This window comes from Pseudoalteromonas sp. SS15, assembly GCF_049257195.1.
Lineage (GTDB): Bacteria > Pseudomonadota > Gammaproteobacteria > Enterobacterales > Alteromonadaceae > Pseudoalteromonas.
In genome coordinates this window covers 1-50,786 of sequence record NZ_JBMMUD010000016.1, presented here as the reverse complement: position 1 = coordinate 50,786, position 50,786 = coordinate 1, and the positions used below count along the sequence as shown (strand labels likewise).

33 protein-coding genes and 3 tRNA genes are annotated in these 50,786 nt (G+C 41.1%); 12 read left to right on the top strand and 24 right to left on the bottom strand.

The window, feature by feature from the left end; translation table 11 throughout:
- Positions 1-533 precede the first annotated feature (533 nt).
- Positions 534-1,397 carry an acyl-CoA thioesterase II gene (gene tesB, locus AAEU28_RS20600; protein WP_421965767.1) on the bottom strand — a complete coding sequence of 288 codons (864 nt, stop codon included), beginning with the start codon at positions 1,395-1,397 and terminating at the stop codon, positions 534-536.
- 124 nt (positions 1,398-1,521) lie between these two features.
- Between tesB and AAEU28_RS20595 the strand changes: the two genes are divergently transcribed.
- Positions 1,522-1,986, top strand: coding sequence for an EVE domain-containing protein (locus AAEU28_RS20595; protein ID WP_421965766.1), 465 nt, complete (start codon positions 1,522-1,524; stop codon positions 1,984-1,986).
- A gap of 57 nt (positions 1,987-2,043) precedes the next feature.
- On the opposite strand, the gene AAEU28_RS20590 is transcribed toward AAEU28_RS20595, so the two are convergent.
- On the bottom strand, positions 2,044-3,108 hold the full coding sequence (locus AAEU28_RS20590; RefSeq protein ID WP_421965765.1) for a potassium channel family protein: 1,065 nt from the start codon (positions 3,106-3,108) through the stop codon (positions 2,044-2,046).
- Positions 3,109-3,282: 174 nt separating this feature from the next.
- Between AAEU28_RS20590 and AAEU28_RS20585 the strand changes: the two genes are divergently transcribed.
- The 5 genes from AAEU28_RS20585 (at position 3,283) to AAEU28_RS20565 (ending at position 10,565) form a co-directional block, all read left to right on the top strand.
- Complete coding sequence (locus tag AAEU28_RS20585; RefSeq protein WP_421965764.1) at positions 3,283-4,227, top strand: chemotaxis protein CheV; 945 nt, start codon at positions 3,283-3,285, stop codon at positions 4,225-4,227.
- 149 nt (positions 4,228-4,376) lie between these two features.
- On the top strand, positions 4,377-6,542 hold the full coding sequence (gene uvrD / locus AAEU28_RS20580) for a DNA helicase II (protein WP_390449578.1): 2,166 nt from the start codon (positions 4,377-4,379) through the stop codon (positions 6,540-6,542).
- Complete coding sequence (locus AAEU28_RS20575) at positions 6,520-8,586, top strand: GNAT family N-acetyltransferase (protein WP_421965763.1); 2,067 nt, start codon at positions 6,520-6,522, stop codon at positions 8,584-8,586. Before uvrD ends, AAEU28_RS20575 begins: the two co-directional genes overlap by 23 nt.
- Before the next feature lie 46 nt (positions 8,587-8,632).
- Complete coding sequence (locus AAEU28_RS20570) at positions 8,633-9,673, top strand: ABC transporter substrate-binding protein (protein ID WP_421965762.1); 1,041 nt, start codon at positions 8,633-8,635, stop codon at positions 9,671-9,673.
- Between the two features lie 43 nt (positions 9,674-9,716).
- Positions 9,717-10,565: a CZB domain-containing protein gene (locus tag AAEU28_RS20565; protein WP_421965761.1), complete on the top strand. Its 849-nt coding sequence runs from the start codon at positions 9,717-9,719 to the stop codon at positions 10,563-10,565.
- A gap of 95 nt (positions 10,566-10,660) precedes the next feature.
- Here the strand turns inward: AAEU28_RS20565 and typA are convergent, their stop codons facing one another.
- Positions 10,661-12,484: a translational GTPase TypA gene (typA, locus tag AAEU28_RS20560; RefSeq protein WP_404391911.1), complete on the bottom strand. Its 1,824-nt coding sequence runs from the start codon at positions 12,482-12,484 to the stop codon at positions 10,661-10,663.
- A gap of 567 nt (positions 12,485-13,051) precedes the next feature.
- Here typA and glnA point away from each other — a divergent pair.
- From glnA to AAEU28_RS20535, 5 genes are all read left to right on the top strand, one after another.
- Entirely contained in the window at positions 13,052-14,458 is a 1,407-nt protein-coding gene (glnA, locus tag AAEU28_RS20555) for a glutamate--ammonia ligase (RefSeq protein ID WP_404391913.1), read from the top strand.
- Positions 14,459-14,912: 454 nt separating this feature from the next.
- Positions 14,913-15,422: a DUF4124 domain-containing protein gene (locus tag AAEU28_RS20550; protein WP_421965760.1), complete on the top strand. Its 510-nt coding sequence runs from the start codon at positions 14,913-14,915 to the stop codon at positions 15,420-15,422.
- Between the two features lie 68 nt (positions 15,423-15,490).
- A complete protein-coding gene (glnL, locus tag AAEU28_RS20545; protein WP_421965759.1) occupies positions 15,491-16,573 on the top strand; it encodes a nitrogen regulation protein NR(II) in 1,083 nt (360 codons plus the stop codon).
- Positions 16,570-17,970 carry a nitrogen regulation protein NR(I) gene (gene ntrC / locus AAEU28_RS20540; RefSeq protein ID WP_390449544.1) on the top strand — a complete coding sequence of 467 codons (1,401 nt, stop codon included), beginning with the start codon at positions 16,570-16,572 and terminating at the stop codon, positions 17,968-17,970. The genes glnL and ntrC overlap by 4 nt, the downstream gene beginning before the upstream one ends.
- Positions 17,971-17,990: 20 nt before the next feature.
- On the top strand, positions 17,991-18,449 hold the full coding sequence (locus AAEU28_RS20535) for a cyclic nucleotide-binding domain-containing protein (RefSeq protein ID WP_421965758.1): 459 nt from the start codon (positions 17,991-17,993) through the stop codon (positions 18,447-18,449).
- Between the two features lie 9 nt (positions 18,450-18,458).
- Here the strand turns inward: AAEU28_RS20535 and AAEU28_RS20530 are convergent, their stop codons facing one another.
- The 8 genes from AAEU28_RS20530 to nudE all read right to left on the bottom strand — a co-directional run bounded on the left by AAEU28_RS20530 (position 18,459) and on the right by nudE (position 23,110).
- Complete coding sequence (locus tag AAEU28_RS20530) at positions 18,459-18,758, bottom strand: hypothetical protein (RefSeq protein WP_421965757.1); 300 nt, start codon at positions 18,756-18,758, stop codon at positions 18,459-18,461.
- A gap of 152 nt (positions 18,759-18,910) precedes the next feature.
- A complete protein-coding gene (locus tag AAEU28_RS20525) occupies positions 18,911-20,146 on the bottom strand; it encodes a cysteine desulfurase-like protein (protein WP_421965756.1) in 1,236 nt (411 codons plus the stop codon).
- A gap of 9 nt (positions 20,147-20,155) precedes the next feature.
- Entirely contained in the window at positions 20,156-20,788 is a 633-nt protein-coding gene (locus AAEU28_RS20520; protein WP_404391925.1) for a 2OG-Fe dioxygenase family protein, read from the bottom strand.
- A gap of 415 nt (positions 20,789-21,203) precedes the next feature.
- A tRNA-Met gene (locus AAEU28_RS20515) sits at positions 21,204-21,280 on the bottom strand.
- A 57-nt stretch (positions 21,281-21,337) separates the two neighbouring features.
- Positions 21,338-21,414 (bottom strand) — tRNA-Met (locus AAEU28_RS20510).
- 58 nt (positions 21,415-21,472) lie between these two features.
- Positions 21,473-21,549, bottom strand: a tRNA-Met gene (locus AAEU28_RS20505).
- Positions 21,550-21,742: 193 nt separating this feature from the next.
- A complete protein-coding gene (gene cysQ, locus AAEU28_RS20500) occupies positions 21,743-22,543 on the bottom strand; it encodes a 3'(2'),5'-bisphosphate nucleotidase CysQ (protein WP_349285367.1) in 801 nt (266 codons plus the stop codon).
- 3 nt (positions 22,544-22,546) lie between these two features.
- Entirely contained in the window at positions 22,547-23,110 is a 564-nt protein-coding gene (nudE, locus tag AAEU28_RS20495; RefSeq protein ID WP_421965755.1) for an ADP compounds hydrolase NudE, read from the bottom strand.
- A 61-nt stretch (positions 23,111-23,171) separates the two neighbouring features.
- On the opposite strand from nudE, the gene yrfG reads away from it, so the two are divergent.
- The gene (gene yrfG, locus AAEU28_RS20490) at positions 23,172-23,828 is read left to right on the top strand and encodes a GMP/IMP nucleotidase (RefSeq protein ID WP_421965754.1); all 657 of its coding nucleotides are present in this window, start codon (positions 23,172-23,174) and stop codon (positions 23,826-23,828) included.
- Between the two features lie 8 nt (positions 23,829-23,836).
- Here yrfG and AAEU28_RS20485 read toward each other — a convergent pair whose 3' ends face one another.
- The 13 genes from AAEU28_RS20485 to AAEU28_RS20425 form a co-directional block, all read right to left on the bottom strand.
- Positions 23,837-24,457: a dUTP diphosphatase gene (locus AAEU28_RS20485; RefSeq protein ID WP_390449520.1), complete on the bottom strand. Its 621-nt coding sequence runs from the start codon at positions 24,455-24,457 to the stop codon at positions 23,837-23,839.
- A 52-nt stretch (positions 24,458-24,509) separates the two neighbouring features.
- The gene (locus AAEU28_RS20480) at positions 24,510-26,852 is read right to left on the bottom strand and encodes a fatty acid cis/trans isomerase (RefSeq protein WP_421965753.1); all 2,343 of its coding nucleotides are present in this window, start codon (positions 26,850-26,852) and stop codon (positions 24,510-24,512) included.
- Complete coding sequence (locus AAEU28_RS20475; RefSeq protein ID WP_421965752.1) at positions 26,852-27,217, bottom strand: hypothetical protein; 366 nt, start codon at positions 27,215-27,217, stop codon at positions 26,852-26,854. Before AAEU28_RS20475 ends, AAEU28_RS20480 begins: the two co-directional genes overlap by 1 nt.
- Positions 27,218-27,328: 111 nt before the next feature.
- On the bottom strand, positions 27,329-27,994 hold the full coding sequence (locus AAEU28_RS20470; RefSeq protein WP_421965751.1) for an SDR family oxidoreductase: 666 nt from the start codon (positions 27,992-27,994) through the stop codon (positions 27,329-27,331).
- Positions 27,995-28,050: 56 nt separating this feature from the next.
- Complete coding sequence (locus AAEU28_RS20465) at positions 28,051-28,854, bottom strand: VOC family protein (RefSeq protein WP_421965750.1); 804 nt, start codon at positions 28,852-28,854, stop codon at positions 28,051-28,053.
- Between the two features lie 113 nt (positions 28,855-28,967).
- Positions 28,968-33,443 (bottom strand): PKD domain-containing protein, encoded by a 4,476-nt coding sequence (locus AAEU28_RS20460; protein WP_421965749.1) that lies wholly within the window; start codon positions 33,441-33,443, stop codon positions 28,968-28,970.
- A gap of 256 nt (positions 33,444-33,699) precedes the next feature.
- Entirely contained in the window at positions 33,700-43,023 is a 9,324-nt protein-coding gene (locus AAEU28_RS20455) for a PKD domain-containing protein (RefSeq protein WP_421965748.1), read from the bottom strand.
- 116 nt (positions 43,024-43,139) lie between these two features.
- Complete coding sequence (locus AAEU28_RS20450; protein ID WP_421965747.1) at positions 43,140-44,129, bottom strand: hypothetical protein; 990 nt, start codon at positions 44,127-44,129, stop codon at positions 43,140-43,142.
- 2 nt (positions 44,130-44,131) lie between these two features.
- Entirely contained in the window at positions 44,132-45,070 is a 939-nt protein-coding gene (locus tag AAEU28_RS20445; protein ID WP_421965746.1) for an autotransporter outer membrane beta-barrel domain-containing protein, read from the bottom strand.
- Between the two features lie 380 nt (positions 45,071-45,450).
- Positions 45,451-46,512, bottom strand: a complete 1,062-nt coding sequence (locus AAEU28_RS20440; RefSeq protein WP_421965745.1) for an OmpA family protein — start codon at positions 46,510-46,512, stop codon at positions 45,451-45,453.
- A 125-nt stretch (positions 46,513-46,637) separates the two neighbouring features.
- Entirely contained in the window at positions 46,638-48,428 is a 1,791-nt protein-coding gene (locus tag AAEU28_RS20435) for an ABC transporter ATP-binding protein (RefSeq protein WP_421965744.1), read from the bottom strand.
- Positions 48,428-49,849, bottom strand: a complete 1,422-nt coding sequence (locus tag AAEU28_RS20430; protein ID WP_421965743.1) for a protein adenylyltransferase SelO — start codon at positions 49,847-49,849, stop codon at positions 48,428-48,430. The genes AAEU28_RS20435 and AAEU28_RS20430 overlap by 1 nt, the downstream gene beginning before the upstream one ends.
- Positions 49,849-50,547, bottom strand: coding sequence for a DNA-3-methyladenine glycosylase I (locus AAEU28_RS20425; RefSeq protein ID WP_421965742.1), 699 nt, complete (start codon positions 50,545-50,547; stop codon positions 49,849-49,851). The genes AAEU28_RS20430 and AAEU28_RS20425 overlap by 1 nt, the downstream gene beginning before the upstream one ends.
- Positions 50,548-50,786: the final 239 nt, after the last annotated feature.

The following is a 50,786-nucleotide window of genomic DNA, read 5'->3' as shown; positions in this document are numbered from 1 at the left end:
ATTAAAAGTTTTTTGTTTGAAGTAAACTTCAAACCATGCTCAATGAATTCTGATTTTGATTCTTTCGAATCGAATTGACTATGAAGTCACTCAGTTACATTTGAGACTCTAAATTTTTTGCTCTTGAATCAAGAGCTGTTAGAACTCAACCTGTACGAGTGCCCACACAGATGATTGCTTCATATTTTTAAAGAACAGTATAACTAACCTTGGTTAGTTACCGCAGCCTTGCTGCGAAGTGGAGCGCCATAATAACGACTTCACTTTTTATGTCAACACTTAATTTCAATCTTTTTCTTAAGAGAAAGTTTAAAGCTAAGTTTTATTTGACTCGACAACGTTTTGATTTGCTTTTCAGCGTCTCGCCCCGTGTCAGTGGGGTCGCATTATAGGGAGATCATTTTTTTGATCAACCCCTTTTTGCAATTAATTTTAAGAAATGTGTTCAACCGCTCAAAAAGAAATCAAAACCCTGTTTTTAGTCGCTTTTTGCTAACATTTAATACAGGTTATTTGCATTTGAAGCCTAAGATCTAGTTAGATCTTAGTCTCATCACACCTTCTTGTATGGTGGAAGCAACTAATTCACCTTGTCTATTAAAGAATTGCCCCCTTACTAAACCACGGCCACCACTCGCACTTGGACTATCGACACTATATAGCAACCATTCATCCATTCTAAATGGACGATGGAACCACATAGCGTGATCTATCGTTGCAACTTGCATATTAGGTTGCAAGAAAGAATGCCCGTGCGGCTGCAGTGCCGTTGGCAAAAACTCAAAGTCTGATGCATATGCTAATAAGTAGTTATGTATGCGTCTGTCATCAGGCATTGTGCCATTTGCTCTAAACCAAACATGTCTTTTTGCTTCAGTGCTTTTTGGCTTAAATGGATTTTGAAAGTTTACCGGACGCATTTCGATAGGCATTTCGCAGGTAAATTTATTTCTTAGTTGCTCAGGAATTAGATCCGCGTGCTCTTGGTAAAACTCAAGTGAAGACTTAAGGGTTTCTGGTGCTGGCACATCAGGCATCTCTGTTTGATGAGATAATCCCTCTTCATCCCCCTGAAAGGAAGCTGTCATATAAAAGATGGGTTTACCATATTGGATTGCGCAAACACGACGTGTACTGAAACTTCTCCCATCTCTGATAGTTTCAACATCATAAACAATTGGCTTGCTGGCATCGCCCGGACGTAAAAAGTATGAGTGTAAAGAATTAACATAGCGATCTGCTGGCAAGGTATATTTGGCCGCAGACAAAGCCTGCCCCATTACCTGACCACCGAAGACTTGTGGAAAGCCGAGATCTTGGCTTTGCCCTCGATAGATCCCTTGTTCAATTTCTTCTAATGAAAGAAGCGATAGTAAATTCTGTAAAACCTGACTCATAACTCATTACCCTCAAACAACATAACGATTTAATCATACTACACGTAACTGTTTATTGTGTATTTACCTTGCTCAGCTTTGTCATTTCATCAACAATATTAAAAAACACTATCTGAAGATTTTTATGGCTTATTGGTTATTTAAAACAGAACCTGATGCATTTTCTATTGATGATTTGAAGAATGCACAAGAGCAAAGTACTTTTTGGGAAGGCGTAAGAAACTATCAGGCGCGAAACTTTTTAAGAGATGATGTCAAACTAGGTGATCAGATCTTTATTTATCACTCCAGCTGTAAAGTGCCTGCAATTGTCGGGATCGCTGAAGTGACAAAAGAAGCACACCCAGATCCCCATCAATTCGATCCGAGTAGTGACTACTTTGATGAAAAGTCTAAGCCAGACTCCCCAAAATGGTTTGGTGTCACTGTTCAATTTAGAGAAAAATTAAGGCCTATCTCTCTAAAGCAGATAAAGGCAGATCCTAGAATTATTGATTTACCCCTTAAAAAAGCAGGCCGATTGTCTATCATGCCTGTTACAAAGGAAGAGTTTTTATTATTGAAACATTATCATAATAGCGAGCAATGATAGTTGCTCGCTATTATCTACCGCAAAACAATTACAATTTATACGACTTCAACAAGCCTATTTGATTTCTGACCACTTTACTTCTGACGGTAAAATACGTTCCGGTGAAATATAGTGAAGAATATCACCGCCTTTGATTTCATAATGCAGAGGTGGATTTAAGTCCATATTAAATGCATTCAGATCGTGAGCAACTCCCAAAATAATTGCATCGTGCTTTTCTTTGAAATAATGAAAGAAAGCAGAGAAAGGTAGTGCTGCAATATTCTCAGGTAACCGTACACTAAACTGAGTGTCACCATGTAAAGTTGAAAGTAACTCCTCTTGCACTCGACTCGAACCAGGATCTTGCATGGCACGCACTAAGATCTCAGCGGACTTGGTACTAGAACACTCAACATTCTTACAATGAGTGCGAAGCAGGCTGACTTTACTCTCATCAATGAAATGCGCACTAATATGTGCTGCTTCTTTTATTAACGGACTTATCATTAGTGCAGTGGTGAAGGTCTGATCGTCATCTTTACCATCTATGATAATTTTATCAGCTTGAGAAATCGCAATACGCTCCAATTCTTTTTCATCTGTAAAACTCGTTAAATGGGCAAATTCAACTTCAGAATAGTTGGCGAGTGGGTGCTCTTCGAGATCATTAACGGCAAGAATGATTTGTCGGTCTTTTCTTTTATTGTCGGCCAGTATGTAATCAACAATCTTTTTTGTTCTCTGCTCATGCCAGCCAAAGATAACGATGTGATCAGTTAAGTGTGCTAAGTTTTTGTTTCCCGTCATTGCTCTTTTTACCCAAAATGTAACTAACTGCCCGACTTTACCAAGCAAGACACCAAATAATGCTAAACCAAATGGAATTTGGAATAATGCAACCACCCATCGACCCATAGGCGTTACGGCACTCATGTCGCCATATCCTACCGTTGAAGCGGTAACAACATAATAATAAAAATAGGTGTTGAGCTCTAATAGCTCAGTTTCGTTTGCAGCAAGAAGCAGTAACCAAGTCGCAGCTATGTGCAACACTGTTACTGCCATTAATAGCTGCCAACTAGCTTTGTCTATATGTGCCCTTAAGAGCATGGCTAGTTTTTTAAAATACAGAGGCATAGCTAAAACAATTGAATTTAATGATTTTTGTTCACAATACGCGATATCTATTTGCTTGCAAATACCACTTTAAATAAATCTAGGATAGACTTATAGATAACCTCATTTTAGGTTTATTAGATTTCTACCTCGTGTTAGGTATACTGAATTTATCTTCTTCTAAAGGATAACGACATGGCTGGTGTTTTAGCTTCTGTAGATCAAAGAACTCAACTGGTGGGTGAAAACCGACTTGAGTTGTTGTTATTTCATTTACATAGCCGCCATCTATTTGCTTTAAATGTCTTCAAAGTAAAAGAAGTTGTAAAGCTACCACACCTAAACATCATGCCAAACGCGCATCCGAAAGTGTGTGGTGTAACTAGCATTCGTGGAGAGTCTATTCCAGTGATCGACCTTCGTAGAGCAATCAATTTGCCAGAATGTCAGCGTGATGAAGACTGCAATCTCGTTATCACTGAATACAACCGTACTGTTCAAGCTTTTCTAGTCGGTAAAGTTGACCAAATCGTCAATACCACTTGGTCGGATATTATGCCTCCGCCAAGTTCTGTGGGTAAAAACCATTATCTTACTGCCTTCACAAAACTAAAGCGTGACGGTCAAGAGCACCTCGTTGAAATTATCGACGTTGAGAAAGTACTCGCTGAAATAATCAGTTATGACATACAAATTTCTGAAGATATTTTAGATGAATCAATCTTGCCTGAATTTCAAGGGAAGAAGATTCTACATGCGGATGACTCGCCAACTGCACGTCGCCAAGTATCAGACACACTAGCGCAGTTAGGAATTGAAATTATTCCTGCTACCGATGGCAAAGCCGCTTTAGACATTTTGAAAAAGTGGGCTGATGAAGGCAAAGACATTAATCAAGAAATACTTGCGGTGATCACCGATGCCGAAATGCCTGTGATGGACGGATACCGATTGACCTATGAAATTAGGAATGATCCTCGCCTTAAAGATCTTTATGTAATTTTGAATACGTCTTTGAGTGGCAGTTTTAACCAAGCTATGGTTGAAAAAGTGGGCTGTAATGCGTTTCTATCTAAATTCCAACCTGACTTATTAGTTGAAGAAGTCCAAAATCGCTTAAAAGAATATATCGGTCAGTGAACTGGTTATTTATACAGTTTAACTTGTTCTAATATTCTATACATTTCAAAGCATTAAGTTTTTACACTCAGTAAAAATGTGTGTCTTGCTGGGAAATAGACGCCAGCCTAGGTATACTTTGCTGCATTCTGATTTGGCAAGGTAACCTAATGGACGTTTCTGATTTAATTGACGGCTTAAACGATAAACAACGCGAAGCTGTAGCAGCTCCTTTGCAGAACATGCTGGTGCTGGCTGGCGCAGGCTCAGGTAAAACGCGAGTACTTGTCCATCGTATTGCATGGTTAATGCAGGTAGAGCACGCCTCTCCTTATAGTATTTTTGCTGTGACCTTTACCAATAAAGCCGCCAAAGAAATGCGTACCCGTGTTGAAGAAACGCTCAAATCACCTGTAGGCGGTATGTGGATCGGGACTTTCCATGGTTTATCTCACCGAATTCTTCGCGCTCATCACCGCGAAGCAAACTTACCTGAAGCATTTCAGATCTTAGACACTGACGACCAAGTTCGTATGATCCGCCGTCTGTTGAAAGCCATGAATATTGATGAAAAGAAATGGCCGCCAAAACAAATCGCCTGGTATATCAGCGCCCGTAAAGATGAAGGTCAACGTCCAAAAGATATTCAAGCTTATGATGTGAACGAACAACTCATGTTGCGCGTTTATACGGCTTATCAAGAAGCCTGTGACAGAGCGGGTTTAGTCGACTTTGCTGAAATCTTATTACGCTGCTTTGAGTTGCTACAACAGCAGCCGACCTTGCTGCGCCATTATCAACAACGTTTCCGTCATATGCTAGTAGACGAATTCCAAGATACCAACAACATTCAATATCGTTGGTTAAAACTTCTGGCAGGCGGTGACAGCAATATCATGATCGTAGGCGATGATGACCAAAGTATTTACGGCTGGCGTGGCGCTAAAATCGAAAACATCAAACGCTTTTTAGATGACTTTGATGCAGAGACGATTCGCCTTGAACAAAACTATCGTTCTACGGCAACCATTCTAAAAGCATCTAACGCGCTGATTGAAAACAACGCCGAGCGAATGGGAAAAAGCCTTTGGACCGATGGCAACCAAGGCGAGCCTATTTCGATTTATGCTGCCTTTAATGAGTTAGATGAAGCCCGTTTTGTAGTAGGTAAAATCAAAACTTGGCTGAATGGGGGTAATGCTTTACAAGATTGCGCCATTCTTTATCGTAACAACGCCCAGTCACGTATTCTTGAAGAGGCCATGTTACAAGAAGGCTTAAAGTATCGCATTTATGGCGGTATGCGCTTCTTCGAACGCCAAGAGATCAAAGATGCTTTATGTTACCTACGCCTGATCTGCAACCGTCAGGATGATGCCGCATTTGAACGTGTAATCAACACCCCAGCGCGTGGTATTGGTGACAAAACTTTGAGCCATATCCGTGACTGTGCACGCAATGAATCAATGCCATTATGGTACGCCGCAAAAGCAATTCTAGAGCAAAAGCATTTAGCAGGTAGAGCAGCAACTGCCGTCACTAAGTTTGTTGAACTTATCGAGCATCTCAGCGATAAAATCGATGAGCTAGAATTGAGCGAGCAAGCCAAACAGACCATTGAAGTCTCAGGCCTAATGGCAATGTATCAAGCCGAAAAAGGTGAAAAAGGCCGAGCTAGAGTAGAAAACTTAGAAGAATTAATCAGTGCTTGTGGTCAATATGAACCGCCTATTGATGAAGACTTTAGTTCACCACTACAAGGTTTTTTAGCCTACACGTCACTCGAAGCGGGTGAAGGCCAAGCCGATGAGCACGAAGATGCCGTGCAAATGATGACCTTGCACTCGGCAAAAGGTCTAGAATTCCCACTCGTATTTATGGTTGGGGTAGAAGAAGGCATGTTCCCTTCTCAACAAAGTCATGAAGAGTCGGGTCGATTAGAAGAAGAGCGCCGCTTATGTTATGTCGGTATGACTCGAGCAATGGATAAACTCTATATTAGCCATGCCGAAAGCCGTCGTTTGTATGGACAAGAAAAGCATCATAGTCCTTCGCGCTTCTTACGTGAAATTCCCGAAGACTGTGTAGAAGAAATTCGCATAAAAACACAAGTTTCACGCCCAGCAAGTACAGGCCGCTTCAGTAACACCATTACTTTGGCAACCTTTGAAGATAGCGGCTACAACCTTGGTCAACGTGTTTTACATGCCAAGTTTGGTGCTGGCACAGTATTAAACTACGAAGGGAATGGCGCGCAATCGCGTATTCAAGTCAACTTTGACGATGTGGGTACGAAATGGCTTGTCACCGCTTATGCAAGACTCGAAAAAATATAATTTAGAGGCGCTATTTGAGCGCCTTACTTTTAATCAGCATCGTCAGTTAGTGTTGTTTTGTGGCTCACAAATGTGGGCTGCCACCGAGTTGAATAAACTCACAAACAAAACAACTTCTTTTTTAACGCTGTCAAAAGAACCCGCTTTTAATCAAGCGCAATGGCCTGATCATCTTCATCAAATTCTCGGTCAAGAGTTCGAGGTCGCAATATACGATGGCTATTCAGGGATTATCCCCAATAAACTGGCAGCACTGAGTGGCACAGTAAAGGCAGGTGGAATACTTGCGCTCGTCTTACCTGAACTTGCGCAATTAAATTCTTGGTGTGACCAAGGGATCACAACTTGGCAAAATCATCAGCAATCGCTCACAACAAGTCCATTTTTAACGCGTTGGCAACGCTTATTTGCTCAGTTACCTATCTCTATTATTTCTGAAACGAACAATGCAAGACTGTCTTTGCCAGGTTTCAAACCTGCTTCAGAGCTTAACCATAGATTAGGTGAGCAATATAAGGTTCTTGAAACGCTCACTACATTACTCACCAAATCGCAGCAGCATATTTTGTTTACTGCCGATAGAGGCCGCGGTAAATCATCTGCTTTAGGGTTATTAGCGAGCAAAATGCCCGAGCAATCATTCGTGGTGTGTGCTCGACAATATCAAGCAGTAAAAAGTAGTTTTGTGCATTTGGCCAAAGCCCTCGGAATTGAATATTCAGGCAATGAGAAAACACTCGCTAACTTGCGCTTTTGTCCACCAGATAAGTTACTCCAAGAAAATATCAGCGATGACATCATTCTTATTGACGAAGCGGCAGCTTTACCCGTACCTACCCTCATCAAAATAGCGGATAAGTTTAAGCGCTGTGTATTTGCATCGACATTAGTGGGCTACGAAGGCAATGGCCGAGGCTATACGTTAAGGTTCAAACGTTTTTTAGCAAAACACTACACCACCTATCAGCAATTGACCCTCAATGCGCCTATAAGATATGAGCATTGTGATCCGTTAGAAAGCAGCATAAACAAACTATTCGCGCTCGACGCGGAGTTTAATGCGCCTAAGCAACTTGAGCAGCTCGAGTTCACTCATATTACATCTGAAGATTTACTTGACGATGAGCATCTACTCAGACAAGCATTTTCATTATTGGTGCTCGCTCATTACCAAACCAGCGTTAATGACCTAAGACAGTTGCTAGACCAGCCTGATAACAGACTCTTTGCAATCAAACAGAAAAATAATTTACTTGGTATTTGTCTGGTCAGCATTGAAGGCGCCTTAAATGCTGATAGTATCGCAATGATTGCGCAACAGAACAGGCGACCAAAAGGGCATTTGCTGCCTCAACAGCTTTACCACTTGCTACAGCAAGATACATTTTTGAGTCATATAGCCGCCAGAATTGTCAGAATCGCTATCGCACCTGATTTTCAAAGCCAAAAGCTGGGTCAGCAGTTATTGAATTACACTGAGCAGCAACTTCAAGGTGAGGTCGACTACTTCGGTAGTAGCTTTGGATGCACCGCACAGTTATTAAAGTTCTGGCAAGAGAACGAGTATCAAATTGTAAAATTAGGCTTTAAACAAGATAAAGCTAGCGGTGAGTATTCTGCGATTGTTTTAAAAAGTAATAAAAACCTGTCTGAAGAACAGCATCAGTTGCGGGTGCGTTTTTCTCAACAGTTTACTTATCAATTGCTCACGCTGTATCAAATGCTAGATGACAAACTTGTCAGTCAGTTAATGAAACCAACATCTGACAACTCACTCATCTCGGCTGAGTATAAACGGCAGTTAAAAATATTACTCGACCAACCTGCGCATATCGAACAAGGCTTAGCCTTGATTTGGCAAATAGTGTCACAGAATCCACAAATACTATACAACCTTTCGGCTATTTCCCATCGACTACTAATTAAGCTAGTATTACAAGGTAATAAAAAAGACGTAGTTCAGAAAGAGTTATGCATTGACTCAAAAAGACAACTAAACCTATGTTTATTTAATCTAGTTGCAGAAATTTATGCCCAAATTTAAGCCCTCAATTTTGCTAACTTCTTGCCTACTATGGGCAAGTCAGCTTATGGCTTCTGGATCGCAACTCGATATTAAGCTAGGTATGTCGGTGGCATTAACTGGACCTGCCAGTGAAATAGGCAAACAACTTGCTTCGGGATCTAGAATTTACTTTGAGCAACTCAACAAACAAGGTGGGATCCATGGCGCGCTTATCGAACTCGATGTGAGAGATGATGGCTATGAGCCAAACCATACCGTCAACAACACACGCTTTTTTATTTACGATAAAAAAGTACATGCATTATTTGGTTATATGGGTACCCCAACGACAACGGCCATAAAACCCATGCTAGAGCATACGCAAATACCTTTACTTATGCCCTATACGGGTGCTGCATTTTTAAGGGAAAAACCCGCATTCAAAGTGTTTAACCTAAGAGCCAGCTACCTTGATGAGGCAAAAGAACAAATCAGTTACTTAGTTGATGAATTAGGCCATTCAAAAATTGCATTGCTCATACAAGCTGACGAATTTGGTATTACATTACAAAAAAGTCTCACTGCGGCACTAAGAATGAGGGGGTTAAAACCTCAAGTAGTCGGCCGATTTCGTAGAAATACCAATGAAGTTGAGAAAGCGCTCAAACTAATTAGCAACAGTGAAGCCACTGCCGTTGCTATGGTAGGCACTTATGAGCCGTTATCACGCTTCATCCTGTTATCACAAAAGCAAAACAAGAAACTTGCATTCACCACTGTATCATTCGTCTCCAGCGAAGACCTGTTAAGTAAGCTTATTCAACCAAGCAAATTAATGATCACAGAAGTGGTGCCAAACCCAGTCTCTTGTGAGGGTAAAATTTGTGAGCAATTCAGAGCAACATTAAACACACATTCTTTACCTATTACGCACGCCATCTTTGAAGGGTATCTCAACGCATTAGTGTTTAGTCGTGCCGCAAAAATGTGCCCTTTACCATTTAATTCTAGCTGTGTCCTCAATGCCTTAAGCAATGTGATCAACCAAGATGATGAATTACGTCATTTATTTAAGATCAAATCAAAGCAAAAGAAATTACCAATTTTCCGTTCATATCATTCGTAATTGATCTATCATTAGTCATACTTATAAGCATGATGAGGCAGACATGGATTTAATTAACTTTCGTGTTGGGCAAAAAACAATTTCTTTAAAGATCTTAGACATATTGCTGACCGAGCGCTATGAAGGAAACCTAACCTCATTGCCAAACGGCAACCCAAGCTTCTTGGGGGTCAAAGATTACATGGGCACCCCAACGCCTATTTTTGATCTTGGCTTAATCTTAAATAATCAATCTTCCTCAGAAGTGAATCAAGCACTCGTAAAACTACTACATGATCGTGAACAAGATCATAAAGCTTGGTTGGTGGCACTTGAACACAGTATTCACGAAGGTGTCGCTTTCACCAAAGCACGAGATCCCCGACAATGTGAATTTGGGAAGTGGTTTTACAGCTTTAAAACCGACAATGAAGACTTAAAAGCTTTACTTGCACGCTTTGAAGAGCCACATACTAAATTACACAACCTTTCAAGCACCTTGTTAGATATGTGTGCCAAAGGCGAAAAAGAACAAGCAGTAAGAATGCTCGAGAAAGAGCGCACTACCACTTACCAAAAACTGATCCGATTATTTGAGTCAGCAAGAGATCAAATCACGCTCGATCATAAACCTATTATTGTTTTTACAACCTTAGATGGCCAAAAACCGCATATCGGCTTATTGGTAGATCAAGTACAAGACAATATTCACTGTGATGAAAGTGAGATCAAACCACTTCATGAGATCACCAATATCGGTTTTGATATCGATCCGCAGACTAAGCAAATGATGAAAGGTTTAATTAAACGTGATGATACACATAGTGTATTAATCGATCCTAGTGCGATTTTTAGGCCAGAACATTTACACAGTTATGAACCTGAAGAAACCGAAAGCTATGGTTTGTTTTAATTAAAAGCCAAAAAGCAATACCTCTAAATACTTTGCTTTGTCCAACTACAAAAAAAACCGCTCAGTTGAGCGGTTTTTTTACATCTCGTAAAAGATTACTTCTTAGCTTCACGACTCGCGCGCTTACGCTCACTTTCAGTAAGTAGCTTCTTACGGATACGGATGCTTTCAGGTGTTACTTCTACTAACTCATCATCATCGATGAACTCAAGTGCTTGCTCAAGTGTCATAACGATAGGTGGCACAAGGTTTTGCGCTTCGTCAGTACCAGATGCACGTACGTTAGTAAGCTGCTTACCTTTAAGCGCGTTTACAGTTAAGTCATTATCACGCGCGTGAATACCGATGATCATACCTTCGTAAACTTCAACACCGTGACCGATGAATAGCTTACCACGGTCTTGTAGGTTGAATAGTGCGTTAGTCAGTGCTTTACCTGCAGCATTTGCGATAAGTACACCGTTCTTACGTTGACCAATGTTACCGCCTTTGTGTGGGCCGTAGTGATCGAACGTGTGGTACATAAGACCAGAACCAGATGTTAGTGTCATGAAATCAGTTTGGAAACCGATTAGACCACGTGAAGGCATCATGAAGTCCATACGAATACGGCCTTTACCATCTGGTGCCATGTCAGTCATTTCAGCTTTACGAAGACCTAGTTGCTCCATGATAGAACCTTGGTGTTCTTCTTCAACATCAACAGTTACTGTTTCATATGGTTCTTCTAATTGACCATCTACTTCACGAAGGATTACTTCTGGACGAGATACTGCAAGCTCGTAACCTTCACGACGCATGTTTTCAATTAAGATACCTAAGTGAAGTTCACCACGACCTGAAACACGGAAGCTATCTGGGTTATCAGTCTCTTCAACACGTAATGCTACGTTGTGAACAAGTTCAGCTTGAAGACGCTCAAGGATATTACGTGAAGTTACGAATTTACCTTCTTGGCCAGAGAACGGAGACGTATTTACAGAGAACGTCATTGTTACTGTCGGCTCATCAACAGAAAGCGCTGGAAGTGCTTCAACTGCGTTTACATCACATACAGTATCAGAGATCTTAAGTTCACCTAGACCTGTAATTGCAATGATGTCGCCAGCTTGCGCTTCTTGCGCTTCGTGACGGTCAAGACCTAAGTAAGTAAGTACTTGGCCAACTTTACCGTTACGAGTTTTGCCATCAGCGCCAACAATTGTTACTTGTTGGTTTACTTTAACAGTACCACGCTTAATACGACCAACACCGATTACACCGATGTATGAGTTGTAGTCTAGCTGTGAAATCTGCATTTGGAATGCGCCTGCAGGATCTGCATCTGGCTTTTCTACTTGCTCAACGATCGCTTCAAACATTGGTTGCATGTTGTCTGAAGGCTCGTCTAGGTCAAGCGTTGCCCAACCGTTAATTGCTGAAGCGTAGATAACTTGGAAATCAAGCTGTTCGTCAGTTGCACCTAGGTTATCGAATAGATCGAATACTTGGTCCATTACCCAATCAGGGCGTGCGCCTGGCTTGTCGATTTTGTTGATAACAACGATTGGCTTAAGACCTAGTGCGAATGCTTTTTGCGTTACGAAACGCGTTTGCGGCATTGGACCTTCTTGCGCATCAACTAGTAGTAATACTGAGTCAACCATTGAAAGAACACGTTCTACTTCACCACCGAAGTCAGCGTGTCCCGGAGTGTCTACGATGTTGATGTGGTAATCGTTCCACTCAATCGCGGTGTTTTTAGCTAGGATGGTAATACCACGCTCTTTTTCGATGTCGTTGGAATCCATCACGCGTTCTTCATTACCGCCACGTGTTTCTAACGTGCCCGATTGCTCTAGTAGCTTATCTACTAGGGTCGTTTTACCGTGGTCAACGTGCGCGATAATCGCGATATTACGTAATTTTTCAATGCTCATGTTTATAACTCAGATAATTACTCGAAAGAGTGGGTTAATCCTATACACTTAATTGTGCAAAACAGACTAAATTTTAGCCTGCTAGAATTTTAAAGTGGCGTATTATCCCCTAATAAGCTCATAGATGAAAGTTTATGCAGCATTATTTTTTCAACTGACGTCACTATTCGACGAATAAAGGGCCAATTCAGTATAGAAGCTGAAATAAACCACGCCATAAAAGCGCCCGCTTTAATACAATAACTTCAACAAAATACCTTTGATAAATGTGATTTAAATGACAATACGGCCATCCTGCTGCTAATTCAGCATGGAATAAAATTAACGAATGTATTTTTGCAACTAAAAACTGGGCAAAAAAGCATCATGCACTATACTGGAGCTGCACCACGAGCGTGCACCTGCGGATCATGTTGGTGCACCATCAAGGTGCAATACAAATCAAAAAACACAAAAAACCTTTAAATTCATTTAGATAAAAAACTGGCACAATACCCGCTTATAGCTGCGCAGTAATAACGAAAGTTATAGCAAAATAACTAACCCAACGAGTTTTGGAGGACACACATGTCTCATACAGTTTTACAATTTATCAAGGAAAACGACGTTAAGTTTGTTGACCTACGTTTCACTGACACTAAAGGTAAAGAACAACACGTTTCTATTCCTCATCACCAAGCTGACGAAGATTTCTTTGAAGATGGTAAAATGTTTGATGGTTCTTCAATCGCTGGTTGGAAAGGCATCAACGAATCAGACATGGTGTTAATGCCAGATGCTGATTCTGCAAAGTTAGACCCATTTGCAGAAGAAACAACGCTAATCGTACGTTGTGATGTTGTTGAGCCATCAACACTTCAAGGCTACGAGCGTGACCCACGTTCTGTTGCTAAGCGCGCAGAAGAGTACATGCGTTCAACTGGTATCGCAGACACTGTTTTATTCGGTCCTGAGCCAGAGTTCTTCCTATTTGACGATGTTAAGTACAAGACTGACATGTCTGGTTCTATGTACAAAATTGATGCTCAAGAAGCTTCTTGGAACTCTGACAAAGATTACGAAGGCGGTAACACAGGTCACCGTCCAGGCGTAAAAGGCGGTTACTTCCCAGTAGCACCAGTTGATTCTTCACAAGATTGGCGTTCTGCAACGTGTTTAGTTCTAGAAGAGCTAGGTCAAGTTGTTGAAGCACACCACCACGAAGTAGCTACAGCAGGTCAAAACGAAATCGCAACTCGCTTCAATACAATGGTATTGAAAGCAGACGAAATTCAAGAAATGAAATACGTTATCCACAACATGGCACACCTATATGGTAAAACGGCAACTTTCATGCCTAAGCCAATCGTAGGCGATAACGGTTCAGGCATGCACTGTCACCAATCACTAGGTAAAGATGGCCAAAACATCTTCGCTGGTGATAAGTACGGCGGTCTTTCTGAAGAAGCACTATACTACATCGGTGGTATCATCAAGCACGCTAAAGCAATCAACGCATTCGCTAACGCGTCTACTAACTCTTACAAGCGTTTAGTACCAGGCTTCGAAGCACCAGTAATGCTTGCATACTCTGCACGTAACCGTTCTGCTTCAATCCGTATTCCAGTTGTTCCTTCTGAGAAAGCACGTCGTATCGAAGTACGTTTCCCAGATCCAACAGCAAACCCTTACCTAGCGTTCTCAGCAATGCTTATGGCTGGTCTTGACGGTATCAAGAACAAGATCCACCCTGGCGATGCAATGGACAAAGATTTATATGACCTACCTGCAGAAGAAGCGGCTGAAATCCCAACAGTTGCAGCTTCACTAGAAGAAGCGCTTTCGGCACTTGATGCTGACCGTGAATTCTTAACACAAGGTGGCGTATTCACTGATGACTTAATTGATGCATACATCAAGCTTAAGTCACAAGAAGTGGAAAAACTGAACATGACGACTCACCCAGTTGAGTTCGAAATGTACTACAGCGTTTAATTGCTAACTTAAGTAGTTAAACTCTAAAAGACATGACGACTCATACTACAAGTGACGAGTTCGAAATGTACTACAGCGTTTAATTGCTAACTTAAGTAGTTAAATTCTAAAAGACATGACGACTCATACTACAATTGACGAGTTCGAAATGTATTACAGCGTTTAATTGCTAACTTAAGTAGTTAAACTCTAAAAGACATGACGACTCATACTACAAGTGACGAGTTCGAAATGTACTACAGCGTTTAATTACCGAGTAATTTTTCTCCGTAGTATTTAGTGCATGACAACTCACACTACATGTGACGAGTTAAAATGCACTTAAGCGTGTATCTGACACGCACCTAAATCATATGTGTTCTCAAGCCCGCGAAAGCGGGCTTTTTTATGGTAAAGCAGTTCATAAACAACTAAAGTACTTATTGCATTGTGTGATAAGAGTTAGGGCAAAAAAATGAAATGGACGGTAATAGGGTTATCTATTTTAATGGCACTCATTGCGCTGCCAAGTGACGCTAAAATTTATCGTTGGAAAGATAAAAATGGCAATTGGGTCTACTCAGATACTCCCAGAAAAGGCGCACAAGAAGTAAAGTTAAATAAGCCATTGGTCATGCCAAGTACCAATACCAATGTCCTGCAATCACCAAACACCCAAAAGCAAATCTCTTATCAAGCAAATATCACTTCCCCAAACCATGAACAAACCATTAGAGAAAACACCGGTACCGTTTATGTCAGTGGACAGGTGCTGCCTAGCTTTCATAAAGGCTTTACCGTCCAGCTCTTCCATAACGGCAGTACTGTAGGTGCAAAGCAGTCATCCACTTCATTTGTACTTAAATCACTCTCACGAGGTGAACATAAGATAAAAATGGCTGTTTTTAACCCTCAAGGCACACAAATTGCGACAAGCAAAGAGCACACATTTTACCTTCATAAAGCCAGTGTCAGTAATCGTTGATGCAAGCCAAATGTAGGCGTATGATAAAACGCACCAAATTGGTGCATAACAATGAAAGCTGATCCATCATGGCACACTCCTTAACGTCTTTTGCTGAAAACGTTTGGCAAAATCTATCAACTTGCATCTTAGTCATTGATGATGCTTACACTATTCAATTTGCCAACAATTCTTGTAGTGAACTGTTTGGCTTGGGCCTAAAGCGCCTACTCAATCAACCCCTACTCAGTATTTTTAACCATCATAGTATCGACCTAGAAAAGCTCTCTCAATACGTGCTAGATGAAGGCGTTGATTGCCAGCAACACAGAGTAGACGTGGTGTTCATCGATAATCGCTCCGCCACACTGAACATTTATAGTCGCAAAATTGTGCATCAGCACCAAGCTTACATCTTGCTTGAATGTCGCAAAATTGATGACGAAGTAAAATTTGATCAAGCCTCTAAGCAAATGCACCAATATCATGCCGCACGCACACTGATCCGCGGTCTTGCCCATGAAATAAAAAATCCATTAGGTGGAATTCGTGGAGCGGCGCAATTATTGCAGTATGAGACTTGCCAGCAAGAGCGCGAGCAATGTGCACAGCTGATCATAGAGCAAGCAGATAGACTGACTGAATTGGTAGATAAATTATTAGGCCCTAACCAGCTCCCTAATAAAACATCGTGCAATATCCACCAACTGTTAGAGTCTGTGATCAAACTATGTAGCTTTGAACAGGGTCAACACATCAATTTAAAGAAAGATTACGATCCGAGTATTCCTGATGTGGTTATTGACCAAGCTAAGATCCAACAAGTGATCTTAAACATCGTGCGTAACGCACAGCAAGCACTCAAACAAGGTGGAGAGATAACCTTAAAAACCCGATTCAGACATCGTGTTCGTCAAGGGGATCATGTCGTTAAAAAAGCACTGCTTATTCAAATCAGCGACAATGGACCTGGCATAGACGAACAATTAAAAGACACCTTATTTTACCCTATGGTAACCAATAAAGAAGGTGGCTCAGGTCTCGGGCTCTCCATTGCACAAACACTGATAGAACAACATGGTGGCAGTATTGAATGTGACAGCTGGCCGGGTCATACCGAGTTCAACATATATTTGCCATTTACATCACAACCATCGGGGAATCACGAATGAAATCAGTCTGGTTAGTTGACGACGATGCATCTATTCGATTCGTTTTAGATAAGGCTTTGTCTCGTGCAGGTTTTGCCACAGAAAGCTTTACAAATGGCCAAGATGTACTGACTGCGCTTGAATACAACCAACCGGCAGTGCTTGTATCTGATGTGCGTATGCCGGGTATTGACGGCATGGCACTACTCGAACAGATAAATAGCCAGCATCCGAATCTGCCTGTGATCATTATGACAGCACACTCAGACCTAGATTCAGCGGTCAATGCATTTCAAAAAGGCGCATTTGAATATCTGGCAAAGCCCTTTGATCTGAACGAAGCAACCCAACTAGTTGAACGTGCTTACGAGACTCAGCAACAAAACCGTAAGACCAAAGCGCAACCGAGCACGCCACAAAACAGCCCTGATATCATAGGCGAAGCCCCTGCAATGCAGGAAGTATTTCGCGCTATCGGTAAATTATCGGCTTCAAGTATGAGTGTCTTGATCAATGGTGAATCTGGCACGGGTAAAGAACTTGTTGCAGGCGCATTACATAATCACAGTCCGCGTAAAGCCAATACTTTTATCGCACTCAACATGGCGGCTATTCCAAAAGACTTAGTAGAATCTGAGTTGTTCGGTCATGAAAAAGGCGCCTTCACTGGCGCTGATAGCATACGTCGCGGCCGCTTTGAGCAGGCAGACGGTGGTACGTTATTTTTAGATGAAATCGGTGATATGCCACTCGACGTGCAAACTCGTTTATTGCGCGTGTTAGCCGATGGAGAGTTCTACCGTGTTGGTGGACATCAAAGCATTAAGGTTGATGTAAGAATTATCGCGGCCACACACCAAGATCTCGAAACCTTAGTGCAAAAAGGTAAATTCCGTGAAGACCTATTCCATCGCCTAAATGTAGTACGTTTGAAGATACCCGCTCTGCGAGAACGCCCTGAAGATATTGAACGTTTAGCCGTTCACTTTTTAGCAAAGAGCGCGAAAGAATTACAGGTCGAGAGTAAAACACTTTCTGCTGAAGCGATTAAAACCATGCAGTTGTATCACTGGCCGGGGAATGTGCGCCAATTAGAAAACACCTGTCGCTGGTTAACTGTCATGGCACCTGGCGAACTAGTTGGTGATATCGACTTACCCGACGAGTTACAGCACACGCAAGTACAACCCGAAGCGCAAGGCGATTGGCTCGATGCCTTTCAAGTTTGGCTTAACCAAGAGCTTAAAAACGGCAAAGAGAATATTTGGCCGGCAGTTCAAGCGCAACTTGAAACCCGTCTGATCAAAACAGCTTTAAATGCCTGCCACGGTCATAAACAAGATGCTGCACTTCGCATAGGTTGGGGCCGCAATACATTGACCCGAAAACTAAAAGAGCGCAATATTCAGGATAGTTAAAACTATCCTGAATATTATCTATGAAGTTACTAGAACATGTACCGCTGATTAAACAGCTAGAAATAATCAATCGCCTGCCTTTTTTTAGTGACTTCACTTTAGCTGAAAGACAAGTATTGCTTGAATCCTTCAGCCATTTATATCTCGTTCAAAAAGACAAGCATGCCTTCAAGCGTTTCGATAAAGATAACCGTTTGTTTATTATTCTAAGTGGTGAGCTCGCTATATTTAAAAAAGAAGAATTAAGTCAGCTCGGCAAGGTCGGTCCGGGTGAATTCATAGGTGAAGGCGCATTTATTTGTAAACGTGAACACAGTACCAATGCCAAAGCACTCAGCGACAGTATTTTACTGACCATTACACCAGAAGCATTAACTCGCCTACCAAGTGTGATCAGAGAAAAAATTAAAGACAAAATTATTGAAGGAATGGGGCAGCGAATCGCAAAGCTAAATAATTATATTGAAGAAAATATTTAGGTAATTAAATTAGGTACTGAAAAAAGCTGTCCAAGCAAAACAAAGCGATATAGCTGACAGCCATTTCATGGCTTGTGAATTTAAATATGTATTACTCGTAATAAAATAGTGTGCCAGCATAACCATCGGCACACTCATATATGCAATTGCATATAAAAAATAATTTATAAAAGCCATAACCCAAAATGATAGCGTAAACATATCAGGCATATCACCAGAGCCTACAACAGGTGAAGAAAACTGATAATAGCGCATCATAAATACCATCATTATGAAACAAGCTATTGGTATGAATACAATTTGACGCATAGCTTATCAGCCCCGCTTAACCTTTAAAAATTGAAGCTCATCATAAACATATACAGTACATACAACTTAAAAAAGGTACAAGCAGAACATTAAAAAGCCCAGTAAAAATAAACTAGGCTTCTATCGATTTTCTCGAAAATTAAAAAGCTTTCTTAGTTCAGTAACGCTTCAAACGCACTGAATAATTTTTCTAGTTCTTCAATGGTGTTGTAGTGCATACAACCAATACGAACAACACCCCCTTTATCCATTACACCAAGCTGCTCACATAAGCCTTGCGCATAGAAGTTACCATCCCACACACACATCTGTTGCTTACCTAAGAACTCAGACACTTCACGCGGTGCTAAGCCTTCAAATGTTAGAGCAAAAGTTGGTGTACGTTCAGCAAGACGAGATTCATCTTCGATACCGTATAAACGGATCTGAGGAAAATCAGCAAGACGCTTTAAGAAATACGCACTTAATGCCATTTCATGTTCTTTAGTATGAGCAAACGCCTTTGCTAAACGCTCACGACGCGGCGTGCTTTCTGGTAGAGCACTTAAGCTCGCAATATAGTCAATCGCGGCAATCACACCTGCCAAACCTTCAAAGCTTTGTGTGCCGGTTTCCCAGCGGCCTGGGATCACATCTTTTGCAGGCTCCACTTTATATGGTGTAAAACCTTCTAAATGTTCACGCTTACCATATACAACCCCGACGTGTGGGCCAAAGAACTTGTAAGCCGAGCAAGCTAAGAAATCACAATTAAGCGCTTGTACATCGATAAGCTCATGAGGCGCATAGTGAACCGCATCGACATACACCAACGCACCAACTTGGTGCGCAAGTTCAACGATCTGTTTAATATCGTTAATAGAACCCGTGGTGTTTGACGCGTATGTCACTGCAACTAGCTTAGTTTTTTTATTTAACAATGACTTGTAGTGCGCTAGATCTAGTGTGCAATCCGCTTCATTGATTTTTACAGCGTGAACAAGTGCACCTTTATCTTCAGCAGCCTGACGCCAAGAAGACACATTTGAGAAATGATCCGCATTGGTCACAATCACTTCATCACCTGCTTGCCAATCACGTGATACTGCACGGCTAAAGCTAAATGTTAGACTCGTCATGTTCGCGCCAAAAACGATTTGCTCTTTGCTAGGCGCATTTAATAAATCAGCAACTGCTTGACGTGCATTATCCATTAAGCTGACAGTTTTATCGCTTGAGAAGAATGCCCCACCTAGATTTGAGTTGTAGTAGCCCAAATAAGCCGACATCGCACTCAGCACTGACTGAGGCACTTGCGAGCCACCCGGACCATCTAAGAAGATAGGAGATTGACCATTCACCTGCTGCATAAGTGCAGGGAACTGACGACGCAATTTTTGTAGTTCCATCCTGGCCTCTTACGCAGTAAATACGAAACAATCTAAATAACCGATTTCATCGGCATTTAGTTTATTCATCGGTGTGGCGTTGTGCCAAACTTCACGGTCATTCACAAGTGCAAACAAACCGTCTTTGATTTCCATCTTGAAGCAAGGCTCAGCTTCTTTGTGCTCGTATACCAGCAGCTCACCGCCTGCGATATTTTCATGAGATACACCACATACACACACGTGATCAAAACCATCTTGGTGAACACCTTCTGGTGCCGGTGGCGTGTCACTTTCAATCGCTAACATTCTGAACTGATGAACTTCAATGTCACGGCTCTCTTCAATGCCCGTCATCGCTCTAAATTCAGTCAGTAAATGCTTGAATGCATCGCTGTTGATTAAATCGGTTTCTAAATTTTCATAAACGCGCTCAATGTTACCTTGAAAGTTATTGATTGAGTCGTCTTGAACAAACGCTTTAGTTGGCTGAAGGCTTACTTCATTATCAACAAACTTCAATACCGAATAACGACGTTTACGGAAAGCACCGTCTGCATATGGGTTATCAGGTAGGTTATCAAAGAATGGTTTTACACCATCAATATGAGGCTGTTGAATAAAACGTAATTGAAGCAAGTTCTGGTTGTTTACTGCTGTCATGTTGCTCTCGTTTATGATTATAGAATTGGCGCAGATCTTAATCTATTTCGAGCAGTTAATTGATTTAAATTACACACGCAAACATCAACAATTGCATTGACAATGCATTTTATAAATTTATAAGGCTAAATTTTCTAATTTTGAAAAGGCTAAAAAATTTGCAATCAAACTGGTCGGTCCAGAGTAAAAATAGTTCAGTTTAAGCGATAAGCGATAAGCGATAAGCGATAAGCGATAAGCGATAAGCGATAAGCGATAAGCGATAAGCGATAAGCGATAAGCGATAAGCGAAGCTAAGTATTAATCACGTTGGAACGTCAAATTGAATTTGATGAATAATAAGAGCGGGCACGACATAATTCGAGCTAAAAGTCTAATTAGGGTATTAAATAAAAAAATTTGAAGATAAGAAAGTTGGTTGCGGGAGCCGGATTTGAACCGACGACCTTCGGGTTATGAGCCCGACGAGCTACCAGGCTGCTCCATCCCGCGTCAGATGGTTTGCGTAAGCAAACGAGCCCTAGAGTTTTGAATTCACTCTAGAAGAATTGGTTGCGGGAGCCGGATTTGAACCGACGACCTTCGGGTTATGAGCCCGACGAGCTACCAGGCTGCTCCATCCCGCGTCCGAATGGTTTGCATAAGCAAACGAGCCTTAGAGGTTTTAATTCTCTCTAAAAGAATTGGTTGCGGGAGCCGGATTTGAACCGACGACCTTCGGGTTATGAGCCCGACGAGCTACCAGGCTGCTCCATCCCGCGCCTGTAACATTAAAATAAATTGAATCATCTTAATGAGTTTTGAAAGGTCTCCCTTTCAAGAGGTCGCTATAATAATGGATTAAATTTTTATTGCAAGGCATAAAACACGAAATCGCGTTCAAATGGATAAAAATAAAACAAAAGTCTAGCAAAGTACCGAAAAAGCTAGCATTACCTGCTAGCTTTTTAACATTTACTCAACAATACGCTGGTGAGGCGTGATCAGCTTTTGGAATTGCCAATCAGGATGACCCATAACGATAAAATCAGGATTTTCTGTGGTTTCTCTTTGATTATAAGTTAAGGGGTTAAACTCAGAATCAGTGATACAGCCACCGGCTTCTTCTACAATTACCTGTGAAGCGCCCGTGTCCCACTCGCCTGTTGGGCCAATTCGTAAAAAACAATCGGCTTTGCCTTCTGCGATGATACACGCTTTGAGTGAACATGAACCAAGCGCAACGGTATCAAATTGGCTATTCAAGTACTGACTTACTGCTTCGAGTTTTTGTCTGCGACTCACTGCTAAAGTTAAGTTATCAGGTGAGGCAACGCTAATTTGCTGCTGTTCTTCACCCACACGTTTGAATGCACCTAAACCTGCATAAGCAAAGTATGTGGTATTTTTAGCCGGCCAGAAAATGACCCCTAACACCGGCTTGTTGTTTTCTATTAATGCAATATTTACCGCAAAGTCACCACTTTGCAGAATAAATTCGCCTGTACCATCCATAGGATCTAGCAACCAATAACGCTGCCACTCGCGACGTTTTTCAAGGGCTGGAATAGGCGTTTCTTCAGACATAATCGGAATATCGGGTGCCATAGCCTGCAAACCTGCCATCAACACTTCGTTAGAGGCCAAATCAGCTTTGGTGACTGGTGTATGATCTGACTTTTCTTGCTGGCCAATGTCATCTTGTTTATAGATATCCATAATGGCTTGGCCTGCTTTTTGGGCAAGCTCAATACAAGGCTCTAATAATGACTGCATATGCTACTCCTTTGCTGCTAGGAAGGTTTGTAACAACATAAGCGCTGCCACACTACGCGCTTCAGTGAAGTCTTCTTGTTCAAGTAAGGATTGCCATTCATCTAATGGCCATTTTACAACCACCAGCGGTTCAGGCTCATCACCTTCTAAACTTTCTGGGTAAAGGTTTTGCGCAACCAAAATGTGCATACGAGCATTAAAATAACTCGGTGCTAGTGACAGCGTTTTTAGCTCATCAAACTGCTCTGCGCCCATGCCAACTTCTTCTTTTAGCTCGCGGTTGCCAGCTTGCTTTGCCGTTTCTCCGGGGTCAATTAAACCTTTAGGAAAGCCGAGTTGATAATTATGCGTGCCCGCACAATATTCTCTGACTAATAAAAGCTCGTTGTCTGCGGTGATTGGTAACACCATCACAGCACCTCGGCCACCGCCTCGAATTCGTTCATATTGACGCTGTTCACCATTTGAAAAGGTCAAATCTAAGGCTTCAACAGTAAAAAGTTTACTTTTGGCCACTACTTCGCAGTGGATAATTTCGGGTGGGTTTGGATGCTTTTTCTGTGACATAGGCGTTTATTTGCTAATATGGCAGTTAACTTAATCATAAAGCCTTTAACGACAAATGCCTATGTTAAATTGGTCAAAAATCGATACCGTTTTATTAGATATGGACGGCACCCTGCTCGATCTGCATTTTGATAACCATTTTTGGTTAAATGTGATCCCCGAACAGCTCGCAAGAAAACACAATATCAGTGTCGCAGAAGCTTTTGCTGATATAGAAAAACGCTACCAAGCTGTAGAAGGAAGAATTCAATGGTACTGCTTAGATTATTGGCAAAAAGAACTCGATCTCCCCATTATGGAACTGAAACGAGAGATACAGCACCTAATCACTGTACGTGACGATGTACCTGAGTTTTTAAAGGCGTTAAAGGACGCAGGAAAAGAGTTGATTCTCCTCACCAATGCACACCCTGATAGCTTGAGCTTAAAAGTTGAGCGCACGCAGTTTGATCAATACCTTGATAAGCTGATTTCTACCCATGAGTATGGTGTGAGTAAAGAGAGCCAAAGCTTATGGCAGCAAGTTCAAGCTGATTTGGGTTTTGATAAAAGCAGAACCTTATTTGTCGATGACAGTTTAAGCGTATTAGCCTCAGCTAAACAGTTTGGCATAGAGCACTTATTGGCTGTTGCTAACCCAGATAGCAAACAGCCAGTGAAAGACATCACTGGCTATTTATCAATTACTGACTATCGCACTTTATTGCCGATAGCTTAGAACAAATATTATGCAGGGTAACGCGCTTCTAACCCTGCATAAACTTGCTTAGCAAAATCCGCATGCTCAGTGTCTAAGCTTTTCACAACTTCAACTAGATGTTCGTTGTCTTCTTGGCCATTCCATACCTTGATGTAAGAGCCATCTTTATAACCGTGATCTTGACGGAAGAAATTCAGGGTATTCTTGCCCACATAACCACGATACAAATCATCAATGCTCATACCAATTTGCTGCATACAGCCAGCAAATGCTTGCGCGTTGAAAGACTTATCAGCCACCGCACTTGCCGCTAGCTGCTCAAGTGTTTGTTTAAAGTCTTCAGCAAGCTGCGGCTCGCTTAGTTCTTTTTCAAGCTCTGTTGCTAGCTGTTCGTAGCTTTTAACGCCATCAATACGTAGCGATAAGCCAAAGTGGAAAATATCCACCAGCTCTAAAATCACTTGCTCAGTATCTGGTGTTTGCTTTTTCCACCACTTCCAACCGTAGTGGTCTAGCATTTCAGCACACTCAACCCAAATAGCGCGATACCATTCAAACCCTTGGTTAAACCATTGCTCATGAACCTTTGTGTTCATGGCGTTTTGCATTTCTAGCATAACGACTAGCTTTGTTGTGTTCGCAGACATGGTGCGCTTCCTAATTTCGTTTTTTAATTAATGACTATAATACCCAACAGAGTTATCTGTTCTCAAGTCGATTGTAATCGAACACACCATATTCGATGCCCTTGTACTGCTTAGCCACCTCATGCAACAGGTCACTGTATTGCCAAAATTGCGGATGACTTCGACGTATTGCAAATTGCTGTTTTAGAGCTCGATAGTCGGCTTCACTTTGCATGCTATGCATATTTTCAACAAAGCTTTGTACATGATCCGAATTCGGCAAATACCAAATAGCCTCGGGGTAATCGCCAATGAAACCCGGTACTAAGGTCGCAGTATCTTCATCGTAAGCACGCTGGCCCTCTTCATTCAATAAACTTGAAATATTGTAGTGCGCGTTATGGTGAATAAGCGTATACGCTTTATGCTGCTCGCCGTGTTTAACCAAGATAAATGACACTTGAGGCAGTAAGTTAATGGCTTTGCTCGGTAACACATTTAATTTTACCAATGGCTTAGGCACTAAGTTAAAGGCATAGCGCTCACTTAAAATAGGCTGCAAATGCTGTTTAAACTTAGTGTATAGCTCTAACTTAGGCTCAGAGGTGGTAAATTGCATCCCCGTTGGGGCAGCTAAAATGGTCTTACGATTAATAAATTCACTTAAGCTTAAATGCGACTTACGGTACCAGTGTTTTTTGACTTTTTGCCTTTCAGCTTGTGGCAGTAAATTAATGAAGTTTTGCTCACCCTCAAGACGTAAAAAGTCCATATATAAACGGGTAATAAGCTGATGTCCTACATTGCCATACACGTCAAAGCCGGCCACCAGCAAGTAATGAATACGCTCAAACAAGGCATAGTCTAATAACCACATGGTTTTTGGTGGTTGACCCACAAAGCCTTTTACCACTGTGGCACTGTCGAAGTGGCGAAATACTGTGAGTGCTGCATTACGGTTATGCCCTTCACCCTGCCAAATTAAGTCTGTGGTTAAATTGCTGCCATCGGCAAACACTTGGTTCGCTAATTTCGTTTTAGCATTTAAATACTCATGCTGGCGTTTGGCATATTTAGCCCAACTTGAAAGAGGTAAGGCATTGCTTTGCTCTGCAGCAGGCAGCGCGAGTTCATCGTCATTTTGAATTAAGAACTCGGCCATTTTTGGTGAGCTATTTTTTTCTGGATCGACAAAGGCGACCCAAAAGTGATCGTTAATCACATTCAATGCAATTTGACCGCGGCAAACCGGCCCTTTGATAAAGCCACTGATGATCAAATGCGCTTCGTCTAGCATAAACTGATATTTAGACTTAACGGGTAGCTGCGCAAAGCTCTTAAACGGATTCGAAGCGACCTCAGGTGCATAGCCTGGCAGGCTCGAAACCTGATAATCCGCTTCGATAAACTGTGCTTTTAAACGCGCTAACTTTTGCTCGTTAATTGCTAACGGCATATGGGTTTTCGACAATACTGTGCCGCGCTGATGTTGAAAACGGTAATATACACGCTCAACGCTTGGATCATCAAAAGGTCTGCGCGTCGCAATAATTTCAATCGCCTGCCCCGGTGGCGTTTTTGAGCGCACTAATTTAAAAAAGCTCGGTGAGCCTGATTTATTGGCTTCGTTAAAGTAAATATTTGCCAAATACCAATGCTCGTATATATAACGCGCTGACAAACGCGCCTTAAGGTTATCTTGATTTAGAAACGCTTCCCAGATTTCAATTTGTGCAAGCTCAGTTAAGGTCGGCGGCGCAATCTGGGCCATTTTAGCACCGCTCTTTAACCAATCGTGTAATACAGCAAATTCACTTTGCTCTAGCGCTGGCAAACCATACGGCATACCAGCATGGGGTTGATTTTGTGCATAACTGTCGAACTCTTCAATGCTCGGGCAAGTGGCCGTTCTGTCTAGGCTAAAATCAAATTCATCACCTAGCACTTGCTGTGCTGGCAATTCAGTATTTTGTTTTAATAATAATGAACGATACATCACTGAGGCTGCTAAGTTTGCATCTGCACTTTGCTGATGTTCGTTAAGCACCGCGGTAAAGCCTTTATCGCGCCATTGTTGTGTAGATGTGGCATCTATCAATAAACGTGACGGTGTTTGCGCCAATAAACGAGTACCATCATACACAGGCTCCTTACTCAAGCCGCGGTCTATGCCTTCAGGAGAAGAGAGCTTTAGCTGGCAGGGTGCATCGTAACAACCGTGACACACCACACAGCGCTGCTCAATAATCGGCTTTACGTCATTGAGATATTGCGTCGCATGAGGGGTATTTGCAACGACTTCACGTTGTTGTGTTTGTGCTGGCCCAAACAAAGTCTCGTAGTGATTGGCTGCCAGTGCAACACAACCACTTAGAAAAAGTAGGCAAGTAAGAACAAATCCTTTTTTAAAAGGCATTACACCTCCTCTTCTTGGTCGCCTAGATCAAATGTCGGCATCATTTCTACTGGAGGAGAAATAAAAACTTGTTCTCCACTACTGACGACAGCACTTAACACCGGACCTCGGTTTAGTAGTAACTGAGCTTGATGTGCTTCACTGATCACAGGTTTAAAATCAGAGTTATCGGCAAATAGCTGGTAGGTTTCTAAATTAATACTGATGCTTTGATCTTCTGCCGGGTTTTGGCACAGGTTAGCCAGTAAGGTTTCGTCTAAGATTACACTCAAAGTTAAATCAGAGGCTTCTAGGTCGCGCTGCTCAATATGCTCATCAAGTAAAAAAAGCGGCAGTGTGAGTGGTGTGTTTTGTTCTAATTCCATGATAATTGTTCAGGATAAGTGATCATTGCCACAAGTTTAGCAAACCTAACCTGAACACGCGACGAACAGAAAGCATTGCCTACTATCTGTTCGTAATTCATATGCTCTATTTTACCAAGGTAAAATATCACCGTTTGAGTGCCAGAAGCTACCTGTATTATCTAAGTTCAGCTCTTCGATGCGTTGTATTAATCGCTCTGCAGCAACTTGAGGTGGGATATCTCCGGCAAAATTAACCATCTGAGTTTGTACAAAGCCTGGGTGTAATAGGGCAACGGCTACACCTTTAGGTTTTAGTTCGTGCGCTAAACTCACACCGGCGGCATTAAGTGCCGCCTTTGACATACGATAACCAATATAAGCACCTGAGCCATTATCAGCGATTGAACCCATACGGCTGGTGATCATCGCCACTTTACTGCCACTGTTTAAGTTAGCTTGCAAAGCGTGTGTGACTCGCACAGGCGCTACCGCATTGATCTGAAGTTGCGCATTGATGGCGTCAAAGTCCATATTGGTGAGACTTTCATTTTCAAAAATACCCGCATTGTTAATAAGCACATCAATAGACTTACCGCTAAGCGCTGATGCTAATCGAGCAACATCATCACCTTGGCTTACATCAATACCTTCGATGATGTTAACCGACAAATCTTGTAACTCAGTAGATGGTTTACGCACAACAGCCGTTACTTCATAACCTTGGGCCAAATACTGCTTTGCGAACTCAAGGCCGATACCGCGATTTGCCCCAGTAATCACCACATGTTTTGTCATTGTATTCTCCTAGCATTTTCTAATGCTTACTGAACTTGGGGCAAATACCTTTAATATCAAGCATCCAAATCAATATCGCCATTACAAGACTGCATAATTGAGAAGACTGCGCCTTGCGGATCTGTAATAACAGCAAAACGCCCTATATTTGGAATATCAGTAGGTGGAACGCAAACTTGCCCGCCTAAAGACGTCGATTTTTCAGACATTGCATCACAATCAGCCACCGCAAAATAGATCATCCAATGGGGTGGAATGCCCTCCCATTCTTCGGTCATTTCGAGCATGCCCGCCACTGGCCCCTGCTCATTACAAAACAAGGTATAATCCATATGCTCCATTTTTTCGACTTGGATCTGCCAACCTAACAGCTCACTATAAAACTGACCGATTTTTTCACTGCCTCGACAAGCCAACTCATGCCAATAGGGGGTATTCTTCTCTAATATTCTTTGCGTGCCAATATGCTCATTAGCTTGCCAAAATGCTACAAATGCACCACCGGGGTCGCTAATCATCACCATACGCCCTGCACTCATCACATCACAAGGACCATGAATGACCGTTGCGCCTAGCTGCTTTGCTTTATCAGCGATGGCATCAACATCTTTTACTGCAATATAACCTAGCCAATGACTGGGAATATTCGCCTCTTTTTGCTCAGGCATCATTTGATACATGGCCGCGACATCATCGGCTTGTTTCTTTAGCATAGTGTAATAACAATCTTCACCGATGGGTTGATCATCAAACTGCCAGTCAAAGAGTTGTGTATAGAACTGTTTTCCGCCCGCCCAATCTGATGAACATAATTCTGCCCAGCAAAAAGCTGAAATAGGCGATGAAGTGAGTTTGGCCATAGTTAATTCCTTCTTGTTGTTTGCATTTACTTATTAGTTGAACAGTACTTAATTAGCAAGCAACAGCAATAAAAAAGGCCCTCAACGGGCCTTTCAGAACTTAAATATAGTAATTAGTTCGGAGGACTAAAGAATAGAGGGATATGATCTAGTGTTGTACAGGTATTCCCTTTTAGATACTTACACAAGGTTAAGCCATCTTTATTGTTACTGCCCGGGACGAGTTCAATAATGGTATCTTGTCCGTCCATCAACTGCATTTGTCCATTTTCAAACGTGAATTGCACCGCTTCAGCATCGCCGATTTGTAATGTGTAAATATCTTCACCCATATCATCTGTTGCTGTAGTCGCATACCAAGCCACTTGCCCTCCCTCTACTGCCTGATAAAGATAGAAGAAGCTGACATGGTACTCTTCAAGCTTTTCAATATCCGTTGATTCATTACGCTCACCAACGAATATGACACCTGAACCTGGATGCTTAGTTCCATCAGCATCAAAACTGCTGAATTCTCTTGCCCAGAAGTAACGCCCTTCATGCTCTGCCACCATTTGGTAACGCATTTCAGCTTCGAGCACGCAAGTTGGTGACACCTCACAGAAGCGGGTTCTTTCTTTTGTCTCAGGATTTATGTATCTAGCACGGACAACTTGACCATCCTCATAACGGCCTTGGTAAGAACTTTTGCCTGTACCAAATACGAATGTCAAATAAGAATCATCCTCTTCTTCAGGGTAGATTTCAGTACCATTTTGGCCACTGACTTGCTCTGCACCATCAAAATAAACCCAGCGTCCTTGATAGTCTTCTTTATTGAGTTCTGGTGACATATCTTTAATAAGTATGCCTGAAACAATCTGACTTGAATAAACATCTGCCAAATCATCAAAGTTATCAATAAACTGGTAGCCCACCGATAAGTCTTTAGTCATGTGCAAGTTATCAAACTCAGTATCCTCAAAGTTTAATTGCAATGCTCGCCCCATCACCGACCATGTAAAGTCACCATTTTCATCTGGTTCATCGAATGTCGATTTCACAGTACCTGTGCCATCAGCCATAAATTCGACATGACTGATTTGGTGACCGTCAACTCTATCATAAGCGATCCACTTACCAACAAAGTCGACTTCTGATAAATCTATGAAGTCTCTTTCATAGTAAAGCTTACCCATAAAGTCATGATTGACGTCGCCGGTCATATAACCATCTGTGTAAACATCAACTCGTTCGGTGACCGCTACTTTCATACCATCCATAGCGTCGAGCTGTACTGTATAACCATTGAGTTTATGTTCAGTCATCATGCTGTTATCTGTATTGCTATAGATAACAGGTGGGTAAATTAAATTAAGCTCAATCATACCTTCAGATGCGACATACCAGTTAACATCGTACTCACCCATTGGTGTTTTAACTTTACCATTACCCCATCTATCTAAACTTAGACCTAGTGTTTCACCGAGGTAGAGTTCTGAGTTATTGATAATAGAGTTGCCCATTAATGGCATCTGCTTCCAAATCTTCACCATAGAATCATCGGTGCAGCCAGATGGTAAAGAATAATTAAAGGTGATACCTGAACACGTGCTATCGGCAGATGCGTCACACACTAGGGCTTCGCCATCATTATTTTGCAGCGTATCAAATGTTATTTGCGTATCTGTTGTTTGGTAGTTTCCGCGCTCAAAGCCAATATCACCATTTTCTTCTGCCCACTGAATAGCGAAGTAGCGACTCTCAGGTAAAAGCATAAGTAAAGCTGCATCATCTAATAACCCCCATGTACCCTCAACACCTTCAGCAGCAAAGCTCACTTTACTAAAAGAGATTGCTCCTTCATCAGTACCACCCAAGACAAACTCGGTGTCAGATACGCTGTACTCAAAAGAAACACCTGAGCAACCTTGCCCTGCGGGTGCATCACACACTAAAGCTTCTCCATCATGATTTTGCTCAGTTTCAAATGTAATGCTGGTACCGTCAGTTGTGTAAGCACCTCTTTCAAAACCTATAAAGCCATTTTCTTCTGCCCATTGAATGGCAAAATATCTATTGTCTGGCAGGAACATAAAGATGACATTTTCATTCGCCAGCTCCCAAACACCTTCTAAACCTGAAGTCGCAAAGCCAACCTTGTGGAATCCAACAGAACCTTCATCCTCAAAGTTAAATGACAGCCCCGATGAAGGGTATAAACAGGCCTGAATGTACTCTTGAGAACTGTCTATTATCTCTAGGGTATACTTAGCACCATCAACAAAGTAAACAATATTGCCATCTTCAAAGTTAAAGTTATAACTTTGCTCTCCAAAGGTGATTACACCGTCAAATTCATCACTATCACGATTGATCTTCACCATCATCAAGTTACCCATGACATCTTGCACCCAGACATAGGTATCACCATAGTTTGGTAATGTTTGATCAAAGGCGGTGATACTCAAATCACTGTCATATTCAAAGATAAACAGTGCTGATTCGCTAACCTCCATCATGCCTTGTTCATTCATCCATAAGAATGTACGTTTTAGGTAATAACGGTCATTCACCATAGCGAGAATTTCATGATTCGTAATGCCAATCAAAGCACAATCGTCACGCGCTTCTAAACAACTTTCAACGCGATTACCATTTTGCATATAGACTTTGCGCACCATGGTATTGCCATCAATATCCCATACATAATCACTGCGCTCTAAACCAAAATAAATAGACCCGTCAGGATATAAATCCATGTAATAACTTTGGTTCAAGCCATAGAAACCATGCCAACGACCAGACATTGTGCTTTCGTTTACCGTGACATCTGAAGGCTTGATAAATAAACCATACTCAGTATTTGGCCACTCATCGTCAGTCGTATCTAGCGTAACGACTTGATATCCCGCATCCAATACTTTGGTTAGCCAAATTGAAGCCGAACCTTCATATTCAAGCGTTTGTTTGGTGTCATCGGTAAAGTCTTTATAGTCAACAACAATAGCGCGCCCTTCAATGCGCCATGTCACTTCTTCATCAGAAAATTCAGTGGTGATTGTGCCATCTGCATTGAAGATAAGTTTTGACACTTGCTCTTCAGGATCGTCATTAAGTGTGAAATCTCTGTCATGTAAATCCAAATACCAGATACCACCGCCTGAAGTGAGTATCTCAGTAGTAGGTGCAGAGGTTTGGCTCTTACTAGTTAGGTTACTGATATAAGTGACTGTCTCAGAATCTTGAGCGGCACCATCCAGTGTTTGGAAAACCGTCTCTGTGACTTCAACGGTTCTAAATACCTCATTCTCTCCGAGTACCAACATACTCATGCCACTGACGAACGTTTCAACTCGCTGCTTAGTTTCATCTTCAAGGGTATTTTCAGACACTGACTTCTTCAAAGGCTCAGCAAATGTCAGTGCTAACTTATTGCCATCAAGCGCCCAACTACTTATCGCTTGCTGATCTATGCCATGAATAACCCCGGTGTTATCTTCTTTTAAACTGACATGGTAAGCAATGTTGTTATAGTAACGAGGTGACTGAAGTATATACTCACCCACTAAGCTACCCGAAGGACCCGTTACCAGGTCTGTATCTTCTTTAATCTCGGTCTTCGTTTTTTCGATAATGGTCGGGTCTTTCTCATTCACCTCAGCCTCAAACGCTTCTACCGTTTCAGTCGATGAGACGAGCTCAAGGGTATTCTCTACCCCCTCTGGCAATTCAAAGTCAGGGTTATCAACAACCACTTTAATTAAGGTCGCAAGCTGAAGTTTTTCATCGGCATCCACGTTTAAGAGTGCTGATTTAAGTGCATCATCGTCTTTTGGGGTTTCGCCATCACGCGTGATAATGGCGTATTCTGCAGTGGTGACGTTAGTGACATTCACAGAGAAGTTTTCGTCCTTTTGCAGTACACCGTCTTCACCTGCTTGCTCTATTACTGTCTCTACTGAATTAAGTAGTGACCAGAATTCAACATTGCTTTGTTCACCAGTGCCTCGAGCTTTAATTTGCACGAGATCTTTAACCTCAGACTCATCCACAATCAACTCAAGTGAATAACTGCCATCGCTGCCAGCTTGTACTTGCGCTGATGAGCCACCAGCAGAAATGGTGACATTGGCATTTGGGATAGGCTCGTCTGTGACAATACCGGTAATAGAGACTGATGATACCTTGCGCTTTATCATGACGGTGTGTTGCGCTTTTGCAGTTTTGGCCGTCGAGCCGTTATCGGTTACGGTGATAGTAAAGGTCACCTCAATGTCTTCAGATATATCTGGACTCGTTACTGTTAACGTGCTTGTATCTTGCCCACTGAGCGTTAAATCAAGAGTGGAGCTGGTTGTCCAAGCATATGAACTAATTTCACCATCTTCATCAGCAGCGGTTGCTGTGAGTGAAAATTCAGTTTGCTCTTTAGCTTCAGCGACTGCATCAACAGATACCGTTGGTGCTTTATTCTCTGGCGTTGGGGTTGGATCTGGTGTTGGTGTCGGTGCAGGGTCATCAGATCCCCCACCGCATGCTGTTAAGACCAGACTAAAAGCTATTGGCGCAAGTAACGAGCGCCAGTCTTTGTATAATCCTGTTTTCATGACTTATCCTGTGCAGTTTTTTATCGCGCTAAAGCCTCAGCGAAAGCACTTTATTCAAAATTACGGCACAATAAGCGTAGGTTAAGTTTTAACCAATCAGTTGATTATTTCTGTTTATAGAATAAAAAAGTCTAAAAATTAAAATTTAATACCTCTTTTCTTAATTTAGATGAGTTATTAGGGCATGAAAAAACGCGCCTTGAAAGGCGCGTTTTAGATACTTAATTAAGTATTGTGGTTATGAAAGCACGGCTTATTACTGCGCTACAAACTCAACCTTAATTTCACATATATCGGTTACAGGTCCAACTGTAAGCGTCGTGCCCTCTAGAGAGAACTCGCCACGACAGCCTGTTATACTCTCATTTGTCACTGTGTAATTAGTGTCGGGGTATAACCCAACCGTATTAGTGCTCTCAGGGCTAATGAAGAAATTACTCCATCCGACCCACCCATTACTTGATGATGTAATCACCACTGGATAGGCTTTGCTGTAATGAAGGTTATAATAACCTAGTTCATTTCGAAGCCTCTCAAACTCAGTGACTGTCTCATCAGATAAAGGAGTTTCAGAAAAGTGTAACCATGTGCCTGTGTCTTCAATAACTTCAATACCAGTTACAGAATTTAAATGTGTTCTTGCTGCATCAACAGATTTCAGCAGTGGATTTGCATCTAATGCTAAAGCAGTAATCGGATTATCTGAGATGCGTAAATCAACAAGCTCCACATTCTGGCTTATATCAATCCCCGTTAAATTATTGATATATAATACTAACTCTCTAAGCATACTATTAGACGTAACAGACAATTCAGTTAAGCTATTGCCATTCAACTCAAGCACTTCAAGCTGTGAAAATGACTCTGCATTAAACTTAGTTAAGTCATTATTACTTAAAACTAGCTCTTTTAAACCCGAGAATTGCGCAAGATTTAATTGTGCCAGTTCAGCATCATCAAGTTGATTATCAGATAGAGATAAACGCTCAAGTTGCTCTGGGTTTGCTAGAGTTAACGTAGTTAGTGGTAGGTCTGTATTTCGACCATATAAAGTTAGATCTTTCAAAGAGACAACTGATGATAAGTCTACTTTTGGCGTGGTTAAGTAGTTCAACTCTAAGTTAGTCAGATTAGTAAAAGCACTTAATTCAGTGAAACTTTGAATGTCATAGCCCCAACAATTTAGCGCTTTAACTTGCTCTGTCTTAATAAAGTTAGAATTATTCACACAATCCATAAGAGGCTGATTATCTGACGTGATACCAGCTTTTTCAGCAAGCGCTACTTTATCTACAAACTTGATATCTAACGTACATGCTTGAGTGATAGGTTTAACAATTAAATGGTTTGCGTCTACTAGCTCAAACTGACCATCACACCCTTCGACAGTACCTATCTCAAGGCCATCATTCGGATAAATATAAAGATCTAAGTTAGTTTCACCATCACTGTAATATTTACCATGACTTCCACCCGCTTGAGTGGTATCAAAATTCACTGTAACAGGGTAAGAAAGTGAGTAAGATATGTAATAGCCTTCACCTTTAAGTCGTTCAAACTCATCAACCATATCCTGTGTTAAAGGGTTATAGTCGAAAGTGAGACCTTGAACAGTATTTATATCAAGTGATTCAATGCCAATCACAGTGTGAATAAACGCATTGCTTGCGTTAACACGCTGAAGTGCATGGTTATTACTAATATCTAACTGACTCAACTGAGTTTGATACGCTTCTAACTCTAGAAGCTGAGTGTTCTCAGCAAGGTTTAGCTCTGTTAATGGGTTATTCCCTAAATACAACGACTGCAGTTGAACGTTTGACGTCAAATCAACCGCTGTGACTTGATTGTCTGAAATATCTAACGTTTCAAGTTCTGTGAACACTGAAGTATCAAGCTGTGTTAGCTGATTACCGCGTAAACGAAGCTCTTTTAAAGCAATGAACCTTGAAATATCTAACGTCGCTAAAGCATCATCGTTTAGACCCGCATAATTAATATCTAAAAACTCCAGCAATTCAGGGTTGGTTAGTTTTAACTCTGAAGGAGACTGCCCATACCTGAAATAAAGAGATCTCAGATTAGCCAAACCAGTTAAATCAAGCACTGATTGTTGGTTGTCATATAACTCTAACGTATGTAGATTTTCAAACTTACTTAATTCAGCAAAGCTCTCCACGTTATATACACTACAGCTAAGTGACTTAACTTGTTCTGCTTTAATATAATTTGTATTGTCCACGCACTGCGCTAATGACTCATTAGTAATGCCTGCCTTTTCTGACAATGGTGTCGCTTCTACAAACGATACGTCCAGCGTACACGCCTGTGAAATTGGGCCTACAATTAAACGGTTTGCGTCTAGTAGTTCATATTGTGACGCATCACAACCCGTAGCCGTAATTTCACCCACTTCAAAACCATCGTTTGCATATAAGTAAACTTCTCTTGTCTTGTCTTCCGATAAGAAAACTTTACTATCATACGTATAGCCATTGTCGTCGGTATTAATGGTTACCGGGTAAGCGATTGAATAATAAATATTATGGTAGTCTTCATAGTCGCGCAGACGCTCTATTTCAGCAACCATATCCTCAGACAGTGGCGTATTATTCAAATTGATATGTACCCAGTTTTTCAAGTACTCAATACCTGAAACTGATTGCAAACTTGATTCATAAGCAATCAAATCATCTAAACGTACATTGGCACTAACATCTAGTTCTGTTAATGCCGTTCTTTGTAGGTGCAACTGTCTCAAGAAGGCATTGCTCGACGTATCAAGACTAACAAGTGGGTTATTGTCGGCTTTTAACTCTTCTAAAAGCGTATTACCCGTAATCACCAACTCTTTAATGTCGTTATGATACACACTTAAGTATTCAAGCTGGGTGAGAGATGACGCATCAAACTTAACTAATTTATTATCATTAAGTTCTAAGCGTTTTAAGTTAGTTAACGCTGAAATACCTGAGTTATCAAGCGTCTCATTGGTTAAATTAAGACCATTCAACACTAATACTTCTAGTTTCTCTGACTGAGGTAACGTTAAGTTAGTTAAGTTATCGCTGTTAGACACTCTCAGAGTTGAAAGGTTAGATAATTTAGATAAATCTAATGCATCTGACTGAACATCATACACTTCAAAACTTGTCAGTGTAGTGACATTAGCTAATTCAGAGAAATCAAGAATTTCACCACCGTAGCAACCTAAGCTTTTTACTTGCTCTTTCCAGATATAACCTGAGTAATTTAAGCACGTATACAAGCCTTCATCCTGAATACCTAATTCTTTTGCAAGATCTGTAGCAGGGCCAAACTCAATTGTCAGGTCACAGCTTTGAGTATTTTCATCAAATACCAAAGTGTCGGTTTGCAATACAATTTGACTTGTGTTGAGCAGAATGTTCGCTTGGCTTGCTCTGTCTTCTGCAATACCACAGCCTGACAGGCTAGCTACTTGGAAACCGTTATTTGCATAAACTGACGTATAGTAGTTCTCGCCTTCACCTAAAATAACTTGCTGCTCTTGTACATCACCGTCATTACCTGGCTTTAAATTAACCTTATAAATACGTGAATAATACAAGTTGAAGTAGATGTCAGAAAGGTATTCAAGATCTGCCACGGCTTCGTTCGTGAATGGATTTCTCTCAAAGTATAATCCCGCCCATTTATCAGTGATATTCTCAATACCAGTAACTTCTGTGAGCTGATTCGAATTTGCATTCACATGATGTAGCTGCGTATTGTTACTGAGATCCAAGCTAGTTAGCGCATTGTCATATACTTCTAGCTCTTTTAACTCAGTGTTACCCGATACATCTAACTTGGATAACTGGTTGTAACTTACTGACAAACGTTCTAGTTGTTGCAATTGAGACACATCAAGCTCAGTCAATTGATTGTCATTTAGCTCTAACTCTTTTAGGTTCTTAAACTGAGCCAGATTCAAGCTTTCAAGCGCAATATCATCAAGTGTGCCGTATCGGATAACTAACCTAGTCAACTGCTCTGCGTTGTTAAGCGTGATCGAGTTTAATGGCATTTGATAATTATTACTTATCTCAAGCGATGTTAAATGCTCTAAAGCAGATAAATCTAAGGCTTCAACTGTAAGGTTTTGCAATTCCAATGAGTGAAGTGCAGGTAACTTTGATAGTGGACTAAAGTCTTGAATACCTTGCCAGCAGTTCAAATTCTTCACTTGCTCTTTCCAGATATAGTTCGAATTATTCAAACACTCTGTGAGTGCAACATTGTCTTCAGGAATTTCAAGCTTAGTTGCAAGTGGCACCGCTTCAGTAAACTCAACATTGATAGTACATGCTTGTGTCACTGAGGTGATTTCTAAGTGATTTGCATTCAGAAGTGTTACTTGGTCGTTTTCTGCATCACAACCTGAAATACTTGCTACTTCATACCCTTCATCTGGCTGGATATACACACTTACCGGCTCCTGACCTACAAGTACTTCAGTGTCATTCACCTGTCCATTTTCACCTGCGCTGATAGTAACTAATTGCGCAATAGAGTAATGGATATTGTTAAACCCTTCTTCTTGCTTTAAGCGCTCTAGCTCATCGACCGTTTCATCTGAAAGCGGGTTGTTATGGAACTCAAAATAACCCCATTTACGTTCGCTATTCTCTAAACCAGTAACAGTTACTAGACCTGTACTCACTGCATAAATATTGTCAATCAATGTGTTATTGCTGACATCTAGACTTTCAATATCGTTAAACGAGATACCAAGTTTTTCTAGCATTGTATTATTGCTAACATCAATCTGCGTTAATTCATTGTCAACAACCCAAAGAGAAATTAAGTCTAAGTTATTAGACAAATCAATTGATGTCAGCTCATTGTGAGAGACAGAAAGATACTGCAATTGCTCAAAGACAGATGGATCAAGCTTAGTGATAACATTGGCATCTAAGTCAAGATGTTGCAGATTGATATACTCATTCAGCTTCAAGCCTTCAAGTTGAGCATCATTCAGTCTATTACCACGCAATGACAGTGAAATAATATTTTCTGGAGCAGCCACGGTTAAGCTGTTGAATCTTTCATTGTAGCTGTAGTTGATGCTCACACTGGTTAACGCTGTTAACGCAGATAGATCGACATCAGCAATATCAATGTTATGTAAATCAATACTCTCTAAGTTAGGGAATACTGCAAGTTCAGCTAAGTTATTTATGCCATTATATTGATGATCACATTGTAGCGCTGTGACTTCATCTAAAGCCCAGAAACGTCGTTCATGTGACTGCTTATCAACACAAATCGCCAGTTCTTCATCAGTGATCGAAGCCTGCTCTGACAGTGGCGTAAACTCTTCGAAGCTTGCTGTGATTGTACAATCGCTGGTCAGGGCATCGATAACATAATCGCCACCATCTCTGTAACCATTACACCCTTCGATTGCTTTTGGTGCAAAGCCATAGTCAGGTCTGATTTCGAATCTAACTGTGTCGCCATGGCGGTATATATGATCACTGTCATACATGTCCGTTAACTTACCATTCACGTCAGACTCAATAGTCACTTCGTAGGCTGGTTTTTCTTTTACCAGTGCTACTTTATCGTCTTCTTGACAAGCAAAGCTCTGCTCATAACGACAGACTACAATTCCATTTTGATCGTTATCAACCAACTCAATTACATAGTCAGTGTCTTCTAGCGGCTCATAGTAGTTAAGTTTGCCACCAGCAAGTTCAAGGTGACGAGTTTCTTCCTCATCCAAACTTAAGAAGAATTGTGACTCCTCTTGCTCAGCGTCATATTCACTATAGAATCGCCATTCTACTGCTGAATCTGGCAGTATCTCGTATAACCAACCACCAACATTATTTTCAGTAAATTCAGCGACTTTCGTTGAATTCGTAAATTCATACGTCTGGAGTACAGCACTTCTATCTCTTAATTCACCTGAACCTCGAACATCATAAAAGTTCAGGATGCGCTCTATAAAATAGCGACTTTCATCTTGCGCAATTAAACGGTAGTCAATCTTGTAAAATAAGGCACAAGATGCTGAAGTCTGATCACAGTTTGCTTGATAAGTATTAAAATCACGGTATATGTAACGAGTATAACCGTTATCATCGAAGACACCCTGACCACCATAACTATACATCAAGCTACCAATATGACCATCTTCATAAATGATATGCCCGCTACTGGTAGCATCTTGTGCCTCACCATAAGCATAATATCGCGCACCAACAAAGTTGTCTTTGGTAATAGCAATATCACCGCGCTCTACCATTAACGCAGCACCCGACGCAATTAAACGACCTTCACTGTCAAACTCTTTGGCGATAGCCTGTAAGCCAACACTGATATCTTTTGTATTAACCAGCTGAACTTGATTACCATCTTCTAAGTTAAAGGTCAGAACATCATTCTCATCAATTGACCAAGTGGCCATTTCAGTTTCAGACTCTTCAATACTACGAACTTCTGCGCTACCGTCTGCGGCAAATTTAATCGCAACAACATCATCAAATACCGATAAGCTCCACTCTTTACCCTCAAGTTCAGGGAAAGGGACACCTAACTCACTAGTATTAAATGCGAACGTATTAAAGCTACTTGGGCGAGCCTCTACATCAGTTGGTTGACCATCTTGGGAGTTATAGCGAGTTATATTGGCAGTAAACTCGTACTCTTGTGCTTTTGCATCAACAATTTCGAATTCAATGCTCTCAAGTACTTCTTTCCAGCTTCTATAATCAGGAAAATAATCACTATTATTTATAACTAGTTCGTCAATTGGCGAAACCTTAATTGCACCATCTTCTTCGCTCCATAGCGCATCGACCGAATAGTTTGAACTTGACAAAATCGCGGTGCCATCGTTTTTCAGAGTCACTTGATAAACACTGCTGCGATAGTAGTCTGGATTGTAGAAGGTTAAGTCACTGATCACGCCATCACTCGATGCGTCAGCCTCTTTAAAGCTAACATCAACTTGACAGTTTTCGGTGAGTTCACCAATTAGGTATTGTCTACCCTGCAGCGTTCCATTACAGCCTGTGACCTGATCAATGGCAAAACCAAAATCAGGTAAAATTGACAATGCAATATGCTCGTCATAAAGCAGCTCAGCCTGCTCTGGCGTCACTTTACCGTTCTCACCTACATTGGTTTCGACCGTAAAGCTCGGTTTAGCAGTGTTGAGTGTTAATAGGTTTGTGTCTGAATCACAGCCTTTAGACTTATCGAAAAGACACACAGATAATGAACCGGCCTCATAGCCTTCTAATGAAATGCGATATGTAACGCCATCGATATAGGTGTATTCAAGCGTGCCTTCAACGAGTTGTGCGACATAAGTTACGCCATCAATGGTCACACTATAGCTATTATCAGCGTTTGGCGAGATAGATAGCTCTGCGTATTTTTCCCCATCGAAGTAATTTAATGTGGCATCAAATGCCAACATTTCATCTTCGAATTCATCATATGCAAGATCTGTCTTTTCATATATATACAGCCCTGCATCTGACAACTCTAATTCGCCTAGGCTGTTTGCACGCCACTCTTGGTGATAACCAAACCAGATTTCGTCATCCGTATTCAGAATTTCTAGTTCGCTTCTGTAGTAGGCCGTACAGTTTTCTTCGCTGGTATCACAGAAATCTACGTTTTCACCATCAAGGCTATAAACACCGCGATGAATGACGTCATCTTCAACCCTAGCCACTATTGGTGTACGGTTTAAACCGGCTTCCACACTTAGATCTGGTAAAATATTGACATCATAGTCGTCCATTGTATGGCCTAAACCAACTCGCCAACGACCAACAATATTTTCCTCATTGATTTCGATGTCATCTAGCTTAACAAAAAGACCATAGAAAGTTTCTTTCTTACCGCTGTCGTCTAAACCAACCGCTTGATAAACTTCGTCTTCTTTCCACTCTTTAGTGAGCCAGAAAGTAATAACCTGTTCAGTGCCTTCATCGTTGTAGGTAATGGTTAATTGGCCATTTGCATCAAGCGTCCAACCTAAAGTAGAGCCATCTTCGTCAGAAATATTACCTTCAGAGTCAATCGTAAAAACGAATACTTCATCGTCTTGCTGGTTGTCATTGAAGCTTTGAATTGCCCATGTGCCTTGCCATGCCTGCGCATCAAGCGCAAAGGTCTCTGATTTTTTGAAAAGATTCGCTACGCCTAAAAGAGGACCGGAACTGATAACGCTTTTTTGTTCACCGTTTTCGTACTGTTCGACATCAGCCTTACTGATTTCAATAACTGTGAACGCATCTTTATCTTCTAGTAACGAAAACTCGAGTGATGAGAGTCTCTTCTCGTGCTTTTTAGCTCCATCAGTCCAACTGTCAAGCAGCAGATTGTCTTCCGTTAAGTCAACCTTTACTACACCGTCGATGACTTCCCATGTAGTATTTACAGCTTGGCTAGCTGAAATAACCGCTTCACCAGAAGTCGCACCTTCATCTGCACCGTTTAAGGTAAGGTGGATTGCTCGGTTATTATACGCACGTGGCTTATTAATAATAAAGTCACCAAGTAAGCTTCCTGACACGGCTTCAAGTAGCTCTTCATCTTCTTTGATGTCTTTAAGTGCTTTTTCTAAAACTTCAGGTTGAGTTTTCTGAATTTCAGTTTTTGTTTTTTCTGCATTCTCTTCGCTTGTAACAAGGTCAAGCGTTGATTTAACGTCATCAGGTAGTTCAACACCATAATCAACAACCGTTTTGATCAACGCTGCTAATTCTAATTTTTCTTGCGCATCGATACCTTTTAGGCGGTTTTCTAACTCAGCTTCATTTTGTGGTGCTCCACCATCACGCTGTAGTAGCGCATACTCAGCTGTTGATACGTTAGTAACATTAACCGCAAAGCTTTCTTCTTTTGTTAAAACAGCGTCATCACCCGCCAAGTTTTGCAGTGTGTTGGTTGAAGGCAACTGAGATTTAAACTCAACAAATGCTTTTGTCGAGTCTGGCTGACCCTTAGCTGTTAAAGTAACAAGCTGATCAACTTCACTTTCATCCACGATGGCAGTAATTGAATAAGCGCCTTTGTCATCCGCTTGAGCATCCACAGTGCTATTACCCGCAGTCACTGTGACTAATGCATTTTCAATTGGCCCGTCGGTTACAATACCTGTGATCGTCACACTGGAAACTTTACGCTTAATTGTGACCGATTGAGTTGAAGAAGCCGTGTCGCCGTCATCATCGGTGACAGTTACCGTGAAGCCTACTGTTATATCCTCTGATATATCAGGCACGGTGAAAGTCGCAGACTCTGAATCTGTATTTTCAGGTTTTAAATCTAATTGAGAATCATGTGTCCAAGAAAAAGACTCAACAGAACCATCTTCATCACTTGCCGTTGCCTTCAGTGTAAAGGCAACTTGCTCTTTGGCCTCTGTCAGTGCCTCTATGGTGACGGTCGGTTTTTTATTTTCAGGGGCCGGAGGCGGGGTACCGCCACCACTAGAATCAGGAGTATCATCACTCCCTCCTCCACAGCCTGTGAGCATTAAACTTGTCGATAACAAGCTCAGTGCGAACTTTCTTGATAGATGCATACGCATTGTGGTCTCCATTTCCAAATATGTATGCAAGGGCAAATTCCATATCAATAGAATTTGTAAGTCCCTTTGCAAATATATTTTATATTGTTATGAAATTATTGAAGTATTTTAAATTATTATAATGCTTTTTTCAGTTCATTTAATTGATCTGAAAAGCTTAAATGTCTTAAGTCTCCCAACCCAGCTTTTTGAGTTAGTTGAAATAATTGTGTTTCAAGCGCCAGAAGTTGTGCCTCTACACTTTCGCTCTTAAGTGCCTGCTCTCGAGATTTATGCTCAGAGAAAAGGCTGTTAATACGTTGTATTTGCAGCTCAGCAAGTCGCGTTTTATCTTTAATCCCGTCATAGTCTCGAACATTATTTCTTGCAAAAGCTTGGGCTGTTTCGGCTGTGCCTTTTACATCGGCATATACAGATGGCAAAACCTCTGATTTTTCTGAATTAGCTAATGACTTTAATTGTGAAAACACTTCGCCTAAATAAAACTGCTCTACAGCATCTTGTTCTAGGTTATGTAGGCGCTGACTAAATTCAGGTAGATACTCTTCAACTTTGGCTTGTTCACCTTCAATTAAAAGCGCTTTCAATTCATCATGGCGCTCAACTAATTGTGTATATTGTTTCGAAAAGTTCTTTTGCGTTTCAATATTGTCCAAAACCAAAAAGTGAGCTCTGATCGGTTCTAGAACAGCAACAATGGCATTTTTTGAATTCTCAGCACTTGTGATCAACGCAATGATATTTTGTGACTGCTCCATGACTTCGTCAGCAACCGTATTCGAAGAAAATAAAGATGCTTTATCTAAAGCCCTTTCAGGCTTAGCCTGAAGCTCAGCAAACTCTTCTTGTAAATCACTCCAGATTTTCTTGGCATCTTGAACGCGCTCGGGATCATAATCACTTAATGATTGAGACGAAGCATTTTGCATCGCTGTTTGCGCTGATCTGTAAGCCTCCTGCGCTTTGCTATAGGCTGCTTGAACTTGTGCTTGATCGACTTGTTTACTGCCGACTAAATCACCTAACCCTCCAGGTACAGCATCGAGTGTTTTACAACCTGACAGGGACAAAGCGGTTATGGCCACAACAATCGCTGTTCTTCTCATTTTTAATAGCTCCATTGTACACCTGCTGAAATTGATACATTTTCAAATTTAATATTTGGTACTGTTCTTCGACGACCATCTACTTCTTCTGAAATTTTATCGCGCTCTTTATATTGCGCATCTACGCCAACCATCAATGCAATATGGTCCATAAGTTGATAACGTACACCCGCTCTGCCCATTACTCCCCAACCATTGAAGCTATCTGTTAGTGTCACAGATTCAATACTGGTATTTTGAGTTCGAGAGTAAAATGGCGTGCTTATTTCTGTTTCTGCATACCAACTCACATTATTGAAAGTGTCGGCCAAACGGCTATCGTAACGAATGCCTACAGCACCTAATATACCCATTTGGTCTTCGGTAATAGAAACAACCGGTGTTAAATAATTCGGATTGTTGGCAAGAATATCTGTAGCCTCTTTGCGCTGTCCTGGTAAATCAAACCTTGGTAAATCATCTCCCTCACCTAGCGCTTTTAAAGCTTCATCAAAACTGTTTGCACCAGCCCCTAGTTTAAAGCTTGAACGCGTAAAGCTAGACGTATGAATACGTGTTCCAAAAGTTAGCTGCACTGATTTGCTTAAGTTATATGCCATAGACAAAGCAATTTCATTCGCTTTAATTTTAAAGTCATTTTGTTGAACATCACCAAACTCCTCAGCCGTCCATACTTCAGTATCAATAGACGTTGCAATAGTTGCGGCACTGGCAATATAAAACCCCCAGTCATCGTCAATACCAGTATAAGAAAGCTGACGAATAGCAGGGTTAGTAACAGAAGCCTTTTGTTTTAAATCAGTAATACCTGCAACATTGTCTAATTGCTCGCTATAGTCGACGGACTCGAAACCTAAACGCACTTCGCTAAAAGATGGATTTGGAGCAGCAACGGCAGAAGTTGAAAGTAGAATGCTAGAAAGGAGAAAAGCCTTTTTCATAATTAAACCTTGAGCTGAAAGTGAGTAATTCAAGGTTAAGTGTAGCTCAATCCCTGATTACAACTTATTACATTTGTTGAACAATTTTAATACACCCAAGCACTTAGTCAAGAAAGATTATTAACAGAAGCTTAATAAAGTAAGACAGCCCGAATACGCTTACATCAATAATTAAGTCATTGATGGTAACTGAACAAAGTCGCGCCAACCCTTTCAATGGTCACCATATCGTATAAAAGAAACATAATTTTGATAATGTTATTGTTAGCTTCTTACTCAAACAAGTTGCTTATTTAGAGTTTTAAACTTATACAACCTGAAAATGTTGTACAAAAAAAGCCAGCATAAGCTGGCTTTAGTATTTATAAGTGCATTTTATTTTAGCGCTTCACTTTTACACGTTTAACCGAAATTAATTTCGCTTCTACACGTCTATTTTGTGCATGTGCTTCTTCCGTGTTAGCTGTATTTTTTAAACGCTCTTCCCCGTAACCAATGGCACTTACTCGACTTGCATCAATACCTTCTGAGATTAATTGCTTCGCAACTGAATCTGCACGCTTTTGAGAAAGCCATTTATTATATTCTGCCTTACCAACTGCAGATGTGTGTCCTTCTAAACGTACCGTTGTCTCAGGGAATTCATTTAAGAACTTCACTACTGCATCAATGTCATCCAAATATTGCTGAGAAACAGCTGAGTTATTATTTGGGAAGCGAACTAATAAACTCACTGTCACTTCTTCATCTTTATAAAGTGAACAGCCACTTGCGTCCACTGCGTCTGTCATTGGCGTATTAGCACAGCGATCTTCAGCATCAATGATGCCATCTTTGTCTGCATCTTTAGGAGCTTGAACAACAGGTTTTGGTTCAGGCTTAGCAATTGGTGCTGGTGCAGGTGCTGCTTTAACAGGCTTTGAAGAAGTAGCGCCAAACGCATAGTTAATACCTAATTTTGCACCTACATCTGTATAACCGCGATCTAAACCTTGGTAAAGTGCTGTTTCAGCATTTACAAATAAGTTATCAGTTAAATGATGACGATAACCTGCACCTACATTAGCAAATGTATTTGATGTAAAAGCATCGATTGATTTAAGACCAAACAACGCATAGAAAGGACCCCCATCAAAATGATAAAGTCCATCAACACCAAAGCGATCGCCACTTAAAGAACCAGTTCTTGAACCGGACAAATCAAAATCCATATCAGCGTATTCTAAACGCGCACTCCAATAGTCGTTAAAACGATAACCTAGCTCTGCACCCCATGATGTTGAGTCGTCAACATTTACACCCGCTGCATCTCGCATTTGTTGCCACTTTGCTTTGTAGTAATCGCCGAAGACACCAAGGTATACACCTTCCTTTTGCTCTTTAGCATTAACTGCTGATGTAGCTAGAATAGCTACTGCAAGGCTTAGCATTCTTAATTTCATTGTCATTCCCCGTTTATCATAATGGTAAGCGACTCAGTTCATCGCTTGTGTGTGATTATAGTAGAAGAGCCAAGCTTAATCTTTACTTAATACTTTAATATTAAATTGTTCATTCAACATTCACATTACAATTGGTGAGAAAATAGCGTCTGATATAAACCTTCTTGCCTTATCAGTGTGTTATGCTCACCGAACGCTGATACTTCACCATCATCTAATACATAGATCAAATCAGCTTGAGCAATTGCGCTTAGCCTATGAGCAATAATCAGAGTTGTTCGATTTTTTAAAAACTGAGTTAAGTTGCGATGAATTTTTGCTTCGGTCTCTATATCTAATGCTGATGTAGCTTCATCTAAAATAACCACTTTAGGATCTGCCAATACCATTCTAGCGATTGCTAAGCGCTGTTTTTGACCACCTGATAAACGCACTCCATTACGGCCAATTAAAGCATCTAGTTGTTCATCTAGTTTTTCTATGGTTTCAGTTAGCTCAGCAGTGGCCAAAGCTTGCCACAATTGCTCATCAGTAAACTGACTGCCCATTGATAAATTTTCTCTCACTGAGGCATTAAGCATAACGGGCTGTTGCAGTACGGTCGCCACATGCTCTCTGACTTGTAGATAACCAATTTTCTCTATTTGCTTATCATCAATAAAAATACTACCAGATTGCTTCTCATATAAACCTAATAGCAATTGCACTAACGTTGACTTACCGCCGCCAGAAACAGCGACAACCGCCACTTTCTTACCCGCAGGAATATGCATAGAAACGTTTTTTAGTACCGGTTGCTCACTGTGATAACCAAAGTGAACCTGCTCAAAACGAATATCCACTTGCGGATTTTTAAATGCTTGAACACTTGGAGTAGTTGCCGGTTTCTCCGTTTCAAAGGCAAATACTTGATTCAAACGCTGCAATGCAGCGGATGCACCATAATAGGCATACTGCATGCCTAATAGCTCTTGTACTGGTCCCATCATAAACCAGAGGTAGCCAAACACCGCGAAAATTTGCCCTACAGTTAGGTCTGCAAATACCACCATGATCATCGCGATAGCTCTAAATACTTCAAAACCAAGAAGGAAAATAGTGAAACTAAGACGACTGACAGCATCCGTCTTCCATTGAGATTGAACAGAATAATACTTTAAATCTTTTGCTGTCGCTTTTACTTGCTCGAAATATTTTCCTTCACGGCGAATTGCTTTTAACTGCGCAATCGCATCTAAAGTTTCGACCAGTGAAGATTGAAATGCCTCAAATGCACCATTTTCTTTTTTCTTGAGATCTTTTACCCGCTTTCCAAACTGTCTAGAAAAATAAATAACTGCAGGGTTCAACAGTAGAATAATAGCCCCTAATGTTAAGTCTATCCAAAGCAAAATCACCGCAGTGCCTATGATAGTTAACAAACTAATTAGAAACCGTGACATGGTTTGACTGATAAAGTTATCGAGTGTTTCGACATCTGTAATGCAGCGCGAACTGATCGCACCACCACCTTGAGTTTCATATTCCTTGAGTTGCACGAGTGGTAAATGATTTAACAACAAGCTACGAACTTGAAAACTGATGTCTTTTCCAATAATCGTAAATTGTCGAGATTGCAGAACACCCAACACCAACGCAGATAAGCGCATCAGCACAACACTCAATAACACAAAGAGAATATAGCCAACTGCATTTTGTGCAGAATCGGGCAAAAGTGTATTCATAAACTCAATAGCTGCCCCAGGCTTTTCAAGTAGTACTTCATCTACTAATAAAGGCATCATTAAGGGAATAGGCACACTAACTAGTGCAGCCAGCAGCGCAATGATATGGGCATAAATAAGCGACTTACGATGTGCAAGCACACCCTGTTTGATTGTTTGCCAAGTTAGTGGCTCGCCAGAACTTATTTGCATTATGTACCACAGAAAGTTTGATAGGTTTCAGGTTTCGAATGACGCGCAGTAAATACTGGGTCATATTCTTGATAATCATATGGGTTATTTAACATGGGTAGCCACTTTTCAAGTAAAGGGCTGTGTCCTTTTTCATAAAATTCCCCTATAACTCGTTCGACTAATTCATTACGAGGAACAATGGCCGGGTTTGCCTTGGACATCAAAGTAGCCGCCTCGACAGCATCAATCACTGAAATCCTAGTTTGCCATTTTACTAACCATTCGTTCAATTCTGCAGGAAGCGTAAACAGTCCTTCTTTGTTTATTGCCAATGAAGTCAATGCAGCAAAAGTATTGGTGTAATCTAGCTGGTGATTCTTCATTAACACCAACAACTCCGAGAGTAGCTCACTATCTGAATCACGCCAATCTGGTAACCCTAATTTCTGTGCCCACATAGTATGATAGGCTGCGTTGAAAGACTTAGAAAAATCACTCAGCACATCAGTCAATTTTTCGAGCGCTTGCTCTTCATCACACGCCATAATTAACATCAGAGATTCTGCTAAACGTGCGCAATTCCAGTGGGCGATATTTGGTTGCTGACCAAATGCGTAGCGACCTTGTTTATCTATAGAGCTGAATACAGCATTGAAATCGAAAGCCTCAAGCATAGCGCACGGTCCAAAGTCGATGGTCTCGCCAGACACCAAACAATTATCGGTATTCATAACACCATGAATAAAGCCCACTCTTAACCAATCAATAATCAATGAGATTTGGCTGTTACAAACATGCTTTAAGAAATCACATACTCTATCATCGCCTTCTGATTGAATTTGTGGGTAATGCCGTTTAATCGCAAGTTCTAATAATCGTTCCATGCCCGATTTATCTTGCTGTAACGCTAAATACTGAAAAGAACCAACCCGTATATGGCTAGATGCCACGCGGCAAACTACCGCACCAGGCACATAGCCCTGCCTGTAAACATCATTACCTGTTGTGATTACGGACAAACATTCTGTCGTTTTAATCCCAAGTGACTGAACAGCTTGGCTCATCACAAACTCTCGCACTGCTGGACCAAGTGCACAAAGCCCATCACCGCCACGAGAAAATGGTGTTGCCCCAGAGCCTTTTAATTGTAAATCAAAAAGATTCTTACCCTGAGTAGTTCCTAGATAGTGCGCTCTACCATCTCCAAGTGTCGGATTGAAATGACCAAATTGATGACCTGAATAAGCTAATGCAGATGCTGGGATCCCCTCAACGCAACTTGAGCCTGAAAGGTAGGAGATCATTTCTTCTTCTGTCCAATTTAACTCTAATCTTTCAAACAGCTCTTTGTTAAATAAAACGAGTTTGGTTGAACTTGGCTGAGCCATAGGGTAATCAACAGCAAAGCCTTCTGTAATTGCCGCATAATCATTCTGCATTATTCACCCCCATCTACATTAACGTAGTTATCACCAACACTATAAGCAATAAGCTGGCTTAGCGCAGTTAAAGACCACCCACTTTCTTCTACTAGCTTATTAAAAAAAGACTGAATTGCAGTAAGGGATTTCTTTGTTTGCAAACCACCATCAATGATTTTGTGTGCTCTAAGATAAGACTCTACATCTCGTGACAAAATAAATGTATCTTTACCCATCGCACGTAATGCGTAAGGCCCTGTGTTACCACCTAATCGCGCACCCTGTTTCTTTAGTTCAGCCCAAAGGCCAATAATATTATCTTCAGGCCATTCAGCGATAAACTTTGCAAATGAACCGTGCTTTTGTGCAATTTCATAGATCATGTAGCAATTATGCGGAATCGTTTGTACTTTTTTGAAGTTACGGATGATCCGCTCATCCTGTGACTTTTCTTCTAGTTGCTCAGGCGACATCATCAGTAGCGCATCGATATCAAACTGCCAAAAAACCTCTTTAAAACCAGGCCACTTTGCATTGATCACTGACCAATAAAAACCACTTTGGAATACTTTCTTAGTAAATGCTTCAAGCCAAAGTGAATCTGAATGTGACAACAGCTGTTGCCGTGTGAGGGGTGCAGATATCAACAACCTCAAATTTTGCTCACCTAATTTTCTTTCACATGCTCTTTGATAAATCTCTTTGAAGGATTCCAAACCAATACCTGTCTATTAATTAAAACGCTTAATACGCTGAAGATCTCTAATGTGTTTAATGATAAAGGAATTAAGTGCAAATAGATGCAAAATTAGCGACTGCGAACGCAGTGAGTGCGCTTCTTTTGCGCAAGTATAGTGCGAAAGGTTTATGACAAGCGCGCAGCGCTTACATTCTTTTCGCGCAAGGTGAACTGAATTAGTTTAACTGAAGTTGAGGGTTTAGTTATTTACGCGTG

What these genes read in the sequence shown, in the direction of transcription:
- AAEU28_RS20550 (WP_421965760.1), top strand. Translation starts at nt 14,913, where the DNA reads ATGAAATGGACGGTAATAGGGTTATCTATTTTAATGGCACTCATTGCG.
- AAEU28_RS20470 (WP_421965751.1), bottom strand. Translation starts at nt 27,994, where the DNA reads ATGACAAAACATGTGGTGATTACTGGGGCAAATCGCGGTATCGGCCTT.
- cysQ (WP_349285367.1), bottom strand. Translation starts at nt 22,543, where the DNA reads ATGCAGTCATTATTAGAGCCTTGTATTGAGCTTGCCCAAAAAGCAGGC.
- AAEU28_RS20595 (WP_421965766.1), top strand. Translation starts at nt 1,522, where the DNA reads ATGGCTTATTGGTTATTTAAAACAGAACCTGATGCATTTTCTATTGAT.
- glnA (WP_404391913.1), top strand. Translation starts at nt 13,052, where the DNA reads ATGTCTCATACAGTTTTACAATTTATCAAGGAAAACGACGTTAAGTTT.
- AAEU28_RS20460 (WP_421965749.1), bottom strand. Translation starts at nt 33,443, where the DNA reads ATGAAAACAGGATTATACAAAGACTGGCGCTCGTTACTTGCGCCAATA.
- AAEU28_RS20455 (WP_421965748.1), bottom strand. Translation starts at nt 43,023, where the DNA reads ATGCGTATGCATCTATCAAGAAAGTTCGCACTGAGCTTGTTATCGACA.
- AAEU28_RS20565 (WP_421965761.1), top strand. Translation starts at nt 9,717, where the DNA reads ATGGATTTAATTAACTTTCGTGTTGGGCAAAAAACAATTTCTTTAAAG.
- AAEU28_RS20575 (WP_421965763.1), top strand. Translation starts at nt 6,520, where the DNA reads ATGCAAGACTCGAAAAAATATAATTTAGAGGCGCTATTTGAGCGCCTT.
- AAEU28_RS20520 (WP_404391925.1), bottom strand. Translation starts at nt 20,788, where the DNA reads ATGACAGCAGTAAACAACCAGAACTTGCTTCAATTACGTTTTATTCAA.
- AAEU28_RS20445 (WP_421965746.1), bottom strand. Translation starts at nt 45,070, where the DNA reads ATGAAAAAGGCTTTTCTCCTTTCTAGCATTCTACTTTCAACTTCTGCC.
- nudE (WP_421965755.1), bottom strand. Translation starts at nt 23,110, where the DNA reads ATGTCACAGAAAAAGCATCCAAACCCACCCGAAATTATCCACTGCGAA.
- AAEU28_RS20590 (WP_421965765.1), bottom strand. Translation starts at nt 3,108, where the DNA reads ATGCCTCTGTATTTTAAAAAACTAGCCATGCTCTTAAGGGCACATATA.
- tesB (WP_421965767.1), bottom strand. Translation starts at nt 1,397, where the DNA reads ATGAGTCAGGTTTTACAGAATTTACTATCGCTTCTTTCATTAGAAGAA.
- AAEU28_RS20465 (WP_421965750.1), bottom strand. Translation starts at nt 28,854, where the DNA reads ATGGCCAAACTCACTTCATCGCCTATTTCAGCTTTTTGCTGGGCAGAA.
- typA (WP_404391911.1), bottom strand. Translation starts at nt 12,484, where the DNA reads ATGAGCATTGAAAAATTACGTAATATCGCGATTATCGCGCACGTTGAC.
- AAEU28_RS20530 (WP_421965757.1), bottom strand. Translation starts at nt 18,758, where the DNA reads ATGCGTCAAATTGTATTCATACCAATAGCTTGTTTCATAATGATGGTA.
- AAEU28_RS20585 (WP_421965764.1), top strand. Translation starts at nt 3,283, where the DNA reads ATGGCTGGTGTTTTAGCTTCTGTAGATCAAAGAACTCAACTGGTGGGT.
- AAEU28_RS20450 (WP_421965747.1), bottom strand. Translation starts at nt 44,129, where the DNA reads ATGAGAAGAACAGCGATTGTTGTGGCCATAACCGCTTTGTCCCTGTCA.
- uvrD (WP_390449578.1), top strand. Translation starts at nt 4,377, where the DNA reads ATGGACGTTTCTGATTTAATTGACGGCTTAAACGATAAACAACGCGAA.
- AAEU28_RS20485 (WP_390449520.1), bottom strand. Translation starts at nt 24,457, where the DNA reads ATGTCTGCGAACACAACAAAGCTAGTCGTTATGCTAGAAATGCAAAAC.
- AAEU28_RS20430 (WP_421965743.1), bottom strand. Translation starts at nt 49,849, where the DNA reads ATGCAGAATGATTATGCGGCAATTACAGAAGGCTTTGCTGTTGATTAC.
- glnL (WP_421965759.1), top strand. Translation starts at nt 15,491, where the DNA reads ATGGCACACTCCTTAACGTCTTTTGCTGAAAACGTTTGGCAAAATCTA.
- AAEU28_RS20525 (WP_421965756.1), bottom strand. Translation starts at nt 20,146, where the DNA reads ATGGAACTACAAAAATTGCGTCGTCAGTTCCCTGCACTTATGCAGCAG.
- AAEU28_RS20440 (WP_421965745.1), bottom strand. Translation starts at nt 46,512, where the DNA reads ATGAAATTAAGAATGCTAAGCCTTGCAGTAGCTATTCTAGCTACATCA.
- AAEU28_RS20480 (WP_421965753.1), bottom strand. Translation starts at nt 26,852, where the DNA reads ATGCCTTTTAAAAAAGGATTTGTTCTTACTTGCCTACTTTTTCTAAGT.
- ntrC (WP_390449544.1), top strand. Translation starts at nt 16,570, where the DNA reads ATGAAATCAGTCTGGTTAGTTGACGACGATGCATCTATTCGATTCGTT.
- AAEU28_RS20475 (WP_421965752.1), bottom strand. Translation starts at nt 27,217, where the DNA reads ATGGAATTAGAACAAAACACACCACTCACACTGCCGCTTTTTTTACTT.
- AAEU28_RS20535 (WP_421965758.1), top strand. Translation starts at nt 17,991, where the DNA reads ATGAAGTTACTAGAACATGTACCGCTGATTAAACAGCTAGAAATAATC.
- AAEU28_RS20435 (WP_421965744.1), bottom strand. Translation starts at nt 48,428, where the DNA reads ATGCAAATAAGTTCTGGCGAGCCACTAACTTGGCAAACAATCAAACAG.
- AAEU28_RS20570 (WP_421965762.1), top strand. Translation starts at nt 8,633, where the DNA reads ATGGCTTCTGGATCGCAACTCGATATTAAGCTAGGTATGTCGGTGGCA.
- yrfG (WP_421965754.1), top strand. Translation starts at nt 23,172, where the DNA reads ATGTTAAATTGGTCAAAAATCGATACCGTTTTATTAGATATGGACGGC.